Source organism: Butyricimonas sp. DFI.6.44 (assembly GCF_022132345.1).
In the GTDB taxonomy this organism is placed as follows: Bacteria; Bacteroidota; Bacteroidia; order Bacteroidales; family Marinifilaceae; genus Butyricimonas; species Butyricimonas muris.
This window is the reverse complement of the sequence record NZ_JAKNJD010000008.1, coordinates 230,687-277,234: the sequence shown is the minus strand read 5'-3', so window position 1 is coordinate 277,234 and position 46,548 is coordinate 230,687. Positions and strand designations below refer to the sequence as shown.

Annotated in this window: 39 protein-coding genes, 1 tRNA gene and 1 pseudogene (1 of these 41 running past the window's edge); 9 read left to right on the top strand and 32 right to left on the bottom strand. The window is 43.4% G+C overall.

The features are described from left to right. Positions 1-144 precede the first annotated feature (144 nt). From L0M98_RS12985 to L0M98_RS12955, 7 genes are all read right to left on the bottom strand, one after another. Positions 145-768, bottom strand: a complete 624-nt coding sequence (locus tag L0M98_RS12985; protein WP_227216347.1) for a hypothetical protein — start codon at positions 766-768, stop codon at positions 145-147. Positions 769-952: 184 nt separating this feature from the next. Continuing rightward, positions 953-1,702 (bottom strand): DUF5131 family protein, encoded by a 750-nt coding sequence (locus L0M98_RS12980; protein ID WP_227216345.1) that lies wholly within the window; start codon positions 1,700-1,702, stop codon positions 953-955. A gap of 235 nt (positions 1,703-1,937) precedes the next feature. Then, positions 1,938-2,894 (bottom strand): FimB/Mfa2 family fimbrial subunit, encoded by a 957-nt coding sequence (locus L0M98_RS12975; RefSeq protein ID WP_227216343.1) that lies wholly within the window; start codon positions 2,892-2,894, stop codon positions 1,938-1,940. A gap of 88 nt (positions 2,895-2,982) precedes the next feature. After that, positions 2,983-4,680 carry an Mfa1 family fimbria major subunit gene (locus L0M98_RS12970; RefSeq protein ID WP_227216341.1) on the bottom strand — a complete coding sequence of 566 codons (1,698 nt, stop codon included), beginning with the start codon at positions 4,678-4,680 and terminating at the stop codon, positions 2,983-2,985. An 18-nt stretch (positions 4,681-4,698) separates the two neighbouring features. Continuing rightward, the gene (locus tag L0M98_RS12965; protein WP_227216339.1) at positions 4,699-6,216 is read right to left on the bottom strand and encodes a DUF3868 domain-containing protein; all 1,518 of its coding nucleotides are present in this window, start codon (positions 6,214-6,216) and stop codon (positions 4,699-4,701) included. Positions 6,217-6,225: 9 nt separating this feature from the next. After that, entirely contained in the window at positions 6,226-6,801 is a 576-nt protein-coding gene (locus L0M98_RS12960) for a DUF3575 domain-containing protein (protein WP_227216337.1), read from the bottom strand. Positions 6,802-6,833: 32 nt separating this feature from the next. Next, positions 6,834-7,874 (bottom strand): FimB/Mfa2 family fimbrial subunit, encoded by a 1,041-nt coding sequence (locus tag L0M98_RS12955; protein ID WP_227216336.1) that lies wholly within the window; start codon positions 7,872-7,874, stop codon positions 6,834-6,836. Between the two features lie 496 nt (positions 7,875-8,370). On the opposite strand from L0M98_RS12955, the gene L0M98_RS12950 reads away from it, so the two are divergent. Continuing rightward, positions 8,371-9,258, top strand: a complete 888-nt coding sequence (locus L0M98_RS12950; RefSeq protein WP_237961716.1) for an AraC family transcriptional regulator — start codon at positions 8,371-8,373, stop codon at positions 9,256-9,258. A gap of 325 nt (positions 9,259-9,583) precedes the next feature. Here the strand turns inward: L0M98_RS12950 and L0M98_RS12945 are convergent, their stop codons facing one another. Together L0M98_RS12945 and L0M98_RS12940 are read right to left on the bottom strand one after the other, a co-directional pair. Further along, entirely contained in the window at positions 9,584-10,888 is a 1,305-nt protein-coding gene (locus L0M98_RS12945) for a tyrosine-type recombinase/integrase (protein WP_227216333.1), read from the bottom strand. Between the two features lie 298 nt (positions 10,889-11,186). Beyond that, positions 11,187-11,261, bottom strand: a tRNA-Val gene (locus tag L0M98_RS12940). 518 nt (positions 11,262-11,779) lie between these two features. Here L0M98_RS12940 and L0M98_RS12935 point away from each other — a divergent pair. Then, positions 11,780-12,718 (top strand): DUF4595 domain-containing protein, encoded by a 939-nt coding sequence (locus tag L0M98_RS12935; protein WP_227216331.1) that lies wholly within the window; start codon positions 11,780-11,782, stop codon positions 12,716-12,718. A 54-nt stretch (positions 12,719-12,772) separates the two neighbouring features. On the opposite strand, the gene L0M98_RS12930 is transcribed toward L0M98_RS12935, so the two are convergent. Both L0M98_RS12930 and L0M98_RS12925 read right to left on the bottom strand, forming a co-directional pair. Then, positions 12,773-13,189, bottom strand: a complete 417-nt coding sequence (locus tag L0M98_RS12930; protein WP_176554927.1) for an acyl-CoA thioesterase — start codon at positions 13,187-13,189, stop codon at positions 12,773-12,775. Between the two features lie 2 nt (positions 13,190-13,191). Next, positions 13,192-13,827, bottom strand: coding sequence for a lactate utilization protein (locus L0M98_RS12925; protein WP_227216330.1), 636 nt, complete (start codon positions 13,825-13,827; stop codon positions 13,192-13,194). 189 nt (positions 13,828-14,016) lie between these two features. On the opposite strand from L0M98_RS12925, the gene L0M98_RS12920 reads away from it, so the two are divergent. The 3 genes and pseudogenes from L0M98_RS12920 to L0M98_RS12910 form a co-directional block, all read left to right on the top strand. Next, positions 14,017-15,153, top strand: coding sequence for an OprO/OprP family phosphate-selective porin (locus tag L0M98_RS12920; RefSeq protein ID WP_227216328.1), 1,137 nt, complete (start codon positions 14,017-14,019; stop codon positions 15,151-15,153). 113 nt (positions 15,154-15,266) lie between these two features. Further along, positions 15,267-17,381 (top strand): type IA DNA topoisomerase, encoded by a 2,115-nt coding sequence (locus L0M98_RS12915; RefSeq protein WP_227216326.1) that lies wholly within the window; start codon positions 15,267-15,269, stop codon positions 17,379-17,381. A 173-nt stretch (positions 17,382-17,554) separates the two neighbouring features. Then, positions 17,555-17,983, top strand: a pseudogene (locus L0M98_RS12910) (TlpA family protein disulfide reductase); the annotation flags it as partial. A gap of 156 nt (positions 17,984-18,139) precedes the next feature. Here L0M98_RS12910 and L0M98_RS12905 read toward each other — a convergent pair. Then, positions 18,140-18,508 carry a YccF domain-containing protein gene (locus L0M98_RS12905; protein ID WP_099290644.1) on the bottom strand — a complete coding sequence of 123 codons (369 nt, stop codon included), beginning with the start codon at positions 18,506-18,508 and terminating at the stop codon, positions 18,140-18,142. A 200-nt stretch (positions 18,509-18,708) separates the two neighbouring features. Here L0M98_RS12905 and L0M98_RS12900 point away from each other — a divergent pair, with 200 nt between their 5' ends. The 3 genes from L0M98_RS12900 (at position 18,709) to L0M98_RS12890 (ending at position 22,294) form a co-directional block, all read left to right on the top strand. Continuing rightward, entirely contained in the window at positions 18,709-19,062 is a 354-nt protein-coding gene (locus L0M98_RS12900) for a thioredoxin family protein (protein WP_227216325.1), read from the top strand. Between the two features lie 152 nt (positions 19,063-19,214). Continuing rightward, complete coding sequence (locus L0M98_RS12895) at positions 19,215-20,867, top strand: SulP family inorganic anion transporter (RefSeq protein WP_227216323.1); 1,653 nt, start codon at positions 19,215-19,217, stop codon at positions 20,865-20,867. Between the two features lie 11 nt (positions 20,868-20,878). Then, positions 20,879-22,294 (top strand): amidophosphoribosyltransferase, encoded by a 1,416-nt coding sequence (locus L0M98_RS12890; protein WP_227216321.1) that lies wholly within the window; start codon positions 20,879-20,881, stop codon positions 22,292-22,294. Positions 22,295-22,491: 197 nt separating this feature from the next. Here the strand turns inward: L0M98_RS12890 and L0M98_RS12885 are convergent, their stop codons facing one another. From L0M98_RS12885 to L0M98_RS12825, 13 genes are all read right to left on the bottom strand, one after another. After that, complete coding sequence (locus L0M98_RS12885) at positions 22,492-22,773, bottom strand: hypothetical protein (RefSeq protein WP_227216319.1); 282 nt, start codon at positions 22,771-22,773, stop codon at positions 22,492-22,494. Then, positions 22,774-23,325 carry a TlpA family protein disulfide reductase gene (locus L0M98_RS12880; protein WP_227216318.1) on the bottom strand — a complete coding sequence of 184 codons (552 nt, stop codon included), beginning with the start codon at positions 23,323-23,325 and terminating at the stop codon, positions 22,774-22,776. Between the two features lie 24 nt (positions 23,326-23,349). Then, positions 23,350-23,895 (bottom strand): TlpA family protein disulfide reductase, encoded by a 546-nt coding sequence (locus tag L0M98_RS12875; protein ID WP_227216316.1) that lies wholly within the window; start codon positions 23,893-23,895, stop codon positions 23,350-23,352. Beyond that, a complete protein-coding gene (locus L0M98_RS12870; protein WP_227216314.1) occupies positions 23,892-24,404 on the bottom strand; it encodes a redoxin domain-containing protein in 513 nt (170 codons plus the stop codon). Before L0M98_RS12870 ends, L0M98_RS12875 begins: the two co-directional genes overlap by 4 nt. 23 nt (positions 24,405-24,427) lie before the next feature. Then, a complete protein-coding gene (locus L0M98_RS12865; RefSeq protein ID WP_227216313.1) occupies positions 24,428-25,135 on the bottom strand; it encodes a fibrobacter succinogenes major paralogous domain-containing protein in 708 nt (235 codons plus the stop codon). Between the two features lie 25 nt (positions 25,136-25,160). Then, positions 25,161-26,069, bottom strand: coding sequence for a hypothetical protein (locus tag L0M98_RS12860; protein ID WP_227216311.1), 909 nt, complete (start codon positions 26,067-26,069; stop codon positions 25,161-25,163). Between the two features lie 2 nt (positions 26,070-26,071). Further along, positions 26,072-27,607, bottom strand: a complete 1,536-nt coding sequence (locus L0M98_RS12855; RefSeq protein WP_227216310.1) for a RagB/SusD family nutrient uptake outer membrane protein — start codon at positions 27,605-27,607, stop codon at positions 26,072-26,074. Between the two features lie 12 nt (positions 27,608-27,619). After that, positions 27,620-31,168: a SusC/RagA family TonB-linked outer membrane protein gene (locus tag L0M98_RS12850; protein WP_227216308.1), complete on the bottom strand. Its 3,549-nt coding sequence runs from the start codon at positions 31,166-31,168 to the stop codon at positions 27,620-27,622. A 69-nt stretch (positions 31,169-31,237) separates the two neighbouring features. Next, positions 31,238-32,299: a FecR family protein gene (locus L0M98_RS12845; RefSeq protein WP_227216306.1), complete on the bottom strand. Its 1,062-nt coding sequence runs from the start codon at positions 32,297-32,299 to the stop codon at positions 31,238-31,240. Between the two features lie 288 nt (positions 32,300-32,587). Beyond that, positions 32,588-33,190 (bottom strand): RNA polymerase sigma-70 factor, encoded by a 603-nt coding sequence (locus tag L0M98_RS12840; RefSeq protein WP_227216304.1) that lies wholly within the window; start codon positions 33,188-33,190, stop codon positions 32,588-32,590. Positions 33,191-33,538: 348 nt separating this feature from the next. Then, positions 33,539-34,657 (bottom strand): cytochrome d ubiquinol oxidase subunit II, encoded by a 1,119-nt coding sequence (gene cydB, locus L0M98_RS12835; protein WP_227216302.1) that lies wholly within the window; start codon positions 34,655-34,657, stop codon positions 33,539-33,541. Between the two features lie 133 nt (positions 34,658-34,790). Then, entirely contained in the window at positions 34,791-36,347 is a 1,557-nt protein-coding gene (locus L0M98_RS12830; protein WP_099290629.1) for a cytochrome ubiquinol oxidase subunit I, read from the bottom strand. Positions 36,348-36,351: 4 nt separating this feature from the next. Continuing rightward, positions 36,352-36,561, bottom strand: a complete 210-nt coding sequence (locus L0M98_RS12825) for a DUF4492 domain-containing protein (RefSeq protein ID WP_099290628.1) — start codon at positions 36,559-36,561, stop codon at positions 36,352-36,354. A 176-nt stretch (positions 36,562-36,737) separates the two neighbouring features. On the opposite strand from L0M98_RS12825, the gene L0M98_RS12820 reads away from it, so the two are divergent. Continuing rightward, complete coding sequence (locus L0M98_RS12820; RefSeq protein ID WP_186976885.1) at positions 36,738-37,841, top strand: AI-2E family transporter; 1,104 nt, start codon at positions 36,738-36,740, stop codon at positions 37,839-37,841. A gap of 133 nt (positions 37,842-37,974) precedes the next feature. Here L0M98_RS12820 and ahpF read toward each other — a convergent pair whose 3' ends face one another. From ahpF to L0M98_RS12785, 7 genes are all read right to left on the bottom strand, one after another. Further along, positions 37,975-39,528, bottom strand: coding sequence for an alkyl hydroperoxide reductase subunit F (gene ahpF / locus L0M98_RS12815; RefSeq protein WP_227216301.1), 1,554 nt, complete (start codon positions 39,526-39,528; stop codon positions 37,975-37,977). A 58-nt stretch (positions 39,529-39,586) separates the two neighbouring features. After that, on the bottom strand, positions 39,587-40,153 hold the full coding sequence (gene ahpC / locus L0M98_RS12810) for an alkyl hydroperoxide reductase subunit C (RefSeq protein WP_099290625.1): 567 nt from the start codon (positions 40,151-40,153) through the stop codon (positions 39,587-39,589). A gap of 369 nt (positions 40,154-40,522) precedes the next feature. After that, positions 40,523-43,147, bottom strand: a complete 2,625-nt coding sequence (locus tag L0M98_RS12805) for a UvrD-helicase domain-containing protein (protein WP_172501061.1) — start codon at positions 43,145-43,147, stop codon at positions 40,523-40,525. A gap of 97 nt (positions 43,148-43,244) precedes the next feature. Further along, positions 43,245-43,916, bottom strand: a complete 672-nt coding sequence (locus L0M98_RS12800; RefSeq protein ID WP_227216299.1) for a hypothetical protein — start codon at positions 43,914-43,916, stop codon at positions 43,245-43,247. Between the two features lie 332 nt (positions 43,917-44,248). Then, entirely contained in the window at positions 44,249-45,544 is a 1,296-nt protein-coding gene (mobV, locus tag L0M98_RS12795; protein ID WP_227216297.1) for a MobV family relaxase, read from the bottom strand. 128 nt (positions 45,545-45,672) lie between these two features. Further along, on the bottom strand, positions 45,673-45,963 hold the full coding sequence (locus L0M98_RS12790; RefSeq protein WP_227216296.1) for a hypothetical protein: 291 nt from the start codon (positions 45,961-45,963) through the stop codon (positions 45,673-45,675). A 213-nt stretch (positions 45,964-46,176) separates the two neighbouring features. After that, positions 46,177-46,548 carry the final stretch of a primase-helicase family protein gene (locus L0M98_RS12785; RefSeq protein WP_227216294.1) on the bottom strand. Its footprint extends 816 nt past the window's final position, so only the last 372 of its 1,188 coding nucleotides appear in the window; its start codon lies beyond the right edge, outside the window; the stop codon is at positions 46,177-46,179.

Here is a 46,548-nt window from a genome sequence, read left to right as displayed (position 1 = left end):
GAAAGCCTTATTTTTACAAAAAAAAAGAACTGTCTAAAACTTGTTAGACAGTCCCTTTCTTTAAGTGGCTAATGTTGATAAGTTAATTCGTGAAGCTCTCTCGTTTCTCCTTCTGCTAATCCTTTCGCCCGTCGGTATTTATCGTTACGGGCGGTGTCCGGGTTTCGTTTGATTTGTAGGTATGTTGTTTCTGTATTGATTATCAAGAGGATCTGAATGATGCCATCCCCATCCTTTGACGTGTTTGTTTTTTCTGAGAAAGAAAAAAAGTATTGCGGGGGAATCTTGATCATAGCTCCATGGTTGATACCCGATAGTTCGAAGTTCATGGGCGAACAGATCTCTATGAGGTTGTAGTTCTTTTGTCGTGTTCATCAGGTAGGCGGGTATAGGAACACAATCGTATATGGCGAAAAAATAGATTTGTTGTTGTACCGGTTTTACCTTGAAATTGACATTCGGTTTTTCAATGAGGTTAAATTTGGCAAGGGATAGATTTTTATTAAGGTTAATAGGCATCTCCTTGCCCATGATGTAGGACGTGGCAAAATCAAATTTGTGTGTTTCCTTTGATTTTTGGAAAGGCTTTTTGTCGAATGTCATGATATTCAATTGTTCATTCCGAAGCGTGTCTTTATTCACGGGGTTCATGCGTGTTGCTTTGATGTCGGATTCGAGAGAATCCTTGCGGGGTAATGTTTTCTCTTGCGCGAAAGTGTATCCCGCTACCAGAACTTGAATCAAGTATATAAACATCAGTCGTTTCATAATTCAAGAATTTAATTGTTTATGAATGTGTTCACCCCCTCCCGAATAACAGATGATATTCTATATCGCATCCTGCTGAACAAATGTATGAAAAATATAAACACGTGTGTTCCAAAAACATCCTTATTTATCACGTTGTCTTTTTTTGTTTTTCTGAAGTTAGTTCCCGCACTGGCTCGTGTCCCTATTCCGCACTGAAGTTTATTCCCGCTTTTCGGGCTTGGGAATGTTGTTGGCGGTAGTTGATGGAGTATAATTTTCCGTCTTTCAAGAATTTGGCTCCGGTTTGTTTGAACCAGAACGAAACATTTTGCTCCGCGCATATATCGTGTAGTGCCATTATCCAATCGAAATCGCAGGAACGGGCTTCGTTGCCGGATTCCCCACCCGCTACAACCTGCTCGATCCATGAGCCGATATTGTATGGTGTCAGGTCGATTCGTTCCAAGAGTGGTTCGCAGATAATGATTTTGTGTTTTATCGGGGCGGTTTTGTAGATTGGTAAACGGTAATCCGCCCTGTCCTGATTTTCGACAGTGCAACAGATGGTTACATGATCGTATCCGTCGCCCCAGTCATCGGGCAGGGATGCTTGCAAACGGTCGATGCGTTTGGTTATAATCATAAAGCTTAAATCATTCCGGGAGCGTATCATTTCCCATGCTTCTGCACGCCATTCGTCGGCATCTTCGAGAAAGAAATCGGACGTGAAACACGTGTAAACCAGTGTCCCCGGGGGAATTTTATACTCTCCGTTTCGTTTTTTCAAGGTGGGTAAGTCAAAGCTCTTGGTTTTGGTGACGATGCTGCTGTCTATACCTCGTTTCGAGTCGCCCCGGTAAACATAGCAATGCTTGCATCCCGCGCTCAGTTTATGACAGCCATGCCACGGGTTCCACATTTTTGATTTCGATTCGATAGCGTTCTTTGTCATTTGTCCGATTTTTATGTATTCTTGCCGTCATGCTGAGCCATTATATGTTTTTATTGTTGTACAAGCTGATACATGATGCAAAAGTAATCATTAAAAACGGAAGATTGTGTCTTCGAAGGTGTGTAAATCTAAATTGAACTCTTGGAATATACGCGGGTTTAAGATTGATGGAGTATCTTGAAAAGTAGGAGGGAGATATTCCTTGCCTTTTGGTTTTTTTGGCGGAAGTATACCCTTAGAGTTCATCAATTTCTTCTTGAGAATACCAAGTCCAGCCATTGATGTTGATTTTTACTGCTACCCATGAAGCGTTGAGGTAGAAAACGATATGCCACGCGTCTTGGCGGTCAAAGTATTCTTGTGTATCCCATGTGCTTCCGGGCTCCTGTGTCTTGGCGAAATAATCGGAAAGACTGACATTAAACACCTTCTCGCCAGTCGCTTTCTCTGTCACGACAAGGCGGTTTTGCCGTTCTTTCATCAATCGCATGGTATTCAATCCCAATCTCACGGCAGAAGTGCTCATTTGCTCCTTGTAATAAGGATGATAGCTAAGCACGTCGTCCTCCTTCAATTGATTCAGATGATTCATATACCCGTTCGATTCTATGATTTCGTACTCGTAGTCGTTCAAGTTCAACGGATCGTCGTTCGAGAGGAACTGGAAGATAAACGATATTTTATTCGTGTTTTTTATCAAGTTAATTGTTTCCACTTGGTTTGTTTCTCCCGTGAAATGAACATCCATGATTTCCCCATACCAAAGCGGTTCCAATTCTTTGTCTATCACGAGAGAAGCTTCCCGTTTTAATTTTAACTCCAATGTCGAGATTAACGCTCCCGGAGCTAACTCGGGAAGGTCGTATGAATCGTGAACACCGGCCCAAGCCATCAGTTTGTATTCTCCGACAGGTAGTTCCACGTTCATCAGGTAGTTCCCCGTTGTCAATGGTTCCCCTTCTTCTGCTTGTTGGAAAAGGAATTTACCATCTTTGTCAAAAACATAAAGCTCCACTTTATCTACTTGCTTGTGGAAAGAGCAAACAGATTGCATATTGTAGTCATACTTGAACTTGACGAACAAACGACATTCCGGTAAGCTTTCATTAAAGGCATCGCAGGACACGAATATCCCGGAACTAATCATCAGGATTCCGAGAATAAATAAGTTTATATGACTTCCGAGCTTCATATCTTTCTTTTTTAATATATTTTCTCTATTTCAAAAGGAGTAAATTCGTGGGGAGCGCTCCCCACGAATGACAGGTCATCAGATTTAATTATAATTCTAACGATTGGCTATACCAAGTCCAAGGATTAATATCAATCTTGACAGACAAGTTTACTGCTTCACTTTCGTCCGGGATACCGGGATTCGGGTCTGGTATCGTCGGGTAGCCCGGGTTATTTACTTTGGTTATTCTTATATCATAAACAGAGTTACGAACGACGCCGAATTCTCCGAGTTCATTATCCGCGTCTTCCGTGTCATCATGTTTGATCATGATCGGGTAATAACTCACACCGCCTTTATAGTAAGTTATACTCCCGTGACGGGCTGCACCGTGAGTCTTTACAGCATCTTTATGAGCTTTGAAAGCGTCAACAACTTGATTAATTTGAGTCCACTCGTTTCCATCGCTGGCAGGGATATCTACTTCGGTCAACCCGATGGCTTTCAAATAAGCGTTCAACGCGTTGGCGATAGGCGTATTAATCATATCTGCATTTTCATCGAGATATTTACTTTCCATCTCTTTCTCGATATACAGCATCAATAACCCCCATGTATAGAAACCTCCGTCGTACATGATCCAATCTTCTCCACGTCTTAAAGCACCATCGTCAACAATATAACCTCCTCCTTCATCGTCCGTTTCTGTATACAAACCTTCACCGTTGGGTAATTCCATACCATGCGGAGAGAAAACAACTTTAAATAATACTTGTGTCGTGTAAGCCCACATGTTATGTGTTTTCGTCTGGGTGTTTTCCAAACAATATTCGCACTCCTCGTTCCCTACGTTTGCCGATTTCCAAGGAATAGTATTAGCCACCTCGGCTGCGTTATAATAATAATGATACTGTTTATCATAGTCGGACTTATTTACGGTCGGATCGACCTGTGTATCATAATTGGGATCTTTCCTGTAAGAACCGAGTTCGTATTGATCGTAAGGAGATTCGTATAAGTTATTATTATCTTCAGCCCATGTTGGGGTTCGTTGTGACACGGGGAAATACCATTTATTCGTCACGTTCAAAACCCATTCCGGCTGATAGATTTCAGCATAATCACTAACATTAGGTGAAGTCGTGTTGGGGTCATGAGCACGGGTCGGTATCATTTCTGCTTCCAAGCGTACCCTTACTTTTGACACAACCCGGTCTACACGAATCGATAAAGGTCGTGCTTGGGCTTTTTCAGCCGAATTGTAAAGGACTAAGTCTTTATCACTTCCATACTCGTATGAAGGCTCCAAACCACCTTTGGCATTCGTCATCATAAACTTATCTGTGGTAGATACATTGTTGACATTAAGTTCGTTAAGAGCCTCGTTAAAGGTTGCGAAATCTGTAAAACTCCCTTTTGCAGGCAAATTGTTAGCCGGATTGGCAATGATTAAAATTCTTTTGGATTTCGCGGGGACTTTAAATGCTTTTCCGGAATTGCCTTGCGTTTGTCCGGGTTTTCCGGCTTCTTCGGTAGACAGTATTTTATCCTCTGTCACTTTTTCATCTTCATCAAAGAATATCGCCCGGACTTCTTCCACGTTGGTTTCAGCCTTGGTACCCGTTTGCTGATTCGGGTCATGCAACGCTCTTCCCTGCGATTTGCTCGCGATGCTTACAGACACCCAAGCATCACCGGTCAGACTCGTCACGATGCCATCGTCATCATCCACGTTAACCTGATCTTTACTACACGCGGCAAACAACAATATTAGTGCTGCTGCCCAAAAATACATTTTCTTCATCGTTACAAAATTTAATTATTACTGATTGGTTTGTTTGTGATTCACTCTTGAATTTATTTCAATAGCATTCATTCTTTTCTTTTCAAGTTCTTTCATATTCTTACCAGCGACTTCAAGTCCGGCATTCATGGCTGTCTGAAGGTATTGTGCGGCTGTAACATAATCCCCTTTGAGAAGCGCCAGTACTCCCGCCGCGTTAGCGTACTCCGGCAATTCTTTTTGTTTCACCTGTTCCATGTGACGCCCCGCTGTTATCGTGTCTCCGCGAGAAAGGGCAGCGGCTGCCGCGTTCAGGCGGGCTATATCGTCCTCCGGGAATAATCGCACGGCCGTCTCGAACACATCTATAAATTCTTGAGACCCGTTCGGGTAGGTGTTCGCCACCAGATACATTTCATTCAGACTCAAGTTCTGCGGGCGTACCTTGATCACTTCCCGGGCCTCTTCAGCATTGAAATTCTTGACATGATATTCCACTTTACAAATCGCCACACGCAAAGAAGGGTAAATATTCCGGAGCAAATAACGATAAGGTTCTCCGCCGTGCAAACTCTTCAAACGGTTCTTTCTTTCCTGCCCGTCATAGAAATTGATAACGGTTTCTACTTCACTCTTGTATTCCACGTGCAGGCCCGCTAACGCTTTTCTTAACCCATCCCAGTTTTCACCACCGAAAACAATATGGTAAAGGGAAGTCGGGAACGTGTAACGACTTGCCAGATAATTTTTTAATGCCAATGCCCGTCCCTCGGATAAACGTTTATTATTGGCGAGAGATCCCTCCGGTGAAGCGTAGCCGATGATATCCAAGCGGTTGATCGTGATATTCGTATCAACACGTAGTTCATCGATCAAGGCATGAATCTTTGCCAGTTCCTTGGGATTGTTCATGTAATCCGGACGAATCACGATTTGATTCACCACAAAATCGAGGAACGTTTCTGCCTGTTTTTCGCGGTGCTTGACCGGTTCCGGAACCGGTTGGACGTACGCCATATAGGGAGTCACTTGATAAGGTACGGGTATCACTTCCAAAGTTACCGTATCCACGTCCACTATATCCATCAAGGCGATCTCGCCACACCCGCATTCATCGCGTTGAACCACCAGACGGGCTCCGGCCATCCATGACTCGTAAGGTAACGTGTATCTGTATTGAATTGTACGGTTTTCAACCTTAACACTTTTTTCTACCCGGTAAGGAACGAGATAAGCGGCCTGTTCGGCTTTACTCATCAGAGATCGTACACGCTCGTAATTCGAATACTCGTTACGTCCTTTGAGAGAAACACGCGGTAGTTCCAGCGTATCGGTGGACGACACCAGTCGCGGGATCAAATCCACGGCTCCCGCCGACCGAACTTTAACATGGTTGAGGATAAACTCCATTTCCACGTGTAGCGTTTCTCCGGACTGTAACACTCGTACCGGGGCAACTTTTATCGTCCCGTTATAGGAGGGTTTTGACTGGGCAACGGTAGTTAAAGTTCCAGACAGGAAAACTACTGCCGCGAAGGTTATATATCGTGTAATCATTCTCATGCTTTATTTTATTAAGTAGATTAATGAAATGCCAACTTTCGTGGGGCCCCAATAGTTTTTGTTACCTGACTTAATCATTGAACCACATTCCGCGCAAGGATATTTGTCGTAAACGACACGAGCGTATCCCAACCCGACGGTAGCCTCGAGTCCCCAGCGTTTTTTTAGAATCCACGCGTGTCCCACTGAAACTCCGGCCCCGTAAAGATGCCCCTCGTAACGGTTCTGTCGCATATTCTTGCTGATAAAAGACCAATCGGGGAAACCTCCTGCATTAAAGTCCGCGTAATGCCCGTGTAGCCCGACAAACGTGCGCCGGAAGCGTTCGCAGAACCAGTAACGAATCTCCGGTTGAATGCCCCAATGCCGCAAACGTGTACCGTCACTGAATTTCCACGGGTTATAGTTCACCGGAATATCCAATGTCCATTTCCGGGCAAAACCATACTCCAACCCAAGATTAAACGTTGTGGTCGCATCATACAGCAAGTTACTTTTTATACCGATTTTCTGGGCTTGCACCTTCGGTAGCACGCAACAGGTTAGCAAAACAATAAGTATCAGTTGTACTTTCTTCATTATTCTTCATTTATCATTAATCTATATCCAATCTATTCGTGTCTTATCGCGGCCCGCGTTATATGAAACTTTATTTTTTGAGTTTTTCCTTCTTGGGTTGAGACGTATGCATTTCTCACGGTATCCGAATCGTTATCCCCGTTCCGCGAGATCCGCTCTTCCTCCTCGTGTGCGATATCCGATTCATTGATAACCTTAATCACACCTGTAAGCGAGAGGCGTGAATTTAAAGGTAGCGTGTAGTTGTTCTTCGTATCACCATTCACGCTTTCTGTTTCGCTCTTCAGTTTACAGGAAAGGCTATTGCGGCCATTCATGTCTATCGTCAATTCAAAAGCCTTGGTAGCGTCGTCTACCGGGGTAAAATTGTTGAAAGGAAGGATAAGGCGGGTGATTTTCTTTACCCACGCGATTCCACGCTCTTTTTGTTCTTCGGTTATCGCATCTGAGTTATCGTCCAATGTATATTTACGGGTTTTAGTTCTATTGATAGTCCCGTTATCGTCCGACATCAATTTGATTCCGTCCGGAATACCGGAAAAAGTAATTCCGGTAAAATAATTTGTCATGTCTTCCTCTGCTTCCAACACGATATCCACCCGTGAAGCAAGCCTCTTGAGTTTAAGTGATAATGAGTTTTGTTCAAGATGTTCGTCGACCTTCGCCTTACCCCGCTCGGCGAGGATTTCAATATTTTTTATTTCTTGAAACATCGGAATCGGAACATCCGAACGAAAAACCGATTCCGGATACGTGATGTTGTCCAAATCGGTATAAGTGTGTACCTGCTTCAATGCATTCTGAACATCCTTTAATGTCGGTTCGTTAGCTAAAAACACGAAATTATATATACCGTCATTTATGGGATGTTGAATTGGTTCATCCAAAGTCGTATTATATAATACATTACTCGCGCATTGTCCGTTTACACGGAAAGCAAGTATTCGAAGAGTCTTTATTTCGTTGTCCAACGGATCTGTGTCTCGCGAATCACCTCCCCGTACGAGTAGATATGCCGTCGCTTCATCCGTCTCTTCCGGGTTCAAGCGTTCGCCTATGCATGAAGCAAACAAGCATAATATACTGATAAAAAGATGGATGTTTTTTTATTCATTCGCTCCGTGTAAATTGATTTTATGCCCCAATTAATCCATTTATAATAAATGTTTTATCCTATCTTTATATTGTAAGATATCACTTGTTGTTCCAAGACTTCGGCTACGTTTTCCCAAGAGATTCAAATTAGCCTGATAGTTACCTGAAATAATCTTCATACTTGTTATGTATTTTATTTTACCATTCTCTTGACTTCGATTCTTCTGACACTTTGCAAATGTCAGACGGCGATATGGGACTGGAGGTTATTGCTTGTTTTAAATTGGTTACACGTTTTTATATTTAACGAAAACGGCGGAAGTCCATTTTTGGTAAAACAGGACACGGTGTCTTCCCGGTAAACAGGCGGGTAAAATCTTTTACCGGGCACGAGGAGATGAGGATTTACAACAAGTCATCACCGCGTTCCAGTACCTGAAAAAATGAAACATTAGTAAAACACCTGTTTATTAAATGATTATGGAGATAGTGAATAGACATGAACACGAGCGGTGCCGTTACTTTGACAAGCCGGACAAGGCTGGAAAACCGGTCATAGAACTGGTGAGAATCGCGAAAGAGGATGAAGGAGACTGGCGTGTATCGAGTAACGAAATCGTCTTTTTCATGGAAGGACGGGTGCGGTTCGTTTCCGGTAACCTTCCTTTCGAGGGAATGAAAGGACAAATGTTGTTTCTGCCCGCGGGTAGACGCTACTCGTTCCGGGCGTTACAACCCGCGGAAGTGATAATATTCCGGGTGCTTGTCCCGGCTCGTTTGTGTGATAATTTCTCGCTGGAAAAACTATACGCGACCGAGAGGAAAGTCAAGGGTAATCGTAAACGGGCGACGCGCGATTATAGCGTTTTGGAGATAAACGCCCGCGTGTCGCATTTACTGGACAGGGTTCGGGACAGCCTGTCGGACGGGATCAAGTGTCGGGGGTATTTTGATTTGAAAATCAAGGAGTTTTTCCTGCTGCTTAGGGTATATTACTCGCGAGAGGAGATACACGATTTTTTCTATCTCGTGCTTAGTAAGGACACGATTTTTTCAGAACAGGTTCGGTTACACTGTCACGGGTGCCGGAGCGTGGAAGAAATGGCGTTGGCAATGCACTTGACGCCCCGGCAGTTCATGTCGAGATTCAAGTCCGTGTTCGGGCAGACCCCTTACAAGTGGGTGAAAGAGGAACGAGCCAATATTGTCCGGCAGCAATTGCTGTCGACGAGGAAACTCGTGAAACAGATCGCTTTTGAAAACGGGTTCAACAACGTGTCACAGTTAACGAGGTTCTGCAAAACGGAAATTGGCAATACCCCGACGGGTATAAGGGCGACAAATCATACTGATGGGCAATAATTGTAAACAAATATGTATTTTTTGATAACTATTAAATGAAATTTTAAGTTTATATTTGCAGTCGGATTATGATATACTTTGCTTCAATTCTTCTGACACTTGCAAAGTGTCAGAAGTGGCATGTCAATACTTTTCATGAGACAAATGTAGGTATTTTTTTTGTTTTTTTTATCCTACTCGGTTAATTTAATATTCGGAATCGCTTGAATATGAATATTTCTCATCCGGTTCTTTCCGGTAATTTTTTTTTAGCAACACTCTTCCCGCCCGTCGGTATTCCCGGCAGGGACGATAGTTTTTAACATGTGATGAGCCTTGTTTTCCGCTATACCCGCGTCATCGAGGGCGCATTGATCCGGTGACTGTTTATCGCCAGTGCGATAAGGTCATTTGCCTCGTCAAGCACGGAATTGTTCAGTCCTGCCAGATAGATAAGCGTGGTGTTTTCTGATGTGTGCCCCAGTCCTTCCCCGATGACGGTAGTTGGCAAATGTATCGATTTCCCCACGTTAGCCCATGTATGGCGTGCCCAGTGGGTACTGATTTTTTTGTGAATCCCGGCCAGTGCAGCCAGTTTTTTCAGCCTGTTGTTTTGTGCCCTCGTGGCGCTTTCATATTGCAAGAAAGCTGATTTTCTCGTGTCTCGAATAACCGGGAAGACGTAAGGAGAACCGACAGTTTCTTCTTTAAAGCTGTCGATAATAGTTTGCATCCAAGGTGTGATGCGGACTTCAATTTGTTGCCCGGTTTTCTTACGGGTGTAGCGAATAAAACCGCTCTCGATGTTCGTTTTTTTCAAGTATACCATGTCCACGAAGCACATGCCCCTCGCGTGGAGACAGAAACTGAAATAACGAAGGCTCGTGGACAACCGTTTCAAGTAAGCTTGCTGGCTACTACCCATCCCCTTCTTTTTTGCTAGTCCATCAAGATCCAAATCAAGCAGCTTCCGGGTTTCATCAAGCGAGAGCGTTCGTTTCATGGTTTTTACCACGCCGGTAAAAACCATGGCGAAAGGATGCTCGTTTTTCCGTGAAACGATCAATTTATCGGCCACGGCTTTATTAAATATTGCCCGAAGGTTCCGCGTGTAATACGAGATAGTATTGGGTAGTCTCTCTTTTTCTCTAAGGTGAGTTTCAAAATCCTTGATTAAGCGGGAATTGATCTTGTCGAGTGACATGTTTTCATCTCCACTGAAACGAATCAGTCCGCGGGTAACGGTGAGGTAAGCCCGTGCTGTTCGTTTCTGCCCGCGGTTTTCCATGACCTTGACCAAGCTTTTAACATACCCGAGCAATGTATATTTTCTATTTTTCCGGTAGTATATTTTCAGCAGGTCATCAAGAGTGTAACGCCCCTTATCCTCGAGAGCCAGAATGAAACCGTAGATGAGGTTGGTTTCGTTATTTATCCTTGTTTCTACTTTTTCTAGATATGTCACTCGTCCGGGATTGTCTTTCGGGAATACAACGGTTTGTGATGCTTTGTCCCATTCATCCGGGTAAAGTCGACATCCTTTCAATGTTATCGTTTTGACTTGCCTGTCGTGAATTAGGCGCAGAGCTAGGCTTCCCGGATGATATCCCTCTTTTGTCGAGGTTCGGTATACTAAATTTATACTTGCCATGTTTCTTCATTTTTTAATTTAGCACAAAATTACTTTACCGAACAACAAAAAACGAGATACCCGAGCGGCAGTACCCTCTCTTTTTGATGAAGATGCACAAATTGCAAACATTTTGTCGTTTTTTGTAAACAGATTGGCGAGGGATACCGGAGGGTGAATTTTAAAGAGTGTATCGAAAGTTGTGTAAATCCCGATAATTTTAGGGGTTCAATAGGAAAATCTGTATGTGAGAAAAACAGATTTTCCAGTTGTTCCAAAATGGGGGAAATAAAAAAGAGGTTCATTATGAACCTCTTTGTGGGCGCTGAGGGATTCGAACCCCCGACCCTCTGGGTGTAAACCAGATGCTCTGAACCAGCTGAGCTAAGCGCCCGTGTTGCTTGATTGCGGATGCAAATGTAGTGCATTTTTTGAATACTGCAAAAGATTCGAAATATTTTTTCCAAGAAAAATAGATAAAGATAATTTTTTAGGAACAGAGGAATTGAGAAAAGAGTGAACTTTTATGTGTAAGAAGCGATGTAATGTGTTGAATATTTGTCGAGTGGAGGTATCAGTTATATCAGATTCTTCCGAATATCCCAAGGTTATCCTACCGTAATAATATCTCATGAAACTTACCGGACGATTATATCTTACTTGCATCACCTATCGGTAACGGTGATGTAAGCGGGAGATAAGCTACCTGTGACCGTGTAGAGGTAGTAGAACTTTAGGAATAGGGTATGAATATACTATTTGGAGCATAAAGTGGCAGAAATATGAGAATTGTCCGATAATTTAAAAATATGAATTGATATATTAAAAAACGAATTTGAGGACTTGATTTTTTTTGTGAGCTTGCTTAATTTTGCGAACTGATTATTTTATAATTCTTAAACGAAAAGAAAGATGAAAAATTTGTTATGGGCAATAATAGCCATGGTAATGTGCTTATTTGCAGCTTGTAGTGATGATGATGATGACAAAACTCCGCAAGGGCCGACGATGACATACGCCGGGAAATTACCTTCCAAAGTCGGGAATTACTCTTTCGTGTATGATGACAACGGTCGCTGTATTCAAGTTAAAAGCGGTTCTTATGTGTTGGGAGAGATTGATTATGACAAGGGAATTTTAATCTCTGATGACGAGGAGGCTAAAGTGTCGTTTACCGGTAAGGGATATATCAAAAGTATTAAAGCATCGTGGGATTATAAAGATGAAGATGGTAGTTATAAAGGAAGTGGAGAGATTTCTTTTTCTTATGACGGAGATGGTCAGCTAACGTCTTATTTGGAATCTTCTAGCGAGAGTGCTAAGGAAGACGGGGAAAGTTATTCTTATAAGGGGACTTATAACGCAACCTACACGTGGAAAAACGGAAACTTGGTTAAGGTCGTGACCAAGGAGACGGATACGGAGGATGGTGAGAAGTCGGAAGCCGGTTTCACTTACACGATTGAGTATGGCGACCAGAAAAATGAACTGGGGCAATACACTGTGGGATTAGCAGACGTTCTGGACATGGAGGATGCATATATTTTCGCGTATGTCGGTATGCTGGGAAAGGCATCGTCTTATTTCCCGGTTTCATACACGGAGGAGTGGTACGAGAAAGATTCGGATGGATACGAAAACGAGGGGACGGATGACAGTAATATGACATACTCTTTCAATTCAGATGGGACCATTGCAACGGAGCGTGTCGATGGAATACCGCATAATTATTCTTATATCACCTATGATGAAGATGATTCTTTAGGACGGTCTTCAGTGTTCGAGGATAATTCTGATGCCAAGAGTTTGAACTTCCGTTCATTCTTTATGCGTCACCGTGGTAGAAAGTAGTTTTTAGAAATTTTGGAAACGAGTATCCATTTTTGAACGTGGATACTCGTTTTTTTATTCTTGTTTCTTTTTTACTTTGTCGATAAATATCGTGTCGAAAAGTTCGCCGCGGGTGAGTTTGCCGTTTTGAAGGCAAATGGCTTCAATTCGTCCTCTCGCGCACAGCGTTTGTTCCGGGAGCTTGTAGATGTCTTCAAAGAATACCAGTTTGACTCCTTCCCTTTCGTAGGCGACTTTCACGACAAAACGGTCACTGCCCCGAAGCGGGTGTTTGTAGGAGATGTCTATACGGGCGACCATGACGTCGATGCCTTGGTCGTGCAGGGCGGAAAAGCTGGTTCCGGTGGTTTCCAAAAATTCATGACGGGCATGTTCCATGTAGTGCTGGTAGTTGGAATTATTTACCACGCCTTGCAGGTCGCATTCGTAGTCCCGTACTTTCATTTCTATTTCAAATTCAAATTCTCTCATGATTATAAGCCTAACGATTCGTTGATAAGAATGATTTTTACCCGTTTCCGCGGGAATGATTTCTCTGTAATGGTCCACGTGTTGCATATCCGGTCGGCACTCTGGCAATTCATGCAGGTTTTGGTTTTCTGGCAAGGAGTATGCAGGTTCGTGTGACGGATGGCATTCAATGGTGCTGCCACGGTGCGGATGCGTTCCATGGCTTGCTCGATGTTCTCGACAATTTTGTCGGTACCGATAAAAAGAGCGACGTACTCGGGGCCGAAAGTGAGTCCCGCTACCCGGTTGCCTACCATGTCGATATTGACAAGTTGTCCTTGTTGCGTGAGGGCGTTCGTGCCCGTGAGGAACAGGTCGGCGTGGAGGGCTTGGCGACGCCAGTAAGTTTTTTGTGCCCGGCTATATCCTTCTTGAAAGGTGCGGATGAGGATGCATTCGGGATTATTGGCGATCTCGTCCAAAACGCCAGTGGCTTTCATGGTCATGGAATCTCCCCACGACACGGTGGCGGGTTTTATTTTCTCGAAAATCTCCTTGAAGAAAATTTCTTTTGCTTCTTCCCGGTTTTCGGCGTAATAAACCTCGAAATGGTTGCTTTCCAAGGCTTTTATCGTGCGGGTTATGATTTCTTTTTCCATAGAGTCGTTTTTTTATTGTTTTCGCCCGTAGAGCTTTTTACTCAAGATGTTACAAGATGTAATGCAACTTTTTGTATGCCGGACACGTTATTGTGTTTGAAGTAACAAAGATAGTGAATCGTTGATTTTTTTGTATTTTTGCGAGAGATATTCTGTTCTGAAATGAATTATTAATCAATTAAAACCTTGATGATGAGGAAAGTGTTTTTGCTTTTACTTTTGGTGGCTTGTTACACGGGAGTTTTCGCGCAGTTGGCGTTGAAGTCTGAGAAAGGGGATTTTGAGGCACGTTTGATTGGTCGGGCGTTGTTTGACGGGGGAGTGTTTTTTAGTGATAAGACCTCGTTGGGAAATGCTGCGGAGGTGTATGATTTGAGGCTGGGGACGGTGGTGCGTTTCCTTGAGCGTTGGACGGGGAAGATTGAAGTGGGATTTGCCAAGAGCAAAGTATCCATGAAAGATATTTTTATAGAATACCGTGACGGGAAGAATCTGTTCCGGGTGGGACATTTTTTTGAACCTTACTCGTTGGAGTATCGCATCGGGAGTTCGGATATGAAGTTCAACGGGGCGGCAGTGACCGGAATCGCTTTCGGCGACCGTCGTAAGTTGGGAGCGAGTTACACGTACAATGTCGACCTCTTGAATATTTCTGCCGGGGTATTTAGCGATAAAGATGTGGATAACACGGAGAAAGGTGACGAGGGATATGCTTTGTCGGGGCGGGTGCTGTATCGTCCTTATCTGAATGGCGAAGACGTGATGCATATCGGGTTTTCTTCCCGGTTTAGCGCGTTGGGGGATGCGGAGGAGAGTAAGGTGGTGTATTCTGCCGGGGCTCCTTCCAATTTGATTCCGGAGAAGTTTTTGCGTGCCGACGTGACGGATGCTATCAATGAATGGCGGTTCGGTGCGGAGGTTGTCATGGTGCTTGATAAATGGTACGTGCAGAGCGAATACTTGTTGGCTCACGTGAATCGTCGGGCGGCAGTGGAGAATTATAATGGCGACGGTTGGTACGCGCAGGTCGGTTATGCTTTGTTGAACGGGCGTTACGCTTATAATAAAGAGAGTGGTATGGCGGTTGCCCCGGGAGAAAAGTGCTTGGAGCTTTTGTGTCGTTATAATATCACGAATATGAACGATAAAGATGCCGGAATCATGGGGGGCAAGCAAAATGACTTGTCTGTCGGTGGTATTTATTATTTTAATAAATACGTTTCGGCAAAGATGAGTTATAGTCTGGTGAGTTTGGATAAACATGCTCAAGAGGGAGGGAAACAGACGTTTAGTATGATTCAAGGGAGAATCCAGTTGAGCTTCTAAACAATTGAAAATTGAAAGTTGAAAATTGAAAATGAAGGGATTGCTTCGGGCGGCAAGGGGAGTAGTGTTGGAATGTGGGGTGAAATCTAAAATTTAAAATCTAAAATTATTCGATGCGTGTTTGTATAGCGGAAAAGCCGAGTGTGGCGAAAGAGATTGCGGAGGTGTTGGGAGCCAAAGTGCGTCGGAATGGTTATTTCGAGGGGAATGACTATTGCGTGACGTGGACATTCGGGCATCTTTGTTCGTTACAGGAACCGCACGAGTACACGGAAAAGTGGAAGTTCTGGAATTTGTCGGTACTGCCGATGATTCCGTCCTCGTTTCGAATCAAGTTGATTGATGACGAGGGGATTAAACGGCAGTTTGCTGTTATCGAGGAGTTGTTCAATCGGGCGGAGATGGTGATAAATTGCGGTGATGCCGGACAGGAGGGAGAGTTGATACAGCGGTGGGTGATGACAAAGGCGAAGTGCAAGGCTCCGGTGAAACGGTTGTGGATTTCGTCGTTGACGGAAGAGGCAATCAAGGAGGGGTTTGATAAGTTGATGGACGCGAAGGATTTTGACACGTTGTATGCGGCGGGTTCGGCAAGGGCTATCGGCGATTGGTTGTTGGGAATGAATGCCACGCGGGCCTACACGTTGCGTTACGGTAACGGGAAAAACGTGTTGTCAATCGGGCGGGTACAGACGCCCACGTTGGCGTTGATCGTGGATAGGCAAAAGGCGATAGAGCAGTTCAAACCCGAAACTTACTGGGAGGTGCGGACGGATTACCGGGGAGGTTGGTTTTCTTACACGAAAGGACGTTTCACGGTGAAAGAGGAGGCGGAAGGCTTCATGCGGGAGATTACGCCTTTGGAGTTGGAAATCAAGAGCTCGGAACGCAAAAAGGCAATGGAGCATCCCCCGAAATTGTTCGACTTGACATTGTTGCAGGTGGAGTGTAACCGGAAGTTTGCTTTCTCGGCAGACACGACGTTGAAGGTGATACAGTCGCTTTACGAGAAAAAATTGACGACTTATCCCCGCGTGGACACGAATTTTTTACCGAATGATATATACCCGAAGGCCTCGGGAATACTGAAAGGGTTAAAACCTTACGCAACATTGGTCGATCCTGTATTGAACGGGGGAAAGCTGCGAAAATCGGCGAAGGTATTCAACGATAAGAAAATCACGGACCACCACGCTATCATTCCTACCGGGGTGTTCAGTTATGACATGACGCCCGACGAGAAGCGGGTGTATGATTTGGTAGCCCGACGTTTTATCGCGGTGTTCTACCCGGATTGTGAGATTGCCAATACAACGGTGATGGCGCAAGTGGGTGAACATGAATTTAAGGCGACCGGGAAACAGATTATTAATCCTGCATGGCGGGTGGTGTTTCCGGCGGCATCCAACAAACAGAGTGACGAGAACGTGTTGCCCGTGTACGAGGTGGGGGAGAAAGGACCACATACGCCGGAGTTGCAGGAGAAAGAAACGCAGCCGCCGAAGTATTACACGGAGGCAGATTTGTTGCGTGCCATGGAAACTGCCGGGAAACAGGTGGAGGACGAGGAATTGCGGGACTTGATGAAAGAGAACGGGATTGGGCGACCATCTACGCGGGCGGGTATTATCGAAACGTTGTTAAAGCGGGGATATATTCGCAAGGATAAGAAGCGACTGGTGGCGACGTCAACGGGAGTGGAGTTGATTGACACGATACAGAATGATTTGTTGAAGTCGGCGGAATTGACGGGACAGTGGGAGAAGAAGTTGCGGATGATAGAGGACGGGACTTATCAGATTGCTGATTTTATGGAGGAGTTGAAGGTGATGGTGAATGAGCTGGTGCATGTTGTCAAATGTTCGCCCCGGAAGGCAATCACGGTGGAGGTGGTCGAGGAAGTGAAAAAGGATGAACCGAAAAAGGAGAAAACTCCCCGGAAGAAAAAGGAGCCCGCGGAGCCTGTCGTGCTGAAATGCCCGAAATGCGGGAACGGCGACGTAATCAAGGGACGGACTGCTTGGGGGTGTAGTTTGTACCGGAAGTCATGTGATTTTCTTATTCCCATGGAATTTTTTGGGAAAAAATTAACACCGAAGCAAGTCGAGGTGTTGGTGTTAAAGTCTAAAACGGGTGTGTTGACCGGTTTTAAAAACGAGGATGGCAGTACGTTTAGCGGTGTTTTGCGTTTGGACGACACTTGCAAGGTGGTCGTGGATAAGAAATAGGGTGTATTAAATCTATCTTAAATCCTTTTTCCAAGGATGTGTTATCGGTTTTTATTCTTTAGATTTGTGAAACGATAACATAAATGAAGAAAACAATGAGATTAAAACATTATTTGTCCTGTATGTTGCTTTTGTTGGTGTTCGCGGGAGTGAATGCCCAAGAGAAAAAAGGAGAGTTGAAAGCCGGAGATCTGTCACCCGTTTTCAAGTACACGGATATTAACGGCAAGGAAGTTTCCTTGAATGATTTGAAAGGGAAATATGTCTATATCGACGTGTGGGCAACGTGGTGTGGTCCTTGTAAGGCAGAGTTACCTCATTTGAAGGAGTTGGAGAAAAAGATGCACGGCAAGAAAATTGTTTTCGTGAGTATTTCTTGCGATAAGGATAAAGCTGCATGGGAAAAAATGGTAAAAGAGAAAGAATTGGGCGGGGTTCAATTGCATAATGGTGGAGATCAGGAGTTTATGAAGGCTTATCTTATTACGGGTATTCCTCGCTTTATACTTTTGGATAAGAAGGGAAAGATAGTGAATGCGAAAATGACTCGCCCCTCGAATCCGGAAACAGAAAAAACACTGAATGCACTGAAAGGAATCTAATAATTTTAGATTTTAGATTTTAAATTTTTGATTTCAGCCGCACGGGCCGGAGTTTATCATTCTAAATTCTGAATTTTAAATTCTAAATTAAGACTTATTTCTGTCGCTTGGCGACATTTTTAGATGAGCGGACCTTAGGGATGTGGTCCGCTTTTCTTATTCCACGTCGTGACCGAAAGGTGTCAGGGCTAGTCCTGCGAGTTTAAAATGCTGCATACCGAAGGGGATGCCGATGATGGTGATGCAGAAGATTACCCCGAAGAGTATATGCGACAGGAATATCCATATCCCGCCGATAAAGAACCAGATGACATTCATCAAAAAGGATAGACAACCGCTGCTTTGTGGAATATCGACAACCTTGCTGCCGAACGGCCATAGTGCCAACACGCCGAGTTTCAAGGTTTGCAACCCGAAAGGGATACCTATAATAGTGATGAATAGTCCCACGCTGGAAACGAAGTATTCAATGGCGATGAATAGTCCGCCGAAGACTACCCAGATAATATTTCCTAAGATTTTCATGTTTATTGTATTAATATTTAAACTGCCTCACCAAAGATACGATAAAGAAAACAAAAAGGAAAATAATGTCGTAAGAATATGGAGTTTATAAGGTTCATAAGGTTTGTAAGGTTCATAAAGTGGATGAGCTACCAAACAAATGTTTTCCGGAAAGAACTTTATAAACTTTATGGACTTTATGAACTTTATAAACTGATTATATGATCGAGCATTTGACCAAAGATAGCTTTAAACAGAAAGTGTTTGACTACCAAGATAGCGGGAGATATAAGTTTGAGGGGGAGCGTCCTGCATTGATAGATTTTTACGCGAACTGGAGCGGTACGTGTAAGACCATTGCCCCGATTCTGGAGGAGTTGAAGCGGGAGTACGAGGGGAAGATTGATATTTATAAGGTGGATAGTGAAGTGGAACGGGAACTGGCACGGGCGTTTCGGGTACATAGTATTCCTACCTTGCTGTTCGTGCCCATGCTGGGGCAGCCGCAATTGGGACGGGGGGCTCTGTCGAAAGGAGAATTGATGAAGTACGTGAAGGAAGTTTTTAACGTGTAAGCGTTTGTCTTCGGCAAGTTGCCGGTTGCAAGTTGGCAGGTTACAGGTTGTTTGACTGTGCGGAACCTGCGGGGATGTTTTTCATTTTCACGTTTTTTCATTTTACCATTTATATTATTACCTTTGCGGCTTGTTTTTAACAAGGTAGCATTATGGAAAAGGTGTTCAGTCCGAAGCTGTTCGGTTTAATTAAAGATGGTTCCGTGAAGAAGAATCTTTCTAAGGATATTCTCGCGGGAGTAGTAGTGGGAATCGTGGCGATTCCGTTGGCAATTGCGTTTGCCGTGGCTTCCGGGGTATCTCCGGAGAAAGGTATTATAACGGCTATCGTTGCCGGTTTTTTGATTTCGTTGCTGGGGGGAAGCCGGGTACAAATCGGTGGTCCCACGGGAGCTTTTATTGTTATTATTTACGGGATTATCCAACAGTACGGGATTGACGGTATGATTATCGCCACGATATTGGCGGGGGTGATTATGATTGGATTCGGGTTATTACGGTTGGGTACGTTGCTGAAATTTATCCCGCATCCCTTGATTGTCGGTTTTACTTCAGGAATCGCGTTGGTGATTTTCTCGACGCAGATATCCAATGCCTTGGGGTTGACGCTCGCGGAGGTACCGAGTAGTTTTATCGGGAAATGGGGAGCTTATTTCAGTAATATCAACACGGTGAATTGGTATGCCGTGGGAATCACGGTCGTGACAATATTGATTACCGTGTATATGCCGAAGATTACATCACGGGTACCGGGTTCTTTCGTGGCGATATTGGTTATTACTCCTCTTGCTATGTTTTTGCCGGAGAATTCCGTGACGACTATCGGGTCGTTGTTCGGGGAGATTAAGTGTAATTTCGCTCCGACTTTTCCGACGATAGATTGGGGGAATTTGTCTTATTACCTGCAACCGGCACTGACGATTGCCATACTGGGCTCGATTGAGTCGTTGCTGTCCGCCGTGGTGGCTGATGGTATGATTAGTGGTCGTCATCGTTCCAACACGGAGTTGATAGCGCAAGGTATTGCCAATATAGCCTCTCCTTTGTTCGGGGGTATCCCTGCCACGGGAGCTATTGCCCGTACGGCAACTAACGTGAAGAACGGGGGACGTACCCCGGTGGCGGGAATGACGCATGCCGTGGTTTTGTTGTTGATTATGTTGTTTTTCGGGAAATGGGCTTCTTTGATTCCCATGTCCTGTTTGGCGGGTATTTTGATCGTGGTTTCTTATAACATGAGTGAATGGCGGTCGTTCCGTTCCATATTGCGGGCTTCGGTGTTCGACGTGGTGATTTTGCTGGTGACGTTCTTCTTGACCGTGTTGGTCGATTTGACTGTGGCTATCGAGATAGGGGTTGTGCTGGCGGCACTTTTGTTCATGAAGCGTATGGCGGATAATGCACCGAAAGAGATTACCGGGGCAACCAATCTGGATCAGGATATTTCCGAGAATTACAAGGATTTACCGAAAGGTTTGGGTATATACGAGATTAGCGGGCCGTTTTTCTTCGGTTCGGCTAAGACTTATTGCGAAACAATTCGTAACTTGGGCGTGAATTATAGTGTGTTGATTATCCGTATGCGGCACGTGCCATTCGTGGATTCTACCGGGTTGAAAAATCTAAGAGAAACTATTCTCCAGTTGACAAAGGAGAACACGAGAATCGTGTTGTCGGGAGTAAGTGAACCGGTGAAGAAGGATTTGTTGAAAGGCGGAATCGGCGAACTTGTCGGGGTCGGGAATATTTACCCGAAGTTCGATATGGCTTTGAGTGCGGCAAAGGAGATGGTCGAGAATAATTAAAAAGATAATATATGAGCGGATTTTTTGGCTGTGTATCTCGTAAGGATTGTGTGGCAGATGTGTTTTATGGTACGGATTACCATTCTCACTTGGGAACGAAGCGTGCCGGTATGGCTTTTTATAACGGGGTGGATTTTAATCGTTCTATCCATAGTTTGGAGAGTGCTTATTTCCGGAATAAGTTCGAGCCGGAGTTGGACAGGTTTTCGGGTTCTACTTTGGGTATCGGGATTATCAGCGATATGGAGTCGCAGCCAATCACGGTGACCTCGCATTTGGGACGTTTCGCGGTTGTGGTCGTGGGGCGTTTGGATAATTTGGACGAGATAGTGGCTCGTTTTTTGGAAGAGCGGAAGCATTTTGCCGAGTTGTCCAGTTCCACGGTGAACCCGACAGAGGCGGTCGCTATGTTGATTAATTCCGGTAATACTTTTAGAGAAGGTATCGAGAACGTGTACAATACGGTCAAGGGGTCGTGTTCTTTTTTGGTCTTGACGGAAACCGGGATTTATGCCGCTCGCGATAAATATGGCAGGACGCCCATCGTGTTGGGGAAAAATGAATTCGGGTACGTGGTGGCAAGCGAAAGTTCATCGTTCACGAATCTCGGGTATTCTATCGTGCGTGATTTGGGACCGCGGGAGGCTTTGCATATCACTCGCGACGGGATTACGCGGATTACCGAGCCGGGGTGCAAGAAACAGATTTGTTCCTTTTTGTGGGTGTATTACGGTTATCCGTCCTCTTATTACGAGGGGATAAACGTGGAGGATGCCCGTTATCGTTGCGGTGCGGCTATTGCCGCGAATGACGATGTGGAGGTGGATTACGCTGCCGGGATTCCGGATTCGGGCGTGGGACACGCTATCGGTTATTCCAATGCCCGTCATATTCCGTATAAACGACCTTTCGTGAAGTACACGCCCACGTGGCCGCGTAGTTTCATGCCGCAAAATCAAGCGATGCGTGATTTGGTGGCGAAAATGAAACTGTTGCCGAACGAGGCGTTCACTCGCGATGCGAAGATTTTATTCTTAGATGATTCGATTGTCCGGGGTACGCAGTTGAAGGATAACGTGGTGAAATTGCGGGAATGCGGGGTGAAGGAAGTGCATATGCGTATTGCTTGCCCGCCGTTGGTGTACCCTTGCGTGTTTTTGAATTTCTCTTCTTCCCGTTCGAATTTTGATTTGTTTACCCGTCGGGTGATTCGGGATTTAGAGGGTACGTCCGATTTGACGGAAGAGATTTTAAAACCGTATACGGACCCCGATTCGGAGAAGTACAAGAAGATGCTGGAGGTGATGGCTCAGCATTTGCAATTGGATTCGCTGAAATTCCAACGTTTGGAGGATATCGTGAAGGCTATCGGGTTGCCGAAGGAGGAGCTTTGCACGCATTGTTGGGATAATTCGTCTTATATGTAAGATAAAGGGGAGGTGTGTCAAACACACCTCTAGTCCATAAAGTCGAGCCTTCGGCTCCTAAGGTCCATAAAGTCCATGATTTAATGATGCGATAATATTTAGCGTAATGATGTATAAACCACCCGAGCGTTTGACCTTACGACATTATGGACTTTCAGACCTTATGAACGAGAGGGTGTGTCAAAACACCCTCTTTTTTACTTGATTATTCCATCGGAATAACATTCTTTATTTATTTCGATGAGCCATTCCCTTACTTCCCCGGCTTCGATTGCGGGTAATATTTCGGAAACTTCTTCCCAATCAAAATGAGTGATATAAAGGATTCTGTCGTGCTCGTCCACGCCGGCAACGTATATTCCGTCTTCACTTCCTTCTCCCCCGATATAGGCTTCGTATGCCAGAGTTTTCATTGCTTCCAGAACAGCTTGTATGCATATTTGCCGTGCTTCCTCGAAATTTTCAACCGTGAGTTCCATTTATTTTTTCTTGTATTTAGCGATGATTTCTTTAATCACTTTTTCTGTCAGTGCTCCTTCACCACGTTCCCCGTGAGGATTGCCTTGCCAGCGTACAATTCCTTCCGGGTCTATGATGATTACCATGGGTATGCTTTCACCTCCATACCGACCGAAGAGTTCGCACTTGGGGTCAGTGGCTTGATGAAATTCTATAGGCGTGTATTTTTCATTCCTTTCTTTTTTTATTTTTTCAATTTGTTTGACTCCTTTTTCCAAGCTAGCTTTAGACTGTAAGGCGATGGCAATGAAAACAGCCTCTTTTTTGAATATTTTGGCGAATTCATTCATGTGGGGGGTAAACTTCACGCAGGGACCGCAACCAGTGGACCAAAAGTCAAGAATGATGAATTTGCCCGTTGTATCGGGCTTTTCGGTTAACCATTCTTTGACTTGTAATGCGGGAGCTTTTTTCCCTAACATAGGTTTGTCCCAGTCAAATTCCTCTTTCTCTTGGGAAAAAGAGGAGGTGATGGTGAAAAGAGTGGATAAAAATAGTAATAATTTTTTCATGTTTAAATCTTTATAAATAATGAATTATGATTTCTTGGATTTTCGTGACTTTTTCTTCTGTTGGTAGTCTTTGAAGAATTGTTCCAGCTTCTCCTCTGTCAAGTTGAATACATTCTTTTCCCCTTGACCTTCTTTGAGCACATAGCCTTCCCATACAACAGTTCCTTCCGGGTCAATCAAGTAGCTCGTGGGCCAGCCTTCGAGTTTAAATATATTGTCAATTGTGGCCAAATCGACAATACCGCTATAGTATTGGATGTACGGATCGACCATTAATTTGACGAGGTTTGCTTCTTCACAGGTTAACCCGATCACTTGAAGTTGTTTTTTGTATTTTTTAGCCAGATGATTTTGATAGGGAACCGTGCGGTGTGTTACAGGATAAGCCATGATACACCAGAAATCAACGAGGATGAATTTCCCTTTTAATTTCGGTTGCTTGCTAATCCATTCTTTCACGGTTAAATCCGGAAAATGTTTACCTATAAAGGAAGGTTGTTGCTTCTCTTGTGCTTGAATCCCGAATCTGAATAAACACAGCAATAAGCTGGCGATAAGTACTTTCTTCATTTTTTCTTATAGTGTTTTTTGATTAATTTTTTCAAGAATTTCTCCGTGATGGTTTCTCCTTTCAGCAGGGGGAAGCCTTCATAAATCACTTTTCCCCGGGGATCGAGAATGTAACAGTAACCGGGGATTTTGATTTTGAAGTTCTTCACGGCTTCCGGGGCGTAAGCGTAAGGAAATTCTAATGCCGGTTCGATGTCTGAAATGAATTCGGGTGCATCATCCGATAAACCGATAATATTCAATTTATCTCCAAATTCTTTCGCGAATTTGTTGAAACGAGGAATGTCAATGTAAGCGGCTGTCGGGTTAGAGGTAGACCAAAAATATAGTAATGTTAATTTTTTGTCACTCTTTTTGCTCTCCCGGTTGATCCATTTTTGTACAGGGTACTCCGGAGCCATTTTTCCCAAAAGAGTTGGGGGACGCAAAGCATCAACACTTTCTTGTTCTTGGGCGGAGCATAGGGCTGCGAATAGTAGCCCGACAAGTAATAACCAAATTTTCATCATTCTAGTATTCATTTATTTGTTTGTTATTTAGCATCCCGTACAAAGCGTACGGAAAGCATTTTACCTTTATCGATAGTGAGCCGTGCTATTTTACCGGAATTGTAACTTATCTGGCGGCAATAATGGAGATTGCTCTCTTCTGCTTCCGGGGTTGCCGTCCAGTAAAAGCCATATACATAAGTGAAATAAAAACCGTCATTATCTCCCATGCCTCCGGTACGCAGGTTTATCATGAAGCCTTCTTCTTCTTGTAATAGTGTACCGACTGGATTTCCTCTCCAATCGGTTGCGTTTAAATCGCTATTTGACATTCCCATTGCTTTTTCCAATGATTGCCAGTCTTCATCCGTCGGGATGCGCCAGCCTTCCGGACAGAGGATGGATGCTTTTTCGTAGGTATAAAGGCACCCGAATGTTTCGTAATTTTGTTTTTTCTCGATTTCCATATCAATGGGATTTCTGTCGGGGTCATGGCTTATTTCGCATCCGTTTGACGTCGACCATCGGTCTACACTGATGTCGATATTCAAGTTGGTTGTCATCCACTCCAAATTGCCGTAGCGTACCCACGGGAATTCAATTTCTAATTCCTCGTCTTCATACTCGACTACGCCTTTGAACACTCCCTGTGCTTCCGGTTCGATTACCGGTATTTGATTATCGTCATCGTCCGAGCAAGCCCAGCTTAAGGTCAATAAACCGATGACAATGGCTATAAATCGTCTTTTCATATATGTCTTTGTATAAATGTTTAATTTAAAAATTGAAACCGCCTTCAATCAAAAGTTGTTTGAGCATATCATACTTTTTAATTACCAAGGGGTAGTCGCCATACTCGGCTTTAAAGTCTTCTTCGGAGCCCTCGAGAATAGCCGTTAGATATATATCTAAATCAGAATCCATACTATACACTTCAAAATATTCGTACCCGTCATAATAAAAGGATAAAATTCCTGTTGCCATAATAAAGTCCTCCTCACTCCAGAAGTCATACTGGTAATCATAGAAATCTTTGCCGTAATAGTTTTTTCCGGGAGCATAAAATTCTTGTAATTTATCTCCTGTCAAATATTGGTTTAGGGTTGATTTGACTATTTTTTTAGCAAATTCTTCCGGTTCTTCCTGTAACAGCGATATAGAGATTGCTAAAGCTCGGGGGCCGAAATAGAAGTCTTGTTCTGAGCCTGAATCCCAGTAGCCATCGGTATCTCCTTCTTCAATCCAATACGTGTAGGAGGTGAGGTTATCTATCAACAAGAAGGAATAGGGATAATAGTTCTTGTTCAAGGCTGGTAAAATATATTTTTTGACTAATTCAACAGCCTCTTTTTGTTTTTCGTAACCCGATAGATTCGTGAATGAGAATACCCATTCTGCAGAACTGTTTACACCATATGATAAGTCTATTAATTCTGTGTTATATAATGGATTACCATACACGTCAGTGCCGACATATTCATGTTTCAGCGTGTCCGTGAATAATAGATAACATCCTGTTTCCTCGTGAAATTTTCGACGTAATTCCGACGTGGGGTCTGTGGCTCCTTCTGCCGGGGCGAATAAGTTCGGGAGCGGGGCGTTAGGTTGCAGGCTATCTTCTTCTTCGCACGAAAAACAGCTTAACAAGATAATTCCGTAAAGGATATATGTTTGTAACTTTTTCATGATTATAGATAAAATTGGTTTATGGATATATGGGTTCTTTCGTTTCTTGGGTTAGGAGTCAATTCTTCGAACTGAATTACCTCATAAGGAATTTGTAGTGTCCACGACGGGTCGCCGGCTTTGAGTTCATACGTGTACATCGTTGATTGAGTCTTCCAGTCACCCCATTCCGTGTAGGTGTTACGAATGGCTCCGGTGAAAGGTTTTTTCTCGCTCACGGTATATCGGCGAAGGTCAAACCAACGATGTCCCTCGAAGCATAATTCCCGCCGTCTTTCTGTACGAATTTCTTCTATCAAGTCTTCGCCGGACAAAGTTGTTGCGTCGAATGAATTCATTTCAAGGCGGTGTTCACGCAAGTGGTCTAAAGCCTCGCGGGCTGCAGTTTCGTTGTTCCCTCCCATGCACGCGTATGCTTCTGCTAAATTCAACCAAGCTTCAGCGGTTCGGAACAAGAAATTATCCGATACATTGGCCGTGTATTGGTTTTCCTTTTTCACGTATTTGTTACAATACCAATATAAGTCCCTCCAATTTTCTTCATTGTTGCAAACAAAATGTTCTTTACGCAAGTCACCTTCTTTATAGCATGCTTTCAAATCTTCAGAGGTGCTAAGTCCTTTTTGTGCGGTCGTAATTATTGCCTGTATACCATTTCCTCCCATGGAAAAGATGGTTTCGGGGGAGCTTGCCTCGGCAAAAGCTTTTGAACCGTCAAATGTGTTCAAATCAATTAAATCCGATTGTAAATCCAGACATAATTGAGCGTATTTGGCGGCTTCCGCCCAATTTTGCATATAAAGATAAACCCGGCTTTGTAACAGGCGTACGGCTGTCAAGTTAGCCCGATAGATAGATTTACGGGCAATGCCTTCCAAGTTTGTTGCCGCTTGTTCCAAATCTTGAATGATCAAGGAGTACACGGTTTCCAATGATTCACGGGGGAACATTTTATCTTCAATCACGGGACTGGTTTTCACGGGAACCCCTAAAGCGGTAGCCGCATTGGCAGGCTGATACGGTTGTCCGTACAAGTTCACGAGGGTGAAATAGTAAGCTGCCCGTAAGAAATAGGCTTCCCCGCGAATACGGGCCACGGCTTGTTTGTCCTCGTCTGTTTCCGCGGATTGTTTATCAATCTCGGAAAGTATCATGTTGGCAGTGTTGATATGTTTATATAATTTGTTCCAGTCAGTATCTTCTGCTTTTGTCGTCAATTTATCCGGGTTTAACCCGATCCGGTATTGCCAAGTAATGTATCCGAAAAATTGTTTTTGGAACAAGGAATAACTGGTTTGCCAATTAACGCTTTCGGTATTTTCTTGGGTTTCATCTGCCATCATATGGATGTACGGGTAATAAACTTTGTCTAAATTCATGTCATAATATTCGGTTGCCATGTAAGTTTCCCCGATCAATAACTCGTCCAAATCCGAGTAACCTCGCACGTAAGCTTGGTCTAATGAATACTCTTTCAAAAAATCCGAACAGGAAGTGAATAGTAACCAAAGCAAACCTGTTAAATAAATATATTTCATAATCTACTTTTTTTAAAATGAAACACTAAGACTTAATGACCAAGTCGGACGTTCTGACAATTGTGTTTCAGAGAATCCGCTCTGGATAGGAGTTTGTCCTTTCAATTTCTTTGATTTGATGTCAAACAAATTGGTTGTGGATAACGAGGCGGAGAGCATGGATATTCCCCACTTCTCTAATTTTTCTATCGGGAAATCATAGGTGAAACTCATGTTCGAGCATTTTAAATAGTTGCCGCTCACTACCCGATGATCCGAATTGTCATACATGGTCCATGCATTTTCAGCAATGATCTGAATGTTTTGATCTTGTAGGCCTAATGACCAATGTTGCGCGTATGCTCGACTTTCCGCGTCAGAACCGTTAATGATATTCGGGATATTCGTGTGTTTTTCATCACCCGGGGTACGCCAACGGTCAACCATTTCATAATTCACATTTCTTTCCGGGTCGAAATTCAAACCTTCGGGATATAAACCGAATAACCTGATCTTGGAGCCTAAACTGTAATTGAGGATAAAGCTCAGGCGGAAACTCTTGTAGCGCAATGTATTTGTTAGACTACCTTGTACTTGCGGGTCCCGTTGTCCGGAAGGCGTCAATACCATCGTGTACGTGTCGTATTTATTTAAGCCCACGAGTTCTTGTTTACGGTCTTGCATATCGTCGAAAACGGGTCCCCCGTTACGCGGGTTCAAACCGATGAATTTGTATGACCAGAAAGTTCCTACCGCGTGACCTTTCGTCAAGGCATTACCGGTTAGGAAGTCGTTTAGTTCGTATTCATTATCTCCCGGCAGGGTGTTCATTTCATTATACACTTTAGAGTAGGAAGCCGAGAGAGTCCATCGGAAATTGTCGTTGGAAATAGGGCTTACCGTGGCATCAATGCTGAATCCTTGGTTGTCAATGGTACCGGAATTAATCACGTATTCGCCGCGTCCGTTCACGCTTGAAATCTTTTTGGTCAAAAAGGCATCTTTCGTGTGCTTGTAATAATAGGAAGCATTCATTTGGACGGCATTTTTGAATAAAGCAAAGTCTAAACCGACATTGAAAGAACTTGTGCGTTCCCAACGTAAGTCCGGGTTTGGATAAATTGATACGTTCGATTCTAATTCATTGTAATGCGTGTTGAAGGGCAGTTTCTTTAGAATCATTTCCGGGGATTGACCGCTCAGCATGTTTCCTTGGTAACCGTAAGAAAGTCGTAAGGCCAAGTTGTTCACCCACGGGTTGTCCATATTGGTGTGTTCTGAAATATTGTAAGAACCGGAAACTGACCACACGGGAAGTAATTTTTCATTGCTTCTGCTTCCGAATTGATTGGAGCCATCAATACGCGTGTTGGCATTTAACGTGAAATAATTCTTGTAGCTGTATGATACGGAGAGATATCCGGAAATCATGTTTGTTAGATTGTCTGACACGCTTGGCAAGTTGTTTTGCAGCCATGACTTGTAATGCGTGAAGTCGTCTAAATTTATGGCTGTAAATTGTTTTCCTCTATCATTGTAATAACCCCTGTCCGTGCGATCGAATCCTGCATATTTGGAGGAACTGACCTCGTATCCTAAGTTGGCGGTGATATTGTGTTGGTCGTCAGTCCCGAAATATTTACTAATGTCTGCTTGCAAACGTCCCGTGTAAGAGTTATTGCGCGTGTATGCTTTTTTTAATTCTCCCCCGTAAGGCATTTCGTTCATGATATTTGGGTCTTTACTGGAAATTTCTCCGTATTCCGATTTGCGCAAGGAAGCTGCGTACCAAGTTTGTTCTCCCAAGTAACTCTCCTGTTCCGTGTTGGAAGTAGAGTAAGAGAATATGGCTTGGAATGACAACCAGTTGGTTGCTTTGTAGCGTAAGTTTGCCGTCAACGTGATGGCCGAGTTATCCTGTCGGGAATAGCTATTATCCAGTTCGTTCAGGATATTGTAGTTATATAATTGTTGATAAGCATATTGACGTTTGTAATAGATATACCTTCCTTGATTGTCTAAGGCTGGGATAGCACGGCTCGTGGTGTAAGCGTAGTCGATGGGATTAACACTCTCCTCGCTATATTCCCTTTTCCCGACATTCGCGTTTAAGTTAAGGCTGGCTGTCACTTTGGGTGATATGGTGGCATCCACGTTCAAGGCGGCGGTGTAGCGTTCGTTGTTATTTCCTTTTATGACATCGTTGTCGATGGCGTACCCGATGGACGAGTAATAACGGATTTCCTCGCTTCCGCCGGAGATGCTGACCGTGTGCTGGTGGGAAAATGCATCCTCTGTTAATAAATCAAACCAGTCGGTATTCATGTTTTCCAGTTTGGCAACCTCGTTCGTGAATTGGTCGTGAGTGATGGTGCCGTTGTATAAATTGTTCACGAGTCCCTCGTATCCGATTAAATTGACGTCCGTGGAATATACATGGTGTTTTTCTACCAAGTCTTTAGAGAATTCCACCCGTTGTTTGGAGTTCATCAAATGAATATTGCGGTCAGTGTACCGGGGACGACGACGGTAGGTGGCGGAGAAATCGTAGTTCACTACGGGACGTCCTACTTGACCTTTTTTCGTGGTAATCACGATGACCCCGTTTGCTGCTTTCACCCCGTAGATAGCCGTGGCGGAAGCATCTTTCAATATGTCGATACGGTCGATATCCCGGGGATTCAGTCCGGCGATAGCGTTACCGATGCGGTTGATATAATCCGGGTCGTTCAACTCTTCCGGGGCAATGGGCACCGGGTCTTGCACGATGATTCCATCCACTACCCATAGCGGTTCGCGGTTACCCACGAGCGTGGAGGTTCCCCTGATACGAATCTTCGGAACGACACCTACTTCCCCGGAGTTGGTCATCATCATCATGTCCGGCACACGTCCTTGGAGCATTTGGTCGATAGACATGGCTCCGGCAATCATCACGTCCTTGGCTTTCACGCTCGAGATAGCGCTGGTCAGTTTTTTCTTGTCGATTACTTGGTAACCGGTGATGACAACCTCATCCATCTCGTTTACATCCATTTTCATCACGACATTCGTTACCTCTTTGGTGGCTGTGATTTCTTGGGTTTCCATCCCGATAAACGAGAAAATGAGTTGCACGCCTAATTTCGGAACTACTAGCGAATAATTCCCATTCGCGTCTGTGGCGGCTCCGGTTGTTGTTCCTTTTACTAAAATAGTCACCCCCGGTAATGGTTCTCCCTTTTCATCCTTTACCGTTCCGGTTATTTTCTTACTTGTAACGGAAGGACGGGCGGCAATCACTATTGAGTTTTTTTCCAGCGTGTAGGAATATTTGTCTGCTAAAATGAATTGCAATGTTTCGTCCAGCGTCATTTGCAAACGCGGCAGATGTACCATTTTCTGTGCGTCGAACTGGTTTTCGTTATAGAATACGTCACATTTTAATTGTGTTGAAATTTCATCGAAAACTTGTTCAACAGTCATTTGTTGGCTTTTGAAATTTAGCTTGTCGCTAGGAGAGAGCGTACTCGCTTGTAGCGGGAGTATGCATAGAAGTACTACCACTATAGCCATAGCTGTTTTGAGATACTTTTTTTTCATTAATCTATTACTGTTTAAATGAATAAATATATATATTGCACTCTTTCTTGTCGGTTATTTATGACTAGGTTACCGTTTACGGATGGTGATAACATTATCTTTTATTTCAAAGCGAATGACTTTGGTTTCTTCCAGAAGAAATAGGGTTTCTTTTAGAGAACGGTCTTTGTCAATGACGCCTCTGAATTTCAAATCTTTGCAATCTTCATCTTGATATATGAAAGTGAAATCGTACCATCGTTCCAATTTCCGGGTAATATCTTCCATGCGGCAGTCTTTGAAATGAAGTTTTCCGTGTAACCAAGAGGTGTGTAATTTCACGTCTACTCGTTTTATTTCGGTTATACCTGTTGAATTGTTCGCGATGTATTGTTCTGACGGGTGTAACACATGCAATTTACCGTTATCCGATACGGATACTTTCCCCTCGACCAATGTGGTGCTCCAATTCGGGTCGTCGGAATATGAACTGATATTGAATTTCGTTCCCAGTACGGTGATTTGTCGATTTCCGGTGATGACTTTAAATGGAGCTTTTTCGTTTTTTGTAACCTCGAAATAAGCTTCTCCATCCAAGTACACGGTTCGGTCGTCCGCGGCAAATTGTACCGGGAATTGTAAAACGGATTCGGAATTGACAGCGACCAAAGTACCGTCCGGCAATTCAAACGAGAAATCAGCTCCTTTAGGTACGGCTAAACGATTATAGCGAATTTCAAAAGAGTCTGGTCTTGAAACTTCGTTGCTTCGGTAAGTTAATTGGTTATTGACGCTATCCCGAGTGATGGATATTCCTAATTCTTCTTCGTGCAAATCATTTACGTCATCTAAATCAACACTTTTCCCGTTGGCTAAGGTTAATTCCACTTTAGTTTTTTGGGAAGTCAGTTGTGATTCATTCTGCACGAGAGATGTGGTGGTTTGGTGGTCTAATAGGTTGCTTACGAGTAGAATACCACTTAGGATAATTGAGGCACATGCCGCGTATCCCGACCACAAGAGGAAGATAGAATGTCTTTTCTTGTGAAAACTTCTCGCTTGTACTTTCTTCCAGCCGGCATCCTCGTCATATATCTTTTTTTTCTTCGAGTTGCACACTCTTTGTATCAGATAATCTAATTCGTTTTTCATGGCTTTACTTTTATGTCATCGAGGTCCACAACTACCCGAAAAGGGTGATTGAAAAAATGAAAAAAAATAAACTGGAATGAAAAAATATATTCGATGGTGGAATTAATGTGCTAGGGAAGAATAGGTAAATGCTTAATTTTTAATAAATAAGATAATGAGTAAGTGATAAAAGAGAGAGTAAAGACGTTCTACTCTCGTTGTTAAGACGTTTTACAAGCGTTCCCGAGCGTCTATAAAGCGTTTTTGAAAGAATTTGAAAGAAACAGGTTTTACTTCCTTCGCGGTGTATTATTGCCTTGTTTTACAGTTCTTTCTAAAATAGAGCCAAATAAACAAGGAGAGATTTTTGAAGTTTTGTGTTTTTTCTCGAATGATACGATAAGCTTTACTGACGTGTGTTTTTACCGTGTTCAATGAAATTTCCAATTCCTCTGCAATTTGCTTGTAGCTTTTTTTATCCATGAAACTCATTAAAAAAACGCTTTTGCATTGTGAAGGTAATTCGTCTATGGCTTGTTCAATTTTTTGCAATTTGGCAAGTTCATCTTCAGAAAATTCGGATTTTTCCAAGTATTCTATAAACTCGGTCAAGCGAGGCATATGGCGTTGTTCTAGGACTTGTGTTCGTATGATTTTTAAAGCCCCGTTTCGCACGGATTGGTACAAGTAAGATTTTAATGATGTTGTGATATTGATTCTTTGCCGATTTTCCCACAGGTAGACAAAAGCATCCTGTACAACATCTTCCGCTTTTTCGGCATCTCCCAAAATGCCCATGCTATAATTGCACAATTCTTGATAATACTTGCGAAATAGTATCTCGAAAGAGTTTGAATCTCCTTCTACGATAGCTTTTAATATAGTATAATCAAGGTCTGTATTTCCGTGCATGAATCTTTTGAGGACTTTGTTATCAATCTATTTACAATGCAAATATATATAATGTCTTGAAATTTATAAATTGCATTTATAAATATAGGCGATAAAAATCCTTGTTGTTATTGAAAACCTGTTTAAGGTGTGGGGGGAAGAGGGCGTGTCAAAACACGCCCTCTAGTCTATAAAGTCTGAAAGTCAATAAGGTCGTAAGGTCAAAAGTGCGGTGGTTTATACATCATTACGCTGAATATTATCGCGCTATTAAATCATGGACTTTATGGACCTTAAGAGCCGAAGGCTCGACTTTATGAACTTTATGGACCGGAGGTGTGTCGAAACACACCTCCTTTATTGAGTCTTTTAGTACGCGTGGTGGTCATCCTGCACGTCTTGAATATCTATTTGTTTCTTGTTAAGGGCTCTCCATGCGTAGAAGATGTACGCGATCACGATGGGAGAAACCAAAGAAACGTATGCCATGGTCTTTAACGTGTAGTAGGAGGACGAGGCGTTATAGATAGTCAGCGAAGAGTTCAGGTCGGTGTATGAGGGGTAGAATGCCGTGTTGTTGAATCCTGCCACGATGAACAGGGCGATAACGGCAAGCACGATACCGATTCCGGAAAACCATATCCCTTTTCTCCAGTGAGGAGTGATGATGGATTTGATGATACCGAATAATACTCCGACAACCCCGAGCAACAACATGAGAGTATTCAAGGGCATTTCCAGTAAATTGTGAAAATACTTGTATTGAACCAATTGGATGCTTTTATCTTCCATGATGGCGTATCCTTTGCCGGTCAGTATGATGCCGAGGAATACCAGTAATAGAATGACGAAAGGCACCGAGTTGTACAGGACTTGCTTTTTACTTCTCTCGTAGATGGCATCATGCTTGATGTTGTTCATGAAATAGAGGGATGCCAAAGTCCGGGCGAGAAAGAAAATAGCCAGTCCCAGGCAGATGTTGGTAAAATTGAATAATACCTCTATGCCTCGCCACGGGCTCATCCATGTAACGTCGTTCATCTCGCCTAATTTGAACGGGTTGCCCGTGAAGAAAGAGCCGACAACGGCACCGATACAAATAGTCCCAATCACACCATTGATAATCAGAAATACATTATAAGTACGTTCCCCGAGTAAGTTTCCGGCTTTTCGGCGGTACTCGTAGGAAACGGCTTGCATCACGAAACAGAACAATACGACCATCCACGCCAGATAAGCTCCACCGAAGCTCGTTGAATAGAACAGGGGGAAACTTGCAAAGAATGCCCCGCCGAACACGACTAATGTCGTGAATGTAAATTCCCATTTGCGCCCCAAGCTGTTGACAAGAACATTCCGTTCGTCTTCGGTCTTGGCAATGGTATATAGTAAGGTTTGTCCACCTTGCACGAAAAGCAAGAAAACCAGCAATCCGCCAAGTAATGATATCAAAATCCACCAGTAATGTTGAAGAAATTCCATATTCATTTATGATTTATGATTTACGATTTATGATTTAAACTTCCTCCCGGCTTCGCGGTGCTCTCTTGGTTCCTCTCCGTCTTCGGTTGGAATCACTGGAGGAGTTTACTTTCAATTTTACATTTTCAATTTTGCATTTTCAATTTTCAATTGTTTCGGGTCCTTTCTTGATCTGGTTGAACATGATCTTCAGTTCTGCGATGAGCAGGACGGTGAAGAGTACGGCGAACATCCAGAATGTGGTCATAACCCAAGTCGATGCAATTTTTGTCACGGCAACATTGGTAGGCATTAAATCTTGTACCACCCACGGTTGGCGTCCTACTTCAGCCACTATCCAGCCGCATTGCGATGCGACGTATGCCATCGGGACACAGAATAATGCCAAGTAGGGGATGAACTTGAATTTCTCGAATTTTCTTTTCTTGGCGTACCACAAGGAGAGGGCGAATAATAATACAAAAAGCATTCCCAGTCCTACCATGATACGGAAACTGAAAAATACCAAAGGTATATGAGGTATGGCATCGTAGGGGGAATTAAGATAGCCATACCCGAAATCGGAGTAGTTGGCTTTAAATATCTGTAATGTGCTGTCGGCCATCGTGTGGTTATTCTCTTTTATGGCTTGCTTGTAAGTCTTCAATGCATCAATCGCGGTGCGACCGTTTGCCATGCGTTGTTCTAAAGAAGGATAGGTTACGCCGGATTGGGACGTGTAGCCGTCCAGAATATTCTGAATGCCCGGGATGTAGGCGTCAAAATCATGATAGCCGAGGAACGAGAGTACTTTGGGTACATGGATGGCGTATTCCATTTTCTTCATTCTATCTGTCGGCAAGGACGGATCGTTTACCGGGAGTCCGATAACGGTGAATGCGGCACCTCTGCCACCTTCATTCAAGCCTTCCATGGCGGCGAATTTCATGGGTTGAGTCTTTGTTACGTCTTGTGCGCTGCTGTCACCCGTGTAAATGGTTAATATGATACTGATCAACCCGAACACCGAGGCGAGCATGATACTCTTGCGGGCAAATTCGAGGTGTCTTTTTTTGAGGATAAACCATGAACTGACACCTACCACGAAACAGGCGGAAAGCGTGTATGCGGAAGTTACCGTGTGAGTGAATTTGCTGATTGCCGTGGGCGAGAACAGTATTGCCCAAAAATCGTCCATTTCGTTACGGGCGGTAATCGGGTTGAATTCCATGCCGACGGGGTTTTGCATCCAAGCGTTGGCGACAAGAATCCATAGGGCTGAGATGTTCGCGCCGACGAATACCATCCACGTGGATACGAGATGGAAGCGTTTGCCGACTTTGTTCCAACCGAAGAACATCACTGCCACGAACGTGGATTCGAGGAAGAACGCGATAATACCCTCGATGGCCAACGGCGCCCCGAAGATATCGCCCACGAACCAAGAGTAATTCGACCAGTTCGTCCCGAACTGGAATTCGAGGATTAGTCCGGTGGCGACCCCGATAGCGAAGTTAATACCGAATAATTTCATCCAGAACTTGGTGGCTTTCAGCCAACTGTCGTCACCTGTCTTTACCCACATGGTTTCCATGACGGCGAGCATCAAGGCTAATCCCAGCGTGAGGGGAACAAACATGTAGTGGTAGATTGCTGTCATGGCGAATTGCCATCGTGACCACTCCACTAGAGTGGTGGTTGTCAGATCAAGAAGCATAATGTTAAGGTTTTGTTGTTAATTCTTTGAAAACGTGCTCACTTTTTGCCTCGGCACTGTCATAGTGGGAGTTGAGGTAGTTTGGCATCAACCAGAGTTTAAATACCAAAAACATGATACTCAGTTTAATAATGATGATAAGCCAAAGAGTACGTCCCCAGCGGGGCATATTCTTAAATCCGTCATAGTAAAGATACCAAGCCTTTTTTAACATACACGGCAGTTTTTATTGTTTATCTATGTAAGAACGTTACCAAAGGTATAAATGTTTTTTCTAAGTTCGATTTTTTTTGCATAAATAATACTTATGCGTATATAGGATAAATTTATTTGTCTAATTTTGTTTCTACACGTGGGGGTAGTTTTAACCCGGTAATGTAAAATTGAATTATGAATAATGCAGGAAAATATTGTTTGGGGGGATTGGCGCTGTTGGCGGTTGGATTTTTATGTTGGTACTTTTCTTCGATTATCGCTTATATACTGGTGGCGGTCGTGCTCTCGTTTTTCGGGCATCCCATTATCGATCTTCTGGGGAAGATTGAAATAAAAGGTAAGCGCATACCGAACGGGTTGAGGGCGGGGATTGCTTTAGTTTGTATATGGTTTGTCTGTATTCTTTTCTTTTACACGGTGATACCGTTGGTTAGTCAGGAATTTCAGTCGTTAAGCGATATCAGTATCACGAATATCGTGAACAAGCTGGAAGACCCTTTGGCCGATTTGGAAGAGGGGTTGAAGCATTTCGGGATTATAGATGCCAATCAGGATGTAAAAGAGTATATCGTGAAGAATCTGAAATCCGTGGTGGACGTTACACAGATTAGAAATTTGTTCGGCTCTTTGGCGGGGACTATCAGCAGTATTTTTATCGCCCTTTTTTCGGTGACGTTTATGGCGTTCTTCTTTTTGAAGGACAGCAATCTTTTTTATAAGATGTTGTTGGCTGTTGTGCCAACACGTTATGGCGAGGGAGTGGGGAAAGCACTTGATTCTATACAGAAATTGCTGGTTCGTTACTTTATAGGGATTACTTTCGAGGTGTTGATTGTCATGGGTTTGAATATCATAGGTCTGACCATCATCGGGTTGCCGTTCAACAATGCCGTGCTGATAGGGTTGATGACCGGAATAACAAATGTAATCCCGTATATCGGACCGCTTATCGGTGCGGCCTTCGGGCTTTCAGTGGGAATTGCCACGAACGTGGACGTGGATTTCTACACGGTGGTATTTCCTTTACTGATTTATATGAGTATCGTGTTTATTATCACGCAATTGATTGATAATGTAATTTTGCAGCCCTTGATTTACGGGAATAGCGTGCATGCTCACCCGATGGAAATTTTTCTGGTGATATTAATCGCGGGAAACTTGGCCGGGATTCCGGGAATGATTCTTGCCATTCCGGGTTATACCGTATTGAGGGTAATATTGAGGGAGTTTTTTAATAAATATAAACTCGTGAAGTCACTCACGAAGAGTTTGGAATGAGTTCACGGGTTCCTAAGGTTTATAAAGTTCATAAAGTTTATAAAGTTACAGGTATTCTTCGGACAGAATTTAACGGCAACGAAAGTTGCCGTTATGACTTTATGAACCTTATAAACCTTACAAACTTTATAAACTAATCCAGCACCCCACGCGTACGGTCTTCAAAAGCGGAAAGTGCGGCTTTCGCTCCTTCGCCCATAGCTATGATAATTTGTTTGTAAGGTACCGAAGATACATCTCCTGCCGCGTATATGCCCGGAATGTTCGTGCGGCAATGCGCGTCAATCACTATTTCTCCGGGACGGTTGGTATCCACTACTTCACGGAACGCTCCACTATTCGGAACCAATCCGATTTGAACGAATATTCCATCCAAGGTGATTACTCTACTTTCTTCTGTCTTGCGGTCTTTCACTTGTATCCCGGTTACTTTTTCTCCATTCCCGATGATTCCCAAAGTTTGCGAGTTGGTGAATACTTCCACGTTCGACAGGCTCTTTACTTTTTCTTGTAGTACTTGGTCGGCTTTTAATTCCTCGAGGAATTCCAGAACTGTTACTTTTGAACAAATTCCCGCCAAATCAATTGCTGCTTCAATCCCCGAATTGCCCCCGCCGATAACGGCTACCTGTTTACCTTTATAGAAAGGTCCGTCGCAATGCGGGCAGAAGGCAACGCCTCTACCTGTATATTCTGCCTCACCCGTCACGTTTAATTTTCTCCAACTTGCTCCCGTGGCAATAATGACTGCCGGAGCAATGAATTTCTCCCCTTTTGCCGTGGATAATATTTTCTGATTCTTCTCGATTTCAACTTTCTCTATCCGGCGATGTTCCAACAGGTCTATCGGGTAGCGTTGAATGTGTGTTCTAATGTTTTCGGCCAATAGGCTACCGGTTGTTTCGGGTACGGATATCAGGTTCTCGATACCCACGGTTTCTTTTACCTGCCCGCCTACGCGTTCAGCCACGATAGCTACATTCAACCCCTTGCGTGCCGAATAAATGGCTGCGGCTGCCCCCGCGGGTCCTCCGCCGACGACAATCACGTCATAGTGTTTTTCGGTGGTATCAATCGTGTCCTCGTTGCTACCGTATTGGTTTTCCAGTTTACTCAATAATTCCCCGAATTCTCCCCGTCCGACATGAATCAATTTCCCGTCGGCAAACACGGAAGGTACACCTTGTATATTTAAAGCCTCTACTTCTGCCTGATTGATAGCTCCGTCCACCATCTCGTGCGTGATTTGGTCATTCAACGTGGTCATGGCATTCAGAGCTTGAATGACATCCGGGCAGTTCGTGCAAGTCAGTGAAACGTAGGTTGTCAAGTGAATGGGGCCTTTCAAGGCTTTTACCCTGTTACAGGTGGTTGCATCCGGGAAGTTTTTGCCTTTGCCGTCCAGATTCATGATGGCGAGCAACAAAGAGGTGAACTCGTGTCCATTGGGAACACCCCGGAATTTTATACCTGTTTTTTCTTCGTTCTTTAAGAGCGTGAACGCTAGCCCGTCTCCTTCCGTGAGTTTGCACGATATTTTATCGGAGCATTCGCTAACGTCGTTTAATATTTCCAAGAGTTCTTGGCGACTCTCGTGTTGAGGTGCAACAATGACATCAAACGTGTATGTTGCTTCCAATCCCTCGAAAATAGTTTTTAGCTGGTTCTTTAGTGTCGTATCTAGCATGTGATTCATTGTTAAAAAAAGCCGACGATGTGGTTTCGTCGGCTTTCGCGTGATTCTGTTAAATTTTACCGACTAAATCGATGCTTGGTTTTAGCGTGGTCGCACCTTTTTTCCATTTCGCGGGACATACTTCATTCGGGTGTTCTGCCACGAATAAAGCTGCTTCCACTTTTCGTAGTAATTCGTCCGCGTTGCGTCCGATATTGTTGTCGTGGATTTCAGCAATTTTGATTTTCCCTTCCGGGTTTACCACGAAAGTTCCGCGGTATGCCATTCCCTCTTCCTCAATCATTACGCCGAAAGCGCGACTCAATACCCCGGTCGGGTCGGCAAGCATCGGGTAGTTGATTTTACGAATACTTTCAGAAGCATCGTGCCATGCTTTGTGTACGAAATGTGAGTCTGTACTCACGGAATAAACCTCTACTCCCATTTTCTGGAATTGCTCGTATTTCTCTGCCACGTCTACCAGTTCGGTCGGGCATACAAAAGTGAAGTCAGCGGGATAGAAGAAGAAAATAGCCCATTTCCCTTTTACGTCGTCGCTGCTTACAGTTTTGAAATTTCCATTGTGAAAAGCTTGAACTTTGAATTCCGGAATTTGTGAATTGATAATTGGTTCCATTGTTTAGTGTGTTTATGATTGTTATTAATTTGTTTTCTCGATACAAAGATATATAGTTTTTCTTGATATAAAAAATGAATCGTATTGAATTATTTTATAAATATATAGAGGGAATTAATAAAGGGAGGATTGTTTGTGGTTTTATCTCTGACTTTTCACGAAAAATGTCTGGTTTTATATCTGATTTTTCCCGAAAATACAGCTATAAGACAGGAATAATTTAGAAATAAGCAACTTGCGCACTTTCTGCCACAAGTGAGGTAATGACTTGGCAACGGTCATAAATTCTGCGATGTGTAGTACATTGCTGTCAAACAACTCTATGCAAAGGTAACATATATTTTCGACAAACGAAATGCAATCAGTATTTTATTGCCGTTTTCCTTCCAATTTTCCTAATCGCATTACTATCGAGGTTTGACTTCTGCCCATTTTCTCGGCTATGTATTTTATACTTTTCCCTTCATGATAAAGGGTAAGCAGAAAATTATCCGCACTGCGTGTCCACTTTTTGTTGGCGTTTGGATGCTTGGCATAACTTTCTTCCGTGACTTTTTCCGGATGCAAGAACTCGTCCACGAAAACAGAAGGGAAGCGTCTGTCATACAGTACATAGGTCTTGACTTTTGCTCTGGTAATGGCTACATAAAACAGCCTACGTTCTTCTCCGTATGGATATTGGTCGCTTTTTGTCAAGACATAATTAAGAACAGGGTCATCGCTTACAAGTGAGGGAAACCCGTATGTGTCCTTGTTACATTGAAGAACTATCACATAGTCTGCTTCAAGTCCTTTGGATTTATGAACGGTCAGAAACTCTATTTTCCTATCTCCGATGATATAGAAAAAACGATTACCCTCTTTCACGGATTTATACATGAACGACAGGTAATAATCATCAAAGGAATATCTCCCTAACAAAAATACTGATTTGTCCAATGGAATTGACGCAACCAATTGTCCGATGACATTGCAATATTCACGCCTTTCATAATCACAGAATTGTAATTCTGTTTTAACTTGTGGATTAAAAGGATGGATGTTCTTTTTAATTTGGGCTTCGTTGCGTTGGATGAATTGCGAGGACAGGCTGACCAAAGGCTCTCCAAACCGATATGTAGTTTCAATCTTGTTGATTTCCGTCTGACCAAAGTAATATGAAAATTGATTGAAAAGTGCCATGTCGCTCCCTGAAAAACGATAGATGGACTGCCAGTCATCGCCCACACAATACAACTTAGCAGGCGGATTTCCCTCTCGCAATACTTTTAAGAAGTTGTAACGGTCAACGGATATGTCTTGAAACTCGTCCACAATGATATAATCATACTTCACAGAATGGGAGGAACGACAAATGTCGGTAGCTTGCAGGATTGCATCCGTAAAATCTATTTGGTTGATATTCGTCAATTCTTCAATATACCGTTTATAAACGGGTTGAAAGATGTTTTTGATAATGAATGTACTGCGTTCGTCCCCTGCGTTTTTAGTTTGCCTTAATACTTCATCTACAGATTTGCAGCTTGACTTTATCAATGTCACAAAAGTCACGACAAGGCGGATAAAAGCCTTCTCCTGCTTGCTATTCGGGGGAAGAATCATATCGTATAATTCAGCATCTGTTTTCTCTTGGATAGGAACATCAGTCTTTTCCAATAAGTTTTTTAATTTCTCCCGAATATCGGAATAATGAAAATCTGCACTTGAAGTTGTTAATAGCTCTGTACCAAATTTCTCATGTGCCGCTTTTTTCCATGTTATGCCATCGTTATACTTTTGGTTTGCTTCTTCATAGGTAATGCCTCTGTCTTTGGCAAACCATATAGGAACAAGTCCATGTTCGTCCACTCCAAAATGCTCTAAATATACTCGCCTTGTTTTTCCACTTTGTTCAAAATATATGGAAAAATCCGGTTTGTATTGAGAGTGCATCTCGTCTGCCAATGGATGTTCGTATGGTTCTTCATATCTGAATTTTACGCTAAGGGAAGATAGCGCAAAGCATATTTTCTGCTCTTGCTCACTTCGTACATAAACAGTTTTTCCGTCCATATCAGGAAACGATGCTTTCAAACGTACATCCTTCTGTTCTGAAAGTTGTTGCCTACGTTCATTCTTCCGCTTTTCCCACTCCTTTTCGGGCGTTTGATAATCAATAAAGTATTCTATTACGCTTTCCTTGAATTTCTTATCATTCAATAATTCATGGTAGATTTTCACGAAGAGCGCGTCCGTCTTTTCATATATTGATGGCTTTTGACCTGTTGTTTGTCCGATAATGTCAAGGGCAAGTTTGTGAAAAGTGTACCCTCTCAAACCTGTAATACCCATTCTTTCTGTCAATTCGGCGGCAGCCTTGTTTGTGTAGCTGATAAGGAGGATATTTTGAGGATTGACTTTCTTTATTTCAGTCAAATACTTTACCTTTCCTACGATGGATGAAGTCTTTCCACTTCCCGCACTACTAACTACCAAACAATTTTCTTCTTCTGAAACGATTGAGCGTCTTTGTTGCTTGTCTAATGGATATTTCAGGCAATGGTCGAAAAACTCTTTATGCGTGTCAAGCAGAAATGTAATTACCTCTTCATTATGTTGTTTTACGAGTTTATTGATAGCTCCAAAATCATTGATAAATTTGGATATGGTTTCAGATGGAGTGATATTAAAGGATTTAAGTTTCTTAACAAGTGAATACGATTTTTGAAAATGTGGCTTATAATGATTGGCAAAATCTTTTTCTTGCGTTGCAGATATTACCCTCCCTGAAAAAACGTTATTAAGGTCGGTCGGAATATCAATAAATGCCTCGTTGTTTAAAACCAACAATCTTTCTTTTGCTTGCTCGTAATTGGATTTATTGCCATAAGAAGATATGTGGTTTAACTTTTCTGAAAGTTCCTTGGACTTGTTTTTTAGGCGTGTCCTTGTTATAACTATATAACAAATTGAAATAGCTATAATACAAATTACCCCAATAAACAATGCTTGCATACTAAAAAAAAGATTTGTCGTTGATAAAGGTTACATTGTATAAAAGGTTAACGTGCCATTAAGGCACGCTAACTTTCTAAGCTATTAAAAGACTGGATTACAGTAAAAAACTATCCTCCCTAAAATAGTCTATTATATCTTCATCAGAAGTTGCCTCATCTACAGCTTTCAAAATTTTTGCAAAGTTCTCAAACTTATCAACTTCATAACCGCCACAAGTTGTAAACTCTTTGTCGCAAAAGAAAATCATTTCTCCCAGAATGGTTATTGAACCTGTGCCATTAAGACTCCTAAATCTATGACTTACTGCCCAACCTGTAAATTCACCTTTGTGATATTTTACAACATTTTCTTTTAGAGAAACAAGTTGTTCTGAAAGTTTCTTGGTATATTTATCCAAATCAGATTTGGCTTCTTCTTTCTCTTTTTTTGCCCGCGCATATTCTCCACGAGAGTATTGAGAAGAATATCCATTAGGAGCAAAAATATCCATAGAAGATTCCGCAGATTCGATGTTTCTTTTACATCTGTTTATTTTAGACATCAAATCTTTGATGTCATCACTAATTTTCATAATAGGTTCAATAGTAGTTACATCAATGAACATACTATCAACTTTTGTTGATATTGGTTCATAAGAATCTGGGTGATATAGATAGCCTTTAAGCGTCTCTTTAACCAACTTCTCAGCTTTTTCCTCGTTAGAGAGTGTGCAAGAAGTCATAACTAATGCAACTGCACAAAATAATAAGATAATAACATTCTTCATAATGTTCACTATTTAAATGATAATTATTGACGCTTGTCCGAAACACGAAGCGTGGAACTGTATGCCACACTCTTTACTTGAAGGTCGTAGGAAACCTTGGATACAGATGTAACAATAGCAGCCCACGCTATAGCGTGAGAACCACTATGCTATCCTTGTATCCAATTTGAAAATTTCCTACGTTTTCAAGTACAAGATAAGCATAACGCTTCTTCTTTTTTCTATGTTTTGGAAAGGGTTGTCCCAATCCAATTGCAAAAGTAGCTAAAATTCTTGATAAGTCCCTTTCATTGAATGATTATCTTTACTTCTTGGGCGAAATTTATACATATTCAGATTTTCATCCCGTTACCTTGCTTTGGGGTAGTAAGCCCCAAACCGTTTCTCCATTCATGCGCTTTCTGCCGGAACCATTGTACAAGCGGAATGTTGTTCACACATATATGGAAACGCCCTGTCCTGCTTTTGTCTTCTTCAAACGAGAAAGCCGCCCCCTCTGCATGGAATTTACGGTTGAACTCAGGTGAATAGAAATCACCTTTCAAGTTCACTTTCTTCAACTTGCATAGTTCTTGGATAATCTGTTCGGAGAAGTGTAGCGTATTACGGCAGAAGTCAATCAAGGGCAGCAGTTTCTCTACATGAGGGAAGTATCGTTTTACCTTGTCCATATACTCGCTGAACTTGCTGCATTGGGCTTGGTGTTCACGTTCCATCTGCTTAATATGTTGCTCCAACCTTGCATTTTGGTTTTCAAGTTCCGCTATGCGCTGCTGAAATCCTTCCCTTTCCGCTTTCAACTTTCCACCGCCCAAAAAAGAACCGACCTTTGCCACGAGTGCGGCTTTCGCCTCGGTCTTGGCGGCTTCCAGTTTCTCCGACCTAATTTCTTTCTTCACCTCGTCAAGTTTCTGTTCCGCTTGTTGCCTTTCCGTCTGCAACTGCTGCACATTGACTTCAAGTTCTCCCGTCTGCCGCTTCAAGTCTCGGTAGTATTGGGCAGTGGTGGTATGTCGTGCCTCCGAACCACGGATGCCACGCTGCAAGCCGTATTTCGCCATTGCTTCCGCATAACTGTCGTGATAGGCTGTCAGCTTCTCTCGTGTCAGCACGTCATCGGCGCACAGACGAATGGCATCCGTTTTCTTACGGTAGGTGCGCTTGCCCTCCACCTGTTGCTTCTTTTTCGCTTTCCTGCGTTCGCCTGTTACAATCGGTACGACCGTAGCGTGGATGTGCGGCGTATGCTCGTCCATGTGCAAGACTGCAGAAACGGTATTCTCCCGTCCGAACGTGCGGTGCAGCCATTGTAGGTTGTCGGCACACCATTCGTTCAGCCTGCCCTCGTCCTGCACTTTCATCATGTCCTCATGTGTTCCCGAAAGCACGATGCGGATTGCCCTCACTTGGTCGGGCGTTATCTTCCTCTTGATGCCTGCCGTGCGGATGCGGTGGTTGATTGCCTCGGTGCGGTTCGTCACGCCATCGGGGAAGTCCACCAGCTCACGGTTGAGGCAGGTGCGTGTAGGGTTGGCGTTCTTGGGGAGGGTCTTGCGTTCGATGTGGTCGGACGCGCCCGTGTCCGCCGAGCCTTTCACCTTGTTGAATTGGATGCTTATGTATCCCATGTTCGTCTTTTGTTTTTATAGGTTATACAAACTTGTTTGTTCATGCCCGTCCGCTGCGGTCGTGCCGCATGAAAACGGGGGTGTCCAGAGGGGTGTAATCCCGTTGGCTCATTGGGGCGTTTTTAGCATTAGCGCAGCGGTGCGTGAAGAAAACGCCCTAATGAGCTATGGCTTTTTCGTTTCAGAAAATCCGCTGCGCTGTCGGTGGTTGTCGGATGCTTTTCCCCTTTCGCCAACTTGGGGTGTACCTCATGTCGCCATGTTGATATGTCGTCATTGTTTTGTGTCGTCATGTTGTCGTGTCTGCTTGTCGGCATGATGGCATGTCGGCATACGTAATACCTGCTTGGGGTATCCAGCCGTTTTCCCACGGACTTGTTGATGGGTGTAAAAGCGTTGAAGTGTTGAATAGGACACATAACACATTGTTATATTGCTTGATACGCGCTCAACTTGTCCTCAACAAACGCATGATGCCCAACAAACGGCAACGAAAAGAAGAAGTGATGGTATAACCGAATGCTGCTGCGTTCCCTCTTCATCGTCCGTTGGGTGTTGTTGGTATTCTGTTGAGCCTGTATTTTGCTATATATCAACATTATATTATATCTATTCAACAATTCAACAGAATATCAGAGGCTCTCCAGCAGTCCTTTGGTCACGGTGTAATACCTGCCCACATCTTTACGGGTATGATAGCGTCCGTTACAGCCATACACGTAGGTGGTATAGGTAAGCCCGTTGGGTGCCGGTGATAATTTCCAGCACTCCTGCAACACTTTACGCACCTGCGGCTTCTCCGCCTTGACCTGCGAACACAACAGCAGGGGGATGATGTCGTTCAGGCAGAATGACACCGTTTCCACCTCCATCTTCGCCATGATGTCGAGCAGCAAGTCCGCCATTTCTATTTCGAGGCGGTTGCGGTTACTACGGATTATCTTACGCAGGGCTTCTGTCTCAATTAGCTTCGGGGCAAACCACATACGGCTTTCTTTTTTCGT

Coding starts and splice junctions, on each gene's coding strand:
- L0M98_RS12915 (WP_227216326.1), top strand. CDS start 15,267: ATGCGTGTTTGTATAGCGGAAAAGCCGAGTGTGGCGAAAGAGATTGCG.
- L0M98_RS12895 (WP_227216323.1), top strand. CDS start 19,215: ATGGAAAAGGTGTTCAGTCCGAAGCTGTTCGGTTTAATTAAAGATGGT.
- L0M98_RS12925 (WP_227216330.1), bottom strand. CDS start 13,827: ATGGAAAAAGAAATCATAACCCGCACGATAAAAGCCTTGGAAAGCAAC.
- L0M98_RS12865 (WP_227216313.1), bottom strand. CDS start 25,135: ATGAAAAGACGATTTATAGCCATTGTCATCGGTTTATTGACCTTAAGC.
- L0M98_RS12860 (WP_227216311.1), bottom strand. CDS start 26,069: ATGAAAAAGTTACAAACATATATCCTTTACGGAATTATCTTGTTAAGC.
- L0M98_RS12960 (WP_227216337.1), bottom strand. CDS start 6,801: ATGAAGAAAGTACAACTGATACTTATTGTTTTGCTAACCTGTTGCGTG.
- L0M98_RS12900 (WP_227216325.1), top strand. CDS start 18,709: ATGATCGAGCATTTGACCAAAGATAGCTTTAAACAGAAAGTGTTTGAC.
- L0M98_RS12905 (WP_099290644.1), bottom strand. CDS start 18,508: ATGAAAATCTTAGGAAATATTATCTGGGTAGTCTTCGGCGGACTATTC.
- L0M98_RS12975 (WP_227216343.1), bottom strand. CDS start 2,894: ATGAAGCTCGGAAGTCATATAAACTTATTTATTCTCGGAATCCTGATG.
- L0M98_RS12935 (WP_227216331.1), top strand. CDS start 11,780: ATGAAAAATTTGTTATGGGCAATAATAGCCATGGTAATGTGCTTATTT.
- ahpF (WP_227216301.1), bottom strand. CDS start 39,528: ATGCTAGATACGACACTAAAGAACCAGCTAAAAACTATTTTCGAGGGA.
- L0M98_RS12880 (WP_227216318.1), bottom strand. CDS start 23,325: ATGAAAAAATTATTACTATTTTTATCCACTCTTTTCACCATCACCTCC.
- L0M98_RS12920 (WP_227216328.1), top strand. CDS start 14,017: ATGATGAGGAAAGTGTTTTTGCTTTTACTTTTGGTGGCTTGTTACACG.
- L0M98_RS12985 (WP_227216347.1), bottom strand. CDS start 768: ATGAAACGACTGATGTTTATATACTTGATTCAAGTTCTGGTAGCGGGA.
- L0M98_RS12885 (WP_227216319.1), bottom strand. CDS start 22,773: ATGGAACTCACGGTTGAAAATTTCGAGGAAGCACGGCAAATATGCATA.
- L0M98_RS12965 (WP_227216339.1), bottom strand. CDS start 6,216: ATGATTACACGATATATAACCTTCGCGGCAGTAGTTTTCCTGTCTGGA.
- L0M98_RS12800 (WP_227216299.1), bottom strand. CDS start 43,916: ATGAAGAATGTTATTATCTTATTATTTTGTGCAGTTGCATTAGTTATG.
- L0M98_RS12830 (WP_099290629.1), bottom strand. CDS start 36,347: ATGCTTCTTGATCTGACAACCACCACTCTAGTGGAGTGGTCACGATGG.
- L0M98_RS12805 (WP_172501061.1), bottom strand. CDS start 43,147: ATGCAAGCATTGTTTATTGGGGTAATTTGTATTATAGCTATTTCAATT.
- L0M98_RS12855 (WP_227216310.1), bottom strand. CDS start 27,607: ATGAAATATATTTATTTAACAGGTTTGCTTTGGTTACTATTCACTTCC.
- ahpC (WP_099290625.1), bottom strand. CDS start 40,153: ATGGAACCAATTATCAATTCACAAATTCCGGAATTCAAAGTTCAAGCT.
- L0M98_RS12930 (WP_176554927.1), bottom strand. CDS start 13,189: ATGAGAGAATTTGAATTTGAAATAGAAATGAAAGTACGGGACTACGAA.
- L0M98_RS12820 (WP_186976885.1), top strand. CDS start 36,738: ATGAATAATGCAGGAAAATATTGTTTGGGGGGATTGGCGCTGTTGGCG.
- L0M98_RS12870 (WP_227216314.1), bottom strand. CDS start 24,404: ATGATGAAAATTTGGTTATTACTTGTCGGGCTACTATTCGCAGCCCTA.
- L0M98_RS12845 (WP_227216306.1), bottom strand. CDS start 32,299: ATGAAAAACGAATTAGATTATCTGATACAAAGAGTGTGCAACTCGAAG.
- L0M98_RS12950 (WP_237961716.1), top strand. CDS start 8,371: ATGATTATGGAGATAGTGAATAGACATGAACACGAGCGGTGCCGTTAC.
- cydB (WP_227216302.1), bottom strand. CDS start 34,657: ATGAATATGGAATTTCTTCAACATTACTGGTGGATTTTGATATCATTA.
- L0M98_RS12790 (WP_227216296.1), bottom strand. CDS start 45,963: ATGTGTCCTATTCAACACTTCAACGCTTTTACACCCATCAACAAGTCC.
- mobV (WP_227216297.1), bottom strand. CDS start 45,544: ATGGGATACATAAGCATCCAATTCAACAAGGTGAAAGGCTCGGCGGAC.
- L0M98_RS12850 (WP_227216308.1), bottom strand. CDS start 31,168: ATGAAAAAAAAGTATCTCAAAACAGCTATGGCTATAGTGGTAGTACTT.
- L0M98_RS12980 (WP_227216345.1), bottom strand. CDS start 1,702: ATGACAAAGAACGCTATCGAATCGAAATCAAAAATGTGGAACCCGTGG.
- L0M98_RS12840 (WP_227216304.1), bottom strand. CDS start 33,190: ATGCACGGAAATACAGACCTTGATTATACTATATTAAAAGCTATCGTA.
- L0M98_RS12970 (WP_227216341.1), bottom strand. CDS start 4,680: ATGAAGAAAATGTATTTTTGGGCAGCAGCACTAATATTGTTGTTTGCC.
- L0M98_RS12825 (WP_099290628.1), bottom strand. CDS start 36,561: ATGTTAAAAAAGGCTTGGTATCTTTACTATGACGGATTTAAGAATATG.
- L0M98_RS12890 (WP_227216321.1), top strand. CDS start 20,879: ATGAGCGGATTTTTTGGCTGTGTATCTCGTAAGGATTGTGTGGCAGAT.
- L0M98_RS12875 (WP_227216316.1), bottom strand. CDS start 23,895: ATGAAGAAAGTACTTATCGCCAGCTTATTGCTGTGTTTATTCAGATTC.
- L0M98_RS12945 (WP_227216333.1), bottom strand. CDS start 10,888: ATGGCAAGTATAAATTTAGTATACCGAACCTCGACAAAAGAGGGATAT.